At 65.0% G+C, this 57,671-nt stretch carries 49 protein-coding genes (2 of these 49 only partly in view); 27 read left to right on the top strand and 22 right to left on the bottom strand.

The features are described 5' to 3' along the window. A protein-coding gene (locus tag FXN65_RS21055; protein ID WP_151136048.1) for an efflux RND transporter permease subunit crosses the window boundary here: on the bottom strand, positions 1-726 show its 5' end (the start). The gene continues 2,409 nt to the left of window position 1, outside the view; the window shows 726 of its 3,135 coding nt (coding positions 1-726); it begins with the start codon at positions 724-726; the stop codon falls past the left edge of the window. 11 nt (positions 727-737) lie between these two features. Then, positions 738-1,880 (bottom strand): efflux RND transporter periplasmic adaptor subunit, encoded by a 1,143-nt coding sequence (locus FXN65_RS21050; protein ID WP_151136046.1) that lies wholly within the window; start codon positions 1,878-1,880, stop codon positions 738-740. Positions 1,881-2,083: 203 nt separating this feature from the next. On the opposite strand from FXN65_RS21050, the gene FXN65_RS21045 reads away from it, so the two are divergent. The 4 genes from FXN65_RS21045 to FXN65_RS21030 all read left to right on the top strand — a co-directional run bounded on the left by FXN65_RS21045 (position 2,084) and on the right by FXN65_RS21030 (position 7,674). Then, positions 2,084-2,725, top strand: a complete 642-nt coding sequence (locus tag FXN65_RS21045; protein ID WP_151136044.1) for a TetR family transcriptional regulator — start codon at positions 2,084-2,086, stop codon at positions 2,723-2,725. Positions 2,726-3,242: 517 nt separating this feature from the next. Then, complete coding sequence (locus FXN65_RS21040; protein ID WP_151136042.1) at positions 3,243-4,979, top strand: type I secretion system permease/ATPase; 1,737 nt, start codon at positions 3,243-3,245, stop codon at positions 4,977-4,979. Positions 4,980-4,985: 6 nt separating this feature from the next. Then, complete coding sequence (locus FXN65_RS21035) at positions 4,986-6,329, top strand: HlyD family type I secretion periplasmic adaptor subunit (RefSeq protein WP_151136040.1); 1,344 nt, start codon at positions 4,986-4,988, stop codon at positions 6,327-6,329. 1 nt (position 6,330) lies between these two features. Continuing rightward, positions 6,331-7,674, top strand: coding sequence for a TolC family outer membrane protein (locus FXN65_RS21030; RefSeq protein WP_151136038.1), 1,344 nt, complete (start codon positions 6,331-6,333; stop codon positions 7,672-7,674). 424 nt (positions 7,675-8,098) lie between these two features. On the opposite strand, the gene metR is transcribed toward FXN65_RS21030, so the two are convergent. Then, positions 8,099-9,016 (bottom strand): transcriptional regulator MetR, encoded by a 918-nt coding sequence (gene metR / locus FXN65_RS21025; protein WP_151136036.1) that lies wholly within the window; start codon positions 9,014-9,016, stop codon positions 8,099-8,101. A gap of 108 nt (positions 9,017-9,124) precedes the next feature. On the opposite strand from metR, the gene metE reads away from it, so the two are divergent. Beyond that, a complete protein-coding gene (gene metE / locus FXN65_RS21020) occupies positions 9,125-11,413 on the top strand; it encodes a 5-methyltetrahydropteroyltriglutamate--homocysteine S-methyltransferase (protein ID WP_151136034.1) in 2,289 nt (762 codons plus the stop codon). Between the two features lie 199 nt (positions 11,414-11,612). On the opposite strand, the gene lipA is transcribed toward metE, so the two are convergent. From lipA to FXN65_RS20980, 8 genes are all read right to left on the bottom strand, one after another. After that, positions 11,613-12,587: a lipoyl synthase gene (gene lipA / locus FXN65_RS21015; protein WP_151136032.1), complete on the bottom strand. Its 975-nt coding sequence runs from the start codon at positions 12,585-12,587 to the stop codon at positions 11,613-11,615. Positions 12,588-12,681: 94 nt separating this feature from the next. After that, entirely contained in the window at positions 12,682-13,806 is a 1,125-nt protein-coding gene (gcvT, locus tag FXN65_RS21010; RefSeq protein ID WP_151133466.1) for a glycine cleavage system aminomethyltransferase GcvT, read from the bottom strand. A gap of 77 nt (positions 13,807-13,883) precedes the next feature. Next, positions 13,884-15,260, bottom strand: a complete 1,377-nt coding sequence (locus FXN65_RS21005; RefSeq protein WP_151136030.1) for an L-serine ammonia-lyase — start codon at positions 15,258-15,260, stop codon at positions 13,884-13,886. A 22-nt stretch (positions 15,261-15,282) separates the two neighbouring features. Next, positions 15,283-16,536 (bottom strand): serine hydroxymethyltransferase, encoded by a 1,254-nt coding sequence (gene glyA, locus FXN65_RS21000; RefSeq protein WP_151136028.1) that lies wholly within the window; start codon positions 16,534-16,536, stop codon positions 15,283-15,285. Between the two features lie 98 nt (positions 16,537-16,634). Beyond that, on the bottom strand, positions 16,635-19,499 hold the full coding sequence (gcvP, locus tag FXN65_RS20995) for an aminomethyl-transferring glycine dehydrogenase (RefSeq protein WP_151136026.1): 2,865 nt from the start codon (positions 19,497-19,499) through the stop codon (positions 16,635-16,637). Positions 19,500-19,513: 14 nt separating this feature from the next. Then, positions 19,514-19,891: a glycine cleavage system protein GcvH gene (gene gcvH / locus FXN65_RS20990; RefSeq protein WP_151136024.1), complete on the bottom strand. Its 378-nt coding sequence runs from the start codon at positions 19,889-19,891 to the stop codon at positions 19,514-19,516. A 337-nt stretch (positions 19,892-20,228) separates the two neighbouring features. Continuing rightward, positions 20,229-21,764 (bottom strand): sigma-54-dependent transcriptional regulator, encoded by a 1,536-nt coding sequence (locus FXN65_RS20985; RefSeq protein WP_151136022.1) that lies wholly within the window; start codon positions 21,762-21,764, stop codon positions 20,229-20,231. A 22-nt stretch (positions 21,765-21,786) separates the two neighbouring features. Then, positions 21,787-22,698 (bottom strand): LysR family transcriptional regulator, encoded by a 912-nt coding sequence (locus tag FXN65_RS20980; protein ID WP_151136020.1) that lies wholly within the window; start codon positions 22,696-22,698, stop codon positions 21,787-21,789. Between the two features lie 156 nt (positions 22,699-22,854). Here FXN65_RS20980 and speB point away from each other — a divergent pair, with 156 nt between their 5' ends. The 6 genes from speB (at position 22,855) to FXN65_RS20955 (ending at position 30,055) form a co-directional block, all read left to right on the top strand. Next, on the top strand, positions 22,855-23,826 hold the full coding sequence (gene speB, locus FXN65_RS20975; protein ID WP_151136018.1) for an agmatinase: 972 nt from the start codon (positions 22,855-22,857) through the stop codon (positions 23,824-23,826). 20 nt (positions 23,827-23,846) lie between these two features. Then, the gene (locus FXN65_RS20970) at positions 23,847-25,349 is read left to right on the top strand and encodes an aldehyde dehydrogenase family protein (RefSeq protein ID WP_151136016.1); all 1,503 of its coding nucleotides are present in this window, start codon (positions 23,847-23,849) and stop codon (positions 25,347-25,349) included. Between the two features lie 98 nt (positions 25,350-25,447). Further along, the gene (locus FXN65_RS28025; protein ID WP_178119376.1) at positions 25,448-25,621 is read left to right on the top strand and encodes a hypothetical protein; all 174 of its coding nucleotides are present in this window, start codon (positions 25,448-25,450) and stop codon (positions 25,619-25,621) included. Between the two features lie 3 nt (positions 25,622-25,624). Further along, positions 25,625-27,106 carry a purine-cytosine permease family protein gene (locus tag FXN65_RS20965; protein ID WP_151136014.1) on the top strand — a complete coding sequence of 494 codons (1,482 nt, stop codon included), beginning with the start codon at positions 25,625-25,627 and terminating at the stop codon, positions 27,104-27,106. Further along, entirely contained in the window at positions 27,099-28,784 is a 1,686-nt protein-coding gene (gene betA / locus FXN65_RS20960) for a choline dehydrogenase (RefSeq protein ID WP_151136012.1), read from the top strand. The genes FXN65_RS20965 and betA overlap by 8 nt, the downstream gene beginning before the upstream one ends. A 272-nt stretch (positions 28,785-29,056) precedes the next feature. Next, positions 29,057-30,055: an alpha/beta fold hydrolase gene (locus tag FXN65_RS20955; RefSeq protein WP_151136010.1), complete on the top strand. Its 999-nt coding sequence runs from the start codon at positions 29,057-29,059 to the stop codon at positions 30,053-30,055. 90 nt (positions 30,056-30,145) lie between these two features. Here the strand turns inward: FXN65_RS20955 and glpD are convergent, their stop codons facing one another. Both glpD and FXN65_RS20945 read right to left on the bottom strand, forming a co-directional pair. Next, on the bottom strand, positions 30,146-31,675 hold the full coding sequence (gene glpD / locus FXN65_RS20950; protein WP_151136008.1) for a glycerol-3-phosphate dehydrogenase: 1,530 nt from the start codon (positions 31,673-31,675) through the stop codon (positions 30,146-30,148). Between the two features lie 137 nt (positions 31,676-31,812). Continuing rightward, positions 31,813-32,571, bottom strand: coding sequence for a DeoR/GlpR family DNA-binding transcription regulator (locus FXN65_RS20945; RefSeq protein WP_151136006.1), 759 nt, complete (start codon positions 32,569-32,571; stop codon positions 31,813-31,815). Positions 32,572-32,672: 101 nt separating this feature from the next. On the opposite strand from FXN65_RS20945, the gene ybaK reads away from it, so the two are divergent. The 4 genes from ybaK (at position 32,673) to FXN65_RS20925 (ending at position 36,421) form a co-directional block, all read left to right on the top strand. After that, positions 32,673-33,143, top strand: coding sequence for a Cys-tRNA(Pro) deacylase (gene ybaK, locus FXN65_RS20940; RefSeq protein WP_151136004.1), 471 nt, complete (start codon positions 32,673-32,675; stop codon positions 33,141-33,143). Positions 33,144-33,232: 89 nt separating this feature from the next. Further along, positions 33,233-34,720 (top strand): glycerol kinase GlpK, encoded by a 1,488-nt coding sequence (gene glpK / locus FXN65_RS20935; protein ID WP_151136002.1) that lies wholly within the window; start codon positions 33,233-33,235, stop codon positions 34,718-34,720. 25 nt (positions 34,721-34,745) lie between these two features. Beyond that, a complete protein-coding gene (locus FXN65_RS20930; protein ID WP_151136000.1) occupies positions 34,746-35,537 on the top strand; it encodes a substrate-binding periplasmic protein in 792 nt (263 codons plus the stop codon). A 101-nt stretch (positions 35,538-35,638) separates the two neighbouring features. Continuing rightward, complete coding sequence (locus FXN65_RS20925; protein WP_151135998.1) at positions 35,639-36,421, top strand: PhzF family phenazine biosynthesis protein; 783 nt, start codon at positions 35,639-35,641, stop codon at positions 36,419-36,421. Between the two features lie 92 nt (positions 36,422-36,513). Here FXN65_RS20925 and FXN65_RS20920 read toward each other — a convergent pair whose 3' ends face one another. Both FXN65_RS20920 and argF read right to left on the bottom strand, forming a co-directional pair. Then, positions 36,514-37,623: an ABC transporter ATP-binding protein gene (locus FXN65_RS20920; protein ID WP_151135996.1), complete on the bottom strand. Its 1,110-nt coding sequence runs from the start codon at positions 37,621-37,623 to the stop codon at positions 36,514-36,516. Then, complete coding sequence (gene argF, locus FXN65_RS20915) at positions 37,620-38,537, bottom strand: ornithine carbamoyltransferase (protein WP_151135994.1); 918 nt, start codon at positions 38,535-38,537, stop codon at positions 37,620-37,622. The genes FXN65_RS20920 and argF overlap by 4 nt, the downstream gene beginning before the upstream one ends. A 371-nt stretch (positions 38,538-38,908) precedes the next feature. Here argF and FXN65_RS20910 point away from each other — a divergent pair, with 371 nt between their 5' ends. From FXN65_RS20910 to grxD, 4 genes are all read left to right on the top strand, one after another. Next, positions 38,909-40,432 carry a sensor domain-containing diguanylate cyclase gene (locus tag FXN65_RS20910; protein ID WP_178119375.1) on the top strand — a complete coding sequence of 508 codons (1,524 nt, stop codon included), beginning with the start codon at positions 38,909-38,911 and terminating at the stop codon, positions 40,430-40,432. Between the two features lie 183 nt (positions 40,433-40,615). Then, on the top strand, positions 40,616-41,053 hold the full coding sequence (locus tag FXN65_RS20905) for a hypothetical protein (RefSeq protein WP_151135990.1): 438 nt from the start codon (positions 40,616-40,618) through the stop codon (positions 41,051-41,053). 136 nt (positions 41,054-41,189) lie between these two features. Beyond that, a complete protein-coding gene (locus tag FXN65_RS20900; protein ID WP_151135988.1) occupies positions 41,190-43,298 on the top strand; it encodes a molybdopterin oxidoreductase family protein in 2,109 nt (702 codons plus the stop codon). Positions 43,299-43,391: 93 nt separating this feature from the next. Beyond that, positions 43,392-43,718: a Grx4 family monothiol glutaredoxin gene (grxD, locus tag FXN65_RS20895; protein ID WP_151135986.1), complete on the top strand. Its 327-nt coding sequence runs from the start codon at positions 43,392-43,394 to the stop codon at positions 43,716-43,718. A gap of 256 nt (positions 43,719-43,974) precedes the next feature. On the opposite strand, the gene bfr is transcribed toward grxD, so the two are convergent. Then, positions 43,975-44,445, bottom strand: coding sequence for a bacterioferritin (gene bfr / locus FXN65_RS20890; protein ID WP_151135984.1), 471 nt, complete (start codon positions 44,443-44,445; stop codon positions 43,975-43,977). Between the two features lie 199 nt (positions 44,446-44,644). Continuing rightward, on the bottom strand, positions 44,645-44,863 hold the full coding sequence (locus FXN65_RS20885) for a bacterioferritin-associated ferredoxin (protein WP_044870649.1): 219 nt from the start codon (positions 44,861-44,863) through the stop codon (positions 44,645-44,647). A gap of 283 nt (positions 44,864-45,146) precedes the next feature. Here FXN65_RS20885 and FXN65_RS20880 point away from each other — a divergent pair, with 283 nt between their 5' ends. Continuing rightward, positions 45,147-45,749, top strand: a complete 603-nt coding sequence (locus FXN65_RS20880; protein WP_151135982.1) for a peroxiredoxin — start codon at positions 45,147-45,149, stop codon at positions 45,747-45,749. Positions 45,750-45,858: 109 nt separating this feature from the next. On the opposite strand, the gene rnt is transcribed toward FXN65_RS20880, so the two are convergent. Together rnt and pyrC are read right to left on the bottom strand one after the other, a co-directional pair. Continuing rightward, entirely contained in the window at positions 45,859-46,533 is a 675-nt protein-coding gene (rnt, locus tag FXN65_RS20875; protein WP_151135980.1) for a ribonuclease T, read from the bottom strand. Continuing rightward, on the bottom strand, positions 46,530-47,576 hold the full coding sequence (pyrC, locus tag FXN65_RS20870; protein ID WP_151135978.1) for a dihydroorotase: 1,047 nt from the start codon (positions 47,574-47,576) through the stop codon (positions 46,530-46,532). The genes rnt and pyrC overlap by 4 nt, the downstream gene beginning before the upstream one ends. A gap of 167 nt (positions 47,577-47,743) precedes the next feature. Between pyrC and FXN65_RS20865 the strand changes: the two genes are divergently transcribed. The 6 genes from FXN65_RS20865 to modC all read left to right on the top strand — a co-directional run bounded on the left by FXN65_RS20865 (position 47,744) and on the right by modC (position 53,543). After that, on the top strand, positions 47,744-48,760 hold the full coding sequence (locus FXN65_RS20865; RefSeq protein ID WP_151135976.1) for a flagellar protein MotY: 1,017 nt from the start codon (positions 47,744-47,746) through the stop codon (positions 48,758-48,760). Between the two features lie 129 nt (positions 48,761-48,889). Then, a complete protein-coding gene (locus FXN65_RS20860) occupies positions 48,890-50,107 on the top strand; it encodes an argininosuccinate synthase (RefSeq protein WP_151135974.1) in 1,218 nt (405 codons plus the stop codon). A 95-nt stretch (positions 50,108-50,202) separates the two neighbouring features. Beyond that, positions 50,203-50,595, top strand: a complete 393-nt coding sequence (gene gloA / locus FXN65_RS20855; protein ID WP_151135972.1) for a lactoylglutathione lyase — start codon at positions 50,203-50,205, stop codon at positions 50,593-50,595. Between the two features lie 57 nt (positions 50,596-50,652). Then, the gene (locus tag FXN65_RS20850; protein WP_151135970.1) at positions 50,653-51,699 is read left to right on the top strand and encodes a GGDEF domain-containing protein; all 1,047 of its coding nucleotides are present in this window, start codon (positions 50,653-50,655) and stop codon (positions 51,697-51,699) included. A 68-nt stretch (positions 51,700-51,767) separates the two neighbouring features. Further along, positions 51,768-52,454: a molybdate ABC transporter permease subunit gene (modB, locus tag FXN65_RS20845; protein WP_151135968.1), complete on the top strand. Its 687-nt coding sequence runs from the start codon at positions 51,768-51,770 to the stop codon at positions 52,452-52,454. 3 nt (positions 52,455-52,457) lie between these two features. Next, on the top strand, positions 52,458-53,543 hold the full coding sequence (gene modC / locus FXN65_RS20840) for a molybdenum ABC transporter ATP-binding protein (protein ID WP_151135966.1): 1,086 nt from the start codon (positions 52,458-52,460) through the stop codon (positions 53,541-53,543). An 82-nt stretch (positions 53,544-53,625) separates the two neighbouring features. On the opposite strand, the gene FXN65_RS20835 is transcribed toward modC, so the two are convergent. Genes FXN65_RS20835 through FXN65_RS20825 form a run of 3 tightly spaced genes read right to left on the bottom strand, consistent with a single transcriptional unit; the run spans position 53,626 to position 57,096 of the window. Continuing rightward, the gene (locus FXN65_RS20835; protein ID WP_151135964.1) at positions 53,626-55,119 is read right to left on the bottom strand and encodes a sensor domain-containing diguanylate cyclase; all 1,494 of its coding nucleotides are present in this window, start codon (positions 55,117-55,119) and stop codon (positions 53,626-53,628) included. Positions 55,120-55,174: 55 nt separating this feature from the next. Continuing rightward, positions 55,175-56,029: a DUF4824 family protein gene (locus FXN65_RS20830; protein ID WP_151135962.1), complete on the bottom strand. Its 855-nt coding sequence runs from the start codon at positions 56,027-56,029 to the stop codon at positions 55,175-55,177. Then, positions 56,026-57,096, bottom strand: coding sequence for a DUF2157 domain-containing protein (locus FXN65_RS20825; RefSeq protein WP_151135960.1), 1,071 nt, complete (start codon positions 57,094-57,096; stop codon positions 56,026-56,028). The genes FXN65_RS20830 and FXN65_RS20825 overlap by 4 nt, the downstream gene beginning before the upstream one ends. Positions 57,097-57,503: 407 nt before the next feature. Between FXN65_RS20825 and FXN65_RS20820 the strand changes: the two genes are divergently transcribed. After that, positions 57,504-57,671, top strand: partial view of a hypothetical protein gene (locus FXN65_RS20820; protein ID WP_151135958.1) — the 5' end (the start) only. It continues 441 nt past the right edge of the window; the window shows 168 of its 609 coding nt (coding positions 1-168); its start codon is at positions 57,504-57,506; its stop codon lies off the right edge, out of view.

The following is a 57,671-nucleotide window of genomic DNA, read 5'->3' as shown; positions in this document are numbered from 1 at the left end:
GGTCTGCAGGCGGGTCTTGCCGATGATGGTGGCGTTGAGCTGGGTGCCGGGAGATGCGGGCAGGCCGCCGAGCTGGCCGGAGGAGATCTGCACGTTCTGCGCCTGGATGGCGGTCTTCACGTCCACCGGGGTCAGCTGGTAGTTGTTCAGCCGCGCCGGGTCCAGCCAGATGCGCATGGCGTACTGGGCGCCGAATACCTGGAAGTCGCCCACACCCTTGGTCCGCGAGATCGGGTCCTGGATGTTGGAGACGATGTAGTTGGCCAGGTCGTTCTTGTCCATGCTGCCGTCTTCGGAGACGACGCCGATGACCAACAGGAAGTTCTTCACCGCCTTGGTCACGCGGATGCCCTGCTGCTGCACTTCCTGCGGCAGCAGCGGCGTTGCCAGCTGCAGCTTGTTCTGCACCTGCACCTGGGCGATGTCAGGGTTGGTGCCCTGCTCGAAGGTGGCGGTGATGGTCATGCTGCCGTCGGAGTTGCTCTCCGAGGAGATGTAGCGCAGGCCGTCGATGCCATTGAGCTGCTGCTCGATGATCTGCACCACGGTGTCCTGCACCGTCTGCGCCGAAGCGCCGGGGTAGCTCACCTGGATGCCCACCGCAGGCGCGGCGATGCTTGGGTACTGGTTGATCGGCAACTTGAGGATGGACAGGCCGCCGGCGAGCATGATCACCAGCGCGATCACCCAGGCGAAGATCGGGCGATCGATGAAGAATCTCGACATCTATGGGCTCCTCAGTGGCTCTTGGCCAGGTTGTCACCCGCGGGTTGCTGGGCTGCCACGTTGGTCGCCGGTGCGGCATTCACTTCCACGCCCGGACGCACGAACTGCAGGCCTTCGGTGATCAGGCGGTCGCCGGGGTTGAGGCCCTCGCTGACCAGCCAGCGGTCGCCGACGGTGCGTTCGGCTTTCAGGTGGCGCAGTTCCACCTTGTTCTCGGCATTCACCACCAGGGCGGTGGCCTGGCCCTTGAGGTCGCGGGTCACGCCTTGCTGCGGCGCGAGGATGGCTTCCTGCTTCACCGCCGAGCCCAGGCGGGCGTGGACGAACATGCCCGGCAGCAGGGTGTGCTCCGGGTTCGGGAAGACCGCGCGCACGGTCACCGAACCGGTGCCTTCGTCCACCGAGACTTCGGAGAACTCCAGGCTGCCCTTGTGCGGGTACTCGCTGCCGTCTTCCAGCAACAGGGACACCCTGGCGCCGCTGGCACCGGCCTTCTCCAACTGGCCCTCGGCCATTTCCCGACGCAGGCGCAGCAGGTCCTTGGTGGACTGGGTGACGTCGACGTAGATCGGGTCGAGCTGCTGGATGGTGGCCATGGCCAGGGTCTGGCCGTTGCTCACCAGGGCGCCTTCGGTGACCGCCGAGCGGCCGACTCGGCCGGAAATCGGCGCCAGCACCTTGGTGTAGCGCAGGTCGATGCTGGCCTTCTCCAGTGCGGCCTCGGCCTGCAGGCGGGCGGCCTGGGACTCGTCATAGGCCTGCTTGCTCACTGCCTGGTCGCTGACCAGGTCCTCGTAGCGCTCCGCCAGGGACCTGGCCGACGCCAGGCTGGCCTGGGCGCTCTTGTAGGTGGCGGTGTAAACGGACGGGTCGATCTGGTAGAGCTGCTGACCGGCCTTGACCTCGCTGCCTTCGGTGAACAGGCGCTTCTGGATGATGCCGTCCACTTGCGGCCGCACCTCGGCAATGCGGAACGCCGCGGTGCGGCCCGGCAGTTCGGTGGTCAGGGTGAAGCTCTGGGGCTGGAGGGTCACGACGCCGACCTTGGGCGTCTGGGCGGGCGGCGGAGCCGAGGCTTCCTGGCAGCCGGTCAGGGCGAGCGTGGCCAGAGCGATGGCGGAAACCAAGGCGGCAAAGGCTGGCTTCATGGGCATCTGAAGGGACCTCATTTTTTGGGGGTACAGCTTTCTGACGGAAAGCTGGGCGCAGGGCAGGTTCTGGATTCTTGCGAAGGTGTACGAATATACTTACATGCGTGAATGTTTGTAAATTGAATCTTCTGTTGCCGATGTCAGAATTTATTACGGCGCAAAGACGATTTTTCCTTTGAGAGCAATCAGATAGGTCCCAGCCGCGAATGGCCAGACGTACCAAAGAGGAAGCTGAAGAAACCCGCGTGCAGATACTCGACGCCACTGAACGGGTATTTCACGAGAAGGGGGTTTCCCGTGCTTCGCTGGCGGAAATCGCGGCCGCCGCCGGAGTCAGCCGAGGCGCCATCTACTGGCATTTCGAGAACAAGAACGACCTGTTCCAGGCCATGCTCGAGCGCATCCATACGCCGCTGGAAGAGCTGGCCCGCGCCAGCGAGAGCGAGGATGAGCCCGATCCCCTCGGGCGCATGCACCAGTTGATGGTGCGCCTGCTCCGGCGCGTGGAGCTGGACCCGCAGAGCCGGCGCATCCACGAAATCCTCCGGCACAAGGTGGAATACACCGAGGAACTGGGCGACCTCCGCCAGCAGATGGAAGACCAGAGCGTCGACTGCGACCAGCGCATCGCCAAGGCCCTGCGCAATGCGGTGAGCCGCGGCCAGTTGCCCGACGACCTGGATTGCCGCCGTGCCGCGATCAGCGTGCATGCCTACCTGGAAGGCATCCAGACCAACTGGCTGCTGGTGCCGGCGAGCTACTCCCTGGCCGACGAGGCCGAGAACCTGGTGAACAGCCTGATGGACATGCTCAAGTCCAGCCCGGCGCTGCGAGCCAGGGCGAACTGACCCCACGGTGGGTTGCGCGCGAGGGTGGGCTGCCCTGGCGGGGTGCGCCGCGCGCACCCGCGGTGTTTCCGGTATTCGCTCTTCATCCACCGGGCACTGAGCCCGGGGCGCATGGCGCCCCCTGCGCTTGGCCGTGGCCCAGGATGCATAGAGCGACGCTATACATCCTGCGTCGATCATATCGTTGGCGCTATACGTCATTTATCCGGCGCCAGTTTCGCCTTTTGGGCGCCTTCCTCGCTCGACCAGATTTTCCCCAAAAGTGGGTAAAACTGCTCTAGAACGGGTGTTTCGGCTCTTATGAGAAGCACTCTCGCCTGAGTGCCCCATGTCGCTGGTCGGGGTTAATCCCGCAGCCGTCTGGCAGGAGGGGTCCGGCTCTGGCGGTGCGTCGGAGTCTTGACTAAGCATGTCTGTAGGCTTCTGTGGGGGCAGCGGCGAATTGCTCCAGGGGCTCGAACTATAAGAGGCGGCCGGGCCACGGCCGAACCGATCACTCAGCCAGTGGAGCGCCGAGATGAAGAATTTCTCGCAGCCCCGTACCGAGTTGTCCGAAGCCCTGAGTCGCCTCCGTCATACCTTCTATGTGGTGGGTGGCTTCAGCGGCATCATCAACCTGATGATGCTCGCGCCCGCCCTCTACATGCTGCAGGTCTACGACCGGGTGCTGGCGAGCAGCAACGTCACCACCCTGGCGATGCTGACGGTATTGATGCTCGGCCTGTACGTGCTGATGTCGTTGCTCGAAGTGGTGCGTTCGAGCGTGCTGATCCGCCTTGGCAACCGGCTGGACATGAGCCTGAACAAGCGGGTGTTCAATGCGTCCTTCGAGCGCAACCTGCGCCGCGCCGGCGGCAACCCGGCCCAGGCGCTGCAGGACCTGTCCCAGGTGCGCCAGTTCCTCACCGGCAATGGCCTGTTTGCCTTCTTCGATGCCCCCTGGACGCCCATCTACCTGCTGGTGATCTTCCTCGTGCACCCGCTGCTGGGCGTCATCACCCTGATCGGTTCTGCAATCCTCTTCGCCCTGGCCCTGCTCACCGAAGTGGTGACCCGCGGCCCGCTGATGGAGGCCAACCAGGCGGCCCTGGCCTCCGGCGCGTTCGCCAACAACAACCTGCGCAATACCGAAGTGATCGAAGCCATGGGCATGCTGCCAGCGATTCGCGAGCGCTGGTTCGGCAGCCACCAGCGCATTCTCGAGAAGCAGACCCAGGCTTCCGACCGCGCCGCCTACATCAATGGCGCCAGCCGCTTCGTGCGGGTCACCCTGCAGTCGGTGATCCTCGGCGCCGGCGCACTGCTGGCGATCAAGGGCGAGATCACTGCGGGGATGATGATCGCCAGTTCCATCCTCAGTGGCCGCGCCATGGCGCCGGTGGAGCAGGCCATCGGTGTCTGGAAGCAGTTGCTCTCGGCCCGCGGCTCCTGGGAACGGCTGTCCAAGCTGCTGCAGGACTTCCCGGCGCGCAACACCGCCATGGCCCTGCCCAAGCCCCAGGGCGCGCTGTCGGTGGAACAGGCCATGACCGCGGCGCCTGGCGGCGTCGTCACCATCCTGCGCGGGATCAACTTCAGCCTCTCGCCCGGTGAAGCCCTCGGCATCATCGGCCCGTCGGCCTCCGGCAAGTCCACCCTGGCGCGCCTGCTGGTGGGCGTATGGCCGGCGCAAGCGGGCAAGGTGCGCCTGGACGGTGCCGATATCTTCCAGTGGAACAAGGAGGAACTCGGTCCCTGGATCGGCTACCTGCCGCAGGACGTGGAGTTGTTCGAAGGCACCATTGCCGACAACATCGCCCGCTTCGGCGAGATGAACAGCGAGGAGGTGATTCTCGCCGCCAGGCGTGCCGGGGTGCACGAGATGATCCTGCGCTTCGAGAAAGGCTACGACACACCGCTCGGCGTGGATGGCAGCCCGTTGTCGGGCGGCCAGAAACAGCGTATCGCCCTGGCCCGGGCCATCTATGGCGACCCCTCGATGATCGTGCTCGATGAGCCCAACGCCAACCTCGATGACCTGGGCGAAGCGGCGCTGGTGGAAGCGATCCTCGACCTGAAGAAGCGTGGCAAGACGCTGGTCCTGATTTCCCATCGTCCCAGTGTGCTCAGCACAGTGGACAAGGTCCTGCTGATGCGTGACGGCGGCGTGCAATTGTTCGGTCCTCGTGAAGAGGTCTTCGCAGCATTGCGCCAGGCCAGCGTCATGCCCTCCGTGGGCACGCCGAACCTGGCATCGATGCGGGCCAAGGAGTAATCGATCATGCAAGCGGCAAGCGAAAGCAAGGCCCTGGTAAGGGTCGAACAACCGACGGTGGTGGACCTCGATGACAGCCGCCCGGCCCGTTGGGGCGTGTGGATGGTGCTGGCCGGATTCGGCGGCTTCCTGGCCTGGGCCATGTGGGCTCCGCTGGACGCCGGCGTGGTGGCAAACGCCACGGTCAACGTCACCAATGCCCGCAAGACGGTGCAGCACCTCACCGGCGGCGAGGTGGATGCCATCCTGGTGCGCGAAGGCGACAAGGTGCGCGCCGGCCAGGAGCTGGTGCGCCTGGACCCGACCCAGGCGATCGCCGAGCAGGGCGCCCTGAGTTCCCAGTACATCGTCGCCAAGACCGTGGAAGACCGCCTGATGGCCGAACGCGATGGTGCCGACACCGTCACCTTCACTCCGGAACTGCTGGAGCGCTTCGGCGGCGACCCACGGCTGCAGGATGCCATCGCCCTGCAGCAGCGGCTGTTCCACACCCGGCGCAAGGCCCTGCTGGGGGAAATCAGCATCCTGCATGAGAACCTCAATGGCGCCGAGGAGCAGCTCAAGGGCCTGCGCCAGGTGCAGGCCACCCGTTCCAGCCAATCGAAGTTCCTGGGCGAGGAACTCGACGGCGTGCGCAGCCTGGCGGCGGAAGGCTATATCCCGCGCAACCGCATGCTGGAGCTGGAACGCAACGCATCGGAACTGAACGGTTCCATGGCGCAGAACATCGCGGATATCGGGCGTACCCGGAACCAGATCGCCGAACTCAAGCTGCGTATCCTCCAGCGCGAGCAGGATTTCCAGAAGGAAGTGGAATCCCAGCTCACCGATATCCAGAAGGAGTCCACCTCCCTGGCCGAGCGCCTGCGTTCGGTGGACTACCAGGTGGAAAATACGGTGATCCGTTCGCCCATCGACGGCATCGTCCTCGGCCTGACCATCACCACGGTCGGTGGAGTGATCCAGCCCGGTGCGCGGCTCATGGACGTGGTGCCGGACAGTGAGCCCCTGCAGGTGGACGCCCAGGTGCCGGTACAGGCCATCGACAAGATGGTCCCGGGCCTGTCGGTGGATATCACCTTCCCGGCCTTCAACCATGCGCAGACGCCGAACATTCCCGGACGGGTGCTGACGGTCGCCGCCGACCGGCTGGTGGACGAAGCCAGCAAACAGCCCTATTACTTGACCCAGGTGGAAGTGACCGAGGAAGGCATGAAGATGCTCGGGCCGAACAACATCCGGGCAGGCATGCCGGCCACCGTAACCATCAAGACCGGTGAGCGCAGCCTGATGAGCTACTTGATGAAACCGCTGCTGGGCCGTGTCGGTAACGCATTCAAGGAGCAGTGAAATGAGAGCCCGGATGGCCATGGCCGGTTTTCTCGGAGCTGTCGCCCTGCCCGCGACAGCCATGGACTTGAGCGAAGCCTGGAACGTCTACCAGAACCAGGGGCCGACCTATCTGGCCTCGGTGCATGAGCGGCAGGCCGGCCAGGAATACAAGGAACTGGGCAAGGCCGGCCTGCTGCCGAACATCAACGCCACCGCCTACTGGAAACGGGTGGATGGCACCAGCGAACAGGACAACATCTTCGGACGCTCCGTGGAGAGCGACCTGGAGTACGACTCAAAGGGGGCGGTGGTGGAGTTGCGCCAACCCCTGTTCAACAAGCAGAGGATGGCCGAGTACCGCCAGGGCAATCAGCGCACCCTGTTCAGTGACGCGGTGTTCGACGCCAAGACCCAGGAGTCGGCGGTCAGCCTGGCCAGCCGTTATTTCTCGGTGCTGCTGGCGCTGGAAACCATCGATCTGGCCAAGGTGAAGCTGAAGAACCTGGAACAGCAGGTGCTGGCCGCCAAGCGGCGCTTCCAGCTCGGCGACGGTACGGTGATCGACGTCGACCAGGCCTCCGCCCGGCGCGACCTGGCCCAGGCCGAGCTGATCGAGGCCGAAGACAGCCTGCTGGTGGCGCGGCGTCTTTTGCAGGAGCTGCTTGGCGTGCTGCCCGAGGAAATGTCCACCCTGCGCACCGAGTTCCCCACGCCGCCGCTGGAGCCGCCGACCCTGCAGGACTGGATCAGCGACGCGCGGGCCAACAACCCGACCATCATCGCTCGCAGCCGCAGCCTGGACATCGCCGACGAAGAGGTGAACCGGGCCAAGGCCGGGCACTGGCCAACCCTGGATTTCGTCGCCGCCTACAACGACGCGGAAAGCGACTCGGTCTCCACCCAGAACCAGACGAACAAGTACGGCTCGGTGGGTGTGGAGTTTCGCATGCCGATCTTCGCCGGCGGCGCCACCAACGCCCAGGTTCGCCAGGCGAGCGCCAACCGGGAGCTGGCCAACGACCAGCTGAACTCCAGTCGCGAAGAAGTGCTGTCGGGCACTACCCGCGAATTCCGCGGCGTACAGAGTGGCGAACAACGGGTACGGGCACTGGAGAAGGCGGTGGTATCCAGCGAGCGCGCCCAGGACTCGGCCCGCAAGGGGTTCCAGGCTGGCACCAGCACCAACCTGGATATCCTCAATGCCGAGGAACAGGCCTTCATCGCCCGCCGCGACCTGCTGGAGGCCAAGCTGCGCTACCTGCTTTCACGCCTGCGCCTGGCGGCTGCGGTGGGGTCGTTGGGGGAGGATGATATCCAGCAGGCGAATGCCTACCTGGGGCCGTCGCTTTCGATGCATCCGTGAAGTTATTGAGGGGGCTTGAGTCTTGATTTCCCAGCTAATAACGCTGGCTTCGGGTCTCTGTTTCGCCCCCCGGCGAGTCACTTCTTTCAAACGCCAAAGGAGTAACCAAGAACGCTTGCCCCTCCATCCGGGTCCGGCTTCGCCGGACTCCCCTCCCTCCATCGTCGCTCCAGGGGCCCGGCGAGAGGGGCCATCCATGGCCCCGCACGCCTCTCGCGGTATCCATGCCGCTCGTCCCCCTCTGCAACGATTCCGTTCGGCCTTCTGACGGGGCGGAGTCGCTGCCCCACCTCTTCAGCAAACTTGCGGATCATGAGTCGGCTTCAGGATCGATTCGTTACATCAGCCGCGAGTCACCCCTCTCCTCTTCAGGGAGAGGGGCCGGGGGTGAGGGCGTGACAGGCCGGCACTGAAATCGGAGTTACTACCGCGCCGCACTCACCCCTTCGAGCGTCGCAAACGAGGTGTCCTTCGCTGTCAGCAGGAAGTCGCGCATGAAGGGCGCGTCCAGCATGTCGGCGCGGATCGCCGCGTAAAGCGTGCAATACAACCCTTTCTCCCCCAGGCGCTTGGCAGTGACGTAGCCCCGCGAGCTGTATTCGTGCAGTGCCCAGTTGGGCAGGCAGCAGACCCCGCGGCCGCTGGCCACCAGCTGCATCATCATCACCGTGAGTTCGGAAGTGCGTACCTGCGCCGGTTCCACGTCGGCGGGTTCGAGGAAGCGGGTGAAGACGTCCAGGCGGTCGCGTTCCACCGGGTAGGTAATCAGCGTCAGGCTGGCCAGGTCTTCGGGCACGATGAAGGGCTTGTTCGCCAGGGCGTGCTGGTTATCCACCGCCAGCAGCGCCTCGTAGGTGAACAGCGGTACGTAGGTGATCCCGGCCAGGTCCACCGGGTCGGCGGTCACCACCAGGTCCAGGTCGCCACGGGCCAGGGCGGGCAAGGGAGCGAAGGAGAAGCCCGACGCCAGGTCCAGCTCCACTTCCGGCCAGGCATCGCGGAACTGGTCGATGGTGGGCATCAGCCACTGGAAGCAGCTATGGCACTCGATGGCCATGTGCAGCCGGCCGGCGGTGCCGCCGGCCAGGCGCGCCAGGTCGCGCTCGGCGCTGCGCAGTTGCGGCAGGAGGCTGTCGGCCAGCTGCAGCAGGCGCAGGCCGGCGCTGGTGAAACGCACGGGCTTGGTCTTGCGCACGAAGAGTTGCATGCCGAGGCGTTCCTCCAGTTCCTTGAACTGGTGGGACAGAGCGGACTGGGTCAGGTGCAGGCGATCGGCCGCTTCCACCAGGCTGTCGGCTTCGCGCAGGGCGTGCAGGGTCTTGAGATGGCGCAGCTCGAGCATGGCGGCCCTCCATGAATGGAATTTGAGATCAACACGAATTTGTTGAGTTTGTCTCAAGTGCCCGGGACTGTCGACAATCGCTCCATCATTTGTATGGAGATTTTCAACATGGCCCTGTCCCATTCCCTCGGGTTCCCGCGCATCGGCCGCGACCGTGAACTGAAGAAGGCGCTGGAAGCCTTCTGGAAGGGCGAACTGGATGAAGCCGGCCTGCGTGTGGTCGGCCGCCAATTGCGTGCCGAGCACTGGCAGTTGCAGAAGGACGCCGGTATCGACCTGCTGCCGGTGGGCGATTTCGCCTGGTACGACCAGGTGCTGACCCATTCCCTCACCTTCGGCGTCATTCCCGAGCGCTTCCGCCCCCACGACGGCAAGCCGGGCCTGCAGACCCTGTTCGCCATGGCCCGTGGTGTCAGCAAGGGCTGCTGCGGCGGCGCCCATGCCCAGGAAATGACGAAGTGGTTCGATACCAACTACCACTATCTCGTCCCCGAATTCACCGCTGACCAGCAGTTCGCCCTGAGCTGGGAGCAACTGTTCGAGGACGTGGATGAAGCCCGCGCCCTTGGCCACAGCGTCAAGCCGGTGCTGATCGGTCCGCTGACCTACCTCTGGCTGGGCAAGGCCAAGGGAGGCGACTTCGACAGGCTCGACCTGCTGGAGCGGCTGCTGCCGGTATATGGCGAGATTTTCCAGCGCCTGGCTGCCCAGGGGGTGGAGTGGGTACAGATCGACGAGCCGATCCTGGTGCTGGACCTGCCCCAGGACTGGAAGAACGCCTTCGAACGCGCCTACAACCTGCTGCAGAAGGAACCGCTGAAGAAGCTGATCGCCACCTATTTCGGCGGCCTGGAAGACAACCTCGGCCTGGCTGCCAGCCTGCCGCTGGACGGCCTGCACATCGACCTGGTGCGCGCGCCCGAGCAGTTCCCGACCATCCTCGATCGCCTGCCGGCCTACAAGGTGCTGTCCCTTGGCGTGGTGAACGGCCGCAACGTCTGGCGCTGCGACCTGGAAAAGGCCCTCGACGTGCTGCGCCATGCCCATGAGCGCCTGGGCGAGCGCCTTTGGGTCGCGCCGTCCTGCTCGCTGCTGCACAGCCCGGTGGACCTGGCCCGGGAAGACAAGCTGGATGCCGAGCTGAAGAGCTGGCTGGCCTTCGCCGTGCAGAAATGCGAGGAAGTGGCATTGCTGTCCCGCGCCCTGAGCGAACCCGAAGCGCCGGCCGTGCTCGACGCCCTGGCCGCCAGCCGTGAGGTGCAGGCCAGTCGCGCCGCCTCGCCGCGCATCCACAAGGCAGAGGTGCAGGCCCGCGTTGCCGCGCTGAAACCGGAAGACAGCGAGCGTTCGTCACCCTTCGCCGTGCGTATCGCCAGGCAGCGTGAGCGCCTGTATCTGCCGGCCTTCCCCACCACCACCATCGGCTCCTTCCCGCAGACTTCGGCCATTCGTCTGGCGCGACAGGCCTTCAGGCAAGGCAAGCTGTCGGCGGCCGAGTACACCGAGGCCATGCACAGCGAAATCCGTCATGCGGTGGAGGTGCAGGAGCAACTGGGCCTCGATGTACTGGTGCATGGCGAGGCCGAACGCAATGACATGGTGGAGTACTTCGCCGAGCAACTGAACGGCTATGCCTTCACCCGTTTCGGCTGGGTGCAGAGCTACGGTTCCCGCTGCGTGAAACCGGCGGTGATCGTTGGCGACCTGAGCCGTCCGCAGGCGATGACCGTGGAGTGGATCCGCTACGCCCAGGGCCTGACCGCCAAGTGGATGAAGGGCATGCTGACCGGGCCGGTGACCATGCTGATGTGGTCCTTCCCGCGTGAGGACCTGTCTCGCGAGGTGCAGGCCCGCCAACTGGCGCTGGCCATCCGTGATGAAGTGGTGGACCTGGAGGAAGCCGGCATCCGCATCGTGCAGATCGACGAGGCGGCCTTCCGCGAGGGCCTGCCGCTACGCCGGGCCGAGTGGCAGCACTATCTGGACTGGGCCAGCGAAGCCTTCCGCCTGACCGCCAGCGGCGTGCGCGACGAGACTCAGATCCATACCCATATGTGCTACAGCGAGTTCAACGATGTGATCGAGTCCATCGCAGCCATGGACGCCGACGTCATCACCATCGAGACCTCGCGCTCGGACATGGAGCTGCTGGATGCCTTCGAGGCCTTCGCCTATCCGAATGAGATCGGTCCGGGCGTCTACGACATCCACTCGCCGCGCGTACCGGACAGCGCCGAGATGGCCGCGCTGCTGCGCAAGGCCGCCGAACGCATTCCCGCCGAGCGCCTGTGGGTCAATCCCGATTGCGGCCTGAAGACCCGCGCCTGGCCGGAAACCGAAGCGGCCCTGGTGAACATGGTGGCGGCGGCCCGGCAGTTGCGTGCGGAGTTCGCCTGAGGGAAACGCCAGGCAAGCCTTCGGCCTGCCCGGCGAATGAATTCGCCCTACAGCGTTACGCGCAGGCGGTGAACCGAGAGTCACCCCCTCTCCCTCCGGGAGAGGGGCCGGGGGGCAGGGGCGTTGAGTCATGGCTCGGTGCCGTGTCATTTCGCGAATGAATTGGCTCCCACAAACAACTGGGCGCCTTCCTTATCGCTCAGCCGATCTTCTTCCCGTGTACCTGCTGGTCAGCGTGGTACGAGGAGCGCACCAGGGGACCTGCCGCCACGTTCGAAAAGCCCATCCCGGCGCCTAGTTCGGTGAAACGCGCGAAGGTGTCCGGGTGCACGAAGCGCTGCACCGGCAGATGGTTGCGCGATGGTTGCAGGTACTGGCCGAGGGTCAGCATGTCGATGTCGTGTTCGCGCATGCGCTGCATGACTTCGATCACTTCGTCGTCCGTCTCGCCCAGGCCCAGCATCAGGCCGGACTTGGTTGGCACATGGGGCATGCGCTGCTTGAAGTTCTCCAGGAGGTCCAGCGACCACTCGAAATCCGAGCCCGGACGCGCGGCTTTGTACAGGCGCGGCACCGTTTCCAGGTTGTGATTGAACACATCCGGCGGCTCCTGCTCGGTGATGGCGAGCGCTACGTCCATGCGGCCGCGATAGTCCGGCACCAGGGTTTCCAGCTGAATGCCCGGGGATAGCTTGCGGATCTCGCGCAGGCAATCGACGAAGTGCCGGGCGCCGCCGTCGCGCAGGTCGTCGCGGTCCACCGAGGTGATCACCACGTATTTCAGGCGCAGGTCGGCGATGGCGATGGCCAGGTTCTTCGGCTCATCCGGGTCCAGCGGCTTCGGCCGGCCGTGGCCGACGTCGCAGAACGGGCAGCGACGGGTGCAGATGTCGCCCATGATCATGAAGGTGGCGGTACCGCCGGAGAAACACTCGCCCAGGTTCGGGCAGGAAGCTTCCTCGCAGACGCTGTGCAGCTTGTGCTTGCGCAGGAGTTGCTTGATCCGGGCCACCTCCGGCGAAATGGCGATGGGGACGCGGATCCAGTCCGGTTTGCGCGGCAGGTCCTCGGTGGGAATGATCTTCACGGGAATGCGCGCGACCTTCTCGGCGCCGCGCAGTTTTACGCCGGCCTGCAACGGCTGCGGACGCGGGGTGATCTGGGTTTCGGTCATGTTCTTGCTCCGAAGGCTCGGCGTTTTTCGTAGGAGCGGGCTCTGCTCGCGAACAGCTTCGTGAGCAAGCTCGTTCCTACGAGAGCAACAGCTCTCAGCCGCGGTAGTAACGCTGCGGCACGAAGGGGGTCTTGGCCACTTTCATGGCCACGCGCTTGCCGCGCACCAGGGCCCAGACCTCGCTGTCCAGGGCGGCGTGGCTGGCGGTGACGTAACCCATGGCCACCGGGGCACCGAGGCTGGGGCCGAAGCCGCCGCTGGAGACGCGGCCGATCACTGTGCCGTCGGCATCGACGATCTCCGCGCCTTCACGCACCGGCACGCGCTCCTGTGGCAGCAGGCCGACGCGCTTGCTCGGCACGCCGTCGCGCTGCTGGGCGAAGACCTGGCCGGCGCCGGGGAAGTTGCCGGCACGCAGGCCATCGGCACGGCGGGCCTTGGAGATGGCCCAGCCGAGGCTGGCCTCCACCGGCGTGGTGGCGGTGCTCATGTCGTGGCCGTAGAGGCACAGGCCGGCTTCCAGGCGCAGCGAGTCACGCGCGCCGAGGCCGATCGGCTGGACTTCCGGCTGGGCCAGCAGGGCGCGGGCCAGGGCTTCGGCCTCGGCCACCGGCACGGAGATCTCGTAGCCATCCTCGCCGGTGTAGCCGGAGCGGCTGACGTAGCAGGCCACACCCTGCAGGTTCACGCTGGCGAACTGCATGAAGGTCATCGCCCGCACTTCCGGGGCGAGGCGGCCGAGCACCGCGGCGGCGGCCGGCCCCTGCAGGGCGAGCAGGGAGCGGGACTCGAACAGCGACTCGATGGCGCACTGTTCGCCAAGGTGCTTCTGCAGGTGCGCCAGGTCCTGCTCCTTGCAGGCGGCGTTGACCACCAGGAACAGTTCGTCGTCGGCGAGACGGGCGACCATCAGGTCGTCGAGGATGCCGCCGTTCTCGTCGGTGAACAGCGCGTAGCGCTGGGTGCCGATCGGCAGGTCGAGGATGTCCACCGGCACCAGGCTTTCCAGGGCGCGGGCGGCGTTGGCGCCACGCAGGAGGATCTGGCCCATGTGCGAGACGTCGAACAGGCCGGCCTGCTCGCGGGTGTGCAGGTGCTCCTTGAGCACGCCGAGCGGGTATTGCACCGGCATGTCGTAACCGGCGAAGGGCACCATGCGCGCACCGAGTTCGAGGTGCAGGGCGTGCAGCGGGGTTTGGGCGAGGGTTTCAGTAGTCACGCGGAATCTCCAGTAAGGTGCGCCAGGCGCACCGATGAACGTCTGTGGTGCGCGCGGCGCACCCTACGGACGATTGATCAGCATTCGATGATGTTCACGGCGAGGCCGCCGCGGGCGGTTTCCTTGTACTTGCTCTTCATGTCGGCACCGGTCTGGCGCATGGTGCGGATCACCTTGTCGAGCGAGATGAAGTGCTGGCCGTCGCCGCGCAGGGCCATGCGCGCGGCGTTGATGGCCTTCACCGAGCCCATGGCGTTGCGCTCGATGCAGGGCACCTGGACCAGGCCGCCGACCGGGTCGCAGGTCAGCCCGAGGTTGTGCTCCATGCCGATCTCGGCGGCGTTCTCCACCTGCTGCGGGGTGCCGCCGAGGACTTCGCAGAGCGCGCCGGCGGCCATCGAGCAGGCCACGCCGACCTCGCCCTGGCAGCCGACCTCGGCGCCGGAGATGGAGGCGTTCTCCTTGTAGAGGATGCCGATGGCGGCGGCGGTGAGCAGGAAGCGCTCGATGCCGTCGTCGTTGGCGCCGGGCACGAAGCGGCTGTAGTAGTGCAGCACCGCCGGGACGATGCCGGCCGCGCCGTTGGTGGGCGCGGTGACCACGCGGCCGCCGGTGGCGTTTTCCTCGTTCACCGCCAGGGCGTAGAGGTTGACCCAGTCGAGCACCGACAGGCTGTCGCGCAGGTTGGCCTCCGGTTGCTCGCTGAGCTGGCGGTACAGCGCGGCGGCGCGGCGCTTGACCTTGAGCCCGCCGGGCATGATGCCTTCCTTGCGGCAACCGGCCTTCACGCAGTCCTGCATCACCTGCCAGATCTTCAGCAGGCCGGCGCTGGTGTCCTCCGGGGTGCGCCAGGCCTTCTCGTTCTCGCGCATCAGGCCGCTGATGGACAACCCGCTGGCGGCGCACTGGGCGAGCATCTCCTTGCCGGTCTTGAACGGGTAGGGCAGCGGCGTGCGGTCTTCGACGATGCGGTCCAGCCCGGCGGCTTCCTCGTCCACCACGAAGCCGCCGCCCACCGAGTAGTACTCGCGGGAGCGGATCTGGATGCCGGCGTCGTCGAAGGCGCGGAAGATCATGCCGTTGGGGTGGTAGGGGAGCGGCTTCCTGATCAGCGCCAGGTGCTCCTTCTCCACGAAGGGGATCGGCCGCTCCCCCAGCAGGTTGATGGACCCGATTTCCCGAATGGTCGCCAGGCGAAGTTCTACCGTGCTGGTGTCCACCAGGTCCGGGTGTTCGCCTTCCAATCCGAGCAGCACGGCCTTGTCACTGCCGTGACCCTTGCCGGTGGCGCCGAGGGAGCCGTAAAGCTCCGCCCGGATGCTGGCCACCCGCTCCAGCAGGTGGTCCCGTTTCAGTCCCTCGGCGAAACGCGCGGCAGCGCGCATCGGTCCCACGGTGTGGGAGCTGGAGGGGCCGATGCCCACCTTGAACAGATCGAAAACGCTGAGCGACATATTTCGAATCCCGGAAAAGGGATCAGGCCGGGTACACCGGGAAGCGCGCGCAGAGCGCCGCGACCTGGCGCGCCACCTGGGCCTCGACATCGGCATCGCCGAGGTGGTCGAGGATGTCGCAGATCCAGCTCGCGAGCGCGCGGCACTCCGGCTCCTCGAAGCCACGGGTGGTCACCGCCGGGGTACCGATGCGCAGGCCCGAGGTCACGAAGGGCGACTGCGGGTCGTTCGGCACGGCGTTCTTGTTCACGGTGATGTGGGCGCGGCCGAGGGCGGCATCGGCATCCTTGCCGGTGATGCCCTGGCGGATCAGGCTGACCAGGAACAGGTGGTTGTCGGTGCCGCCGGAGACCACGTCGTAGCCGCGCTCGACGAATACCCTGGCCATGGCCTGGGCATTCTTGATCACCTGGGCCTGGTACTCCTTGAAGCCGGGTTCCAGCGCTTCCTTGAAGCATACGGCCTTGGCGGCGATCACGTGCATCAGCGGGCCACCCTGGGCACCGGGGAAGACGGCGGAATTCAGCCGTTTCTCGATCTCGTCATTCTTGCGCGCCAGGATCAGGCCGCCACGGGGACCGCGCAGGGTCTTGTGGGTGGTGGTGGTCACCACATCGGCGTAGGGCAGCGGGTTCGGGTACAGGCCAGCGGCGACCAGGCCGGCGACGTGGGCCATGTCGACGAACAGCAGCGCCCCCACCTTGTCGGCGATGGCACGGAAGCGCGGGAAGTCGAGGGTCTTGGAGTAGGCGGAGAAGCCGGCGACGATCATCTTCGGCTTGTGTTCGACGGCTAGGCGCTCGACTTCGTCGTAGTCGATCAGGCCATTGCCATCGATGCCGTATTGCACCGCGTTGTACAGCTTGCCGGAGGACGACACTTTGGCGCCGTGGGTCAGGTGGCCGCCGTGGGCCAGGCTCATGCCGAGGATGGTGTCACCGGCGTTCAGCAGGGCCAGGTAGACGGCGCTGTTGGCCTGGGAACCGGAGTGCGGCTGGACGTTGGCGTAGTCGGCGCCGAACAGCTGCTTGGCGCGGTCGATGGCCAGCTGCTCGACCTTGTCGACGAACTCGCAGCCACCGTAGTAGCGCTTGCCCGGATAGCCTTCGGCGTACTTGTTGGTCAGCTCGCTGCCCTGGGCCTGCATCACCTGCGGGCTGGTGTAGTTCTCCGAGGCGATCAGCTCGATATGGTCTTCCTGGCGCTGGGCCTCGCGGCGGATGGCGTCGAACAGGGTGGGGTCGAAGTCGGAGAGGGTCAGGCTCTTGTGGAACATGGTCGGTTTCCTTCTTGTTCGGGCTGACTGTGGGAGCGAATTCATTCGCGAATGAATTCGCTCCCACAGGTGATGATTCCCACTGGTGGCGGGCTGGATCAGGCGTCCTGATAGGCCTCGATGGACGGGCAGGCGCAGACCAGGTTGCGGTCGCCGTAGACGTTGTCCACGCGGCCCACCGGCGGCCAGTACTTGCCGTCCACCAGGCTGGCGGTGGGGTACACGGCGAGTTCGCGGCTGTAGCGGTGGGTCCACTCGCCGACCAGCTCGTGGGCGGTGTGCGGGGCGTTCTTCAGCGGGTTGTCGTCCTTGTCCAGCTCACCGGCCTCCACCGCGCGGATTTCCTCGCGGATGCGGATCATGGCGTCGCAGAAGCGGTCCAGCTCTTCCTTCGACTCGCTCTCGGTGGGCTCGATCATCAGCGTGCCGGGCACCGGGAAGCTCATGGTCGGGGCGTGGAAGCCGTAGTCGATCAGGCGCTTGGCGACGTCGTCGACGCTGATGCCGCTGGTCTCCTTGAGCGGGCGCAGGTCGAGGATGCACTCGTGGGCCACCAGGCCGTTGCTGCCGGTGTAGAGCACCGGGTAGTGCTCCTCCAGGCGGCGGGCGATGTAGTTGGCGTTGAGGATCGCCAGCTGGGTGGCGCGGCGCAGGCCGTCGCCGCCCATCATGCGGATGTACATCCAGGTGATCGGCAGGATGCTGGCGCTGCCGAAGGGCGCCGCGCTGACCGCGCCGTCCTGGCGGGCCAGGTGCGCGTGGCCGGGCAGGAAGGGCGCCAGGTGGGCCTTCACGCCGATCGGGCCGACGCCCGGACCGCCGCCGCCGTGGGGGATGCAGAAGGTCTTGTGCAGGTTCAGGTGGGACACGTCGCCACCGAACTGGCCCGGGGCGCAGAGGCCGACCATGGCGTTCATGTTGGCGCCGTCGATGTACACCTGGCCGCCGTTGGTGTGGATGATCTCGCAGATCTCGCGGATGCCTTCCTCGAACACGCCGTGGGTGGACGGGTAGGTGATCATCAGCGCGGCGAGGCGCTCCTTGTGCTCCTCGGCCTTTGCCTTGAGGTCGGCGATGTCGACGTTGCCGCGGGCGTCGCAGGCGGTCACCACCACGCGCATGCCGACCATGGCGGCGGTGGCCGGGTTGGTGCCGTGGGCCGATTGCGGGATCAGGCAGATGTCGCGCTGGTCGTCGCCGCGGCTCAGGTGGTAGGCGCGGATCGCCAGCAGGCCGGCGTATTCGCCCTGGGAGCCGGCGTTGGGCTGCAGGGACACGGCGTCATAGCCGGTGGCCTTACACAGCATGGCTTCCAGCTCGGTGGTCAGTTCCTGGTAGCCCTGGGACTGTTCGGTGGGGGCGAAGGGGTGCAGGGCGCCGAACTCGGCCCAGGTCACCGGGATCATCTCGCTGGCGGCGTTCAGCTTCATGGTGCAGGAGCCCAGCGGGATCATGCTGCGGTCCAGCGCCAGGTCCTTGTCGGCGAGCTTGCGCAGGTAGCGCATCAGCTCGGTTTCCGAGTGGTAGCGGTTGAACACCGGGTGGGCGAGGATCGCGCTCTGGCGCAGCAGGGCGGCCGGCAGGCGGCTGGCGACGGTGGCGGCCAGGTCGGCGAAGGCCGGCAGGGCCTGGCCGTCGGCGAACAGCGCCCAGAGCTGCTCGACGTCGGCCTGGGTGGTGGTTTCGTCCAGCGACAGGCCGAGGCGGACAGCATCCACTTCGCGCAGGTTGAGGCGCTGGGCGCGGGCCGCGGCGTGCAGATCAAGGGTGCGGGCGCCGGTGGCCAGGGTCAGGGTGTCGAAGAAGTGCGCCTGCTCGACGGTCACGCCGAGCTGGCTCAGGCCTTCGGCGAGGATCGCGGTCAGCTGGTGCACGCGGTTGGCGATGCGGGTCAGGCCCTGCGGGCCGTGGTAGACGGCGTACATGCTGGCGATGTTGGCCAGCAGCACCTGCGCGGTGCAGATGTTGCTGGTGGCCTTCTCGCGGCGGATGTGCTGCTCGCGGGTCTGCATGGCCAGGCGCAGGGCCGGCTGGCCATGGCGGTCGACGGAGACGCCGACCAGGCGGCCGGGCATGTCGCGCTTGAAGCTGTCGCGGGTGGCGAAGTAGGCCGCGTGCGGGCCGCCGAAGCCGAGCGGCACGCCGAAGCGCTGGGCGCTGCCGAGGGCGACGTCGGCGCCGAACTCGCCGGGCGGGGTCAGCAGGGTCAGGGCCAGCAGGTCGGCGGCGACCGCGACCAGGGCGCCGGCGGCGTGGAAGCGCTCCACCAGCGCGCGGTAGTCGAAGACATCGCCGTTGGCGGCGGGGTACTGCAGCAGGGCGCCGAAGTAGGCGCTGGCGTCGCTCAGCTCACGCTCGTCGCCGATCACCACCTCGATGCCCAGCGGCTCGGCGCGGGTGCGCAGCACGTCGAGGGTCTGCGGGTGGCAGTGCTGCGAGGCGAAGAAGGCCTGGCTGGCCTTGTTCTTCGCCAGGCGCTTGCAGAAGGTCATGGCTTCGGCGGCGGCGGTGCCTTCGTCGAGCAGGGAGGCGTTGGCCACCGGCAGGCCGGAGAGGTCGCTGACCAGGGTCTGGAAGTTCAGCAGCGCTTCCAGGCGGCCCTGGGAGATTTCCGGCTGGTAGGGGGTGTAGGCGGTGTACCAGGCCGGGTTTTCCAGCAGGTTGCGCAGGATCGGGCTGGGGGTGTGGCAGGGGTAGTAGCCCTGGCCGATGTAGCTCTTGAACAGCTGGTTCTTCGCGGCGATGGCCTTGATCGCGGCGAGGGCTTCGGCCTCGCCCTGGCCGGCGGGCAGGTCGAGCACGCTGGTGCCCTTGATGCTGTCGGGCACCACGCTGGCGGTCATCGCGTCCAGGCTGTCGAAGCCGAGCAGATCCAGCATGGCGTCGGTGTCGGCCTCACGTGGACCGATGTGGCGCGGGACGAACTCGTTGCGCGTGTCCAGGGGGAATTGGGCGAGGCTCATGGCGGCTTCTCCGGTCAGGCGTGGTCGGCGAGGAAGCGGTCATAGGCGGCCTGGTCCATCAGGCTGCCGAGGGCTTCGGGGTTGTCCGGGCGGATGCGGAAAAACCAGCCGTCACCCATGGGGGCCTCGTTGACCAGTTCGGGGCTGTCGGCCAGGGCCTGGTTCACTTCCAGAACCTCACCGGTGAGCGGCATGGTGATGTTGCTGGCGGCCTTCACCGATTCCAGCACGGCGACTTCTTCGCCCTGCTCGAAGCGGCCCGCGTCGGGCAACTGGACGAACACCACGTCGCCGAGGGCTTCCTGGGCAAAGCTGGTGATGCCGACGGTGACTTCACCGGTTGCTTCGATACGCAGCCATTCGTGCTCGGGAGTGAAACGCAGGATGGTCATGGATGTTCCTCTTGTTATCAGGTTGGGTTCCGAGCGTTTGGCTCGGCTGGTGGAACAAGAGCAAGTAGGATGCCAATTCTTTAAAAGTCTTAATTTCAATGACTTGAATGATTTTAAGCGCCGGCCAGGCTCTTTCTGTGGAGCGATATCGCTCCACCACGGGAAGAGTCTTTCAGCTGCTCTGAATGAGGAAAGGCCCGGAAGCCGGGGTTCTGAAGGAGATTGGAGCGAAATCGCTCCAGTGGAATGGAATCGAACCGTCGGAAAAGAATCACGGGGAGGCAGTGTGGGAGCGAATTCATTCGCGAATGAATTCGCTCCCACAAAAGCGCTGTCCCTATCGGGAAATACCGTACTTGCGCAGCCGCTGCCCGATGGCGGTGTGGGAAGTATTCAGCCTGGCCGCCAACTGCCGGGTGGAGGGGTAGGCGGCGAAGAGTTGCTGCAGCAGGTTCCTCTCGAAGCCCTGCACGGCGTCTTCCAGGCTGGTGACTTCCATGGGGTCGGCCTGGGGAGCGCCGAGGGCCGTGCCGGCAAGTTCCAGGCTGTCGCAGTCGATCAGGTCGCCTTCGCTGATGGCGGCGGCGCGGAAGATCACGTTCTGCAACTGGCGCACGTTGCCCGACCAGCGATTGCCCAGCAGCAGCGGGTAGGTGGCCGGGGCCAGGTGGCACGGTGCGCGCTGGATCTGCGCGCAGGCCTGGTCGAGGAAGTGCTCGGCGAGCAGGAGGATGTCCTGGCCGCGCTCGCGCAGGGGCGGCACGTCGAGGTTGAGTACGTTGAGACGATAGAACAGGTCCTCGCGGAAACTGCCCTCGCTGACCATGCGTTCCAGGTGCCTGTGGGTGGCGCCGAGCACGCGGACATTCACATGGACTTCCCGGTCCCCGCCCACCCGGCGGAAGCAGCCGTCGCTGAGAAAGCGCAGCAGCTTGGCCTGCAGGTAGGGCGACATCTCGCCGACTTCGTCGAGGAATACCGTGCCGCCGTCGGCCAGCTCCAGCAGGCCCGGTTTGCCGCCACGCTGGGCGCCGGTGAAGGCGCCGGCCGAGTAACCGAAGAGTTCGCTTTCGGCCAGGCTCTCAGGCAATGCCGCGCAGTTCAGTGCGAGGAAGGGCGCATCCTTGCGATCGCTCAGGGCGTGGCAGGCGCGGGCCACCAGCTCTTTGCCGGTGCCGGTTTCGCCGCGAATCAGCAGGTGCGCATCCAGCCGAGCGACCTTGTGCAGGCGTGCCTTGAGCTGCTTGAGGGGCGCCGACTTGCCCAGCAGGGTCTCCAGGCCTTCGCCGCTTTCCGGGCGCAGGGAGGCCAGGCGCGAGCCGATGCGGCTCGGCGGGTAGAGGGTCAGCAGGCTGCCGGCCAGGTCCTGTGCCCCGGCGTCCGCGCCGCCCGTGATGGGGGTGGCGTCCAGCAGCAGGGCCAGGCCCTTGAAGGTCACTTCGCACATGGGCAGGCGGAAGCTCCGCTCGATCAGGGTCTGCGCCAGGCCGGGATCATCGAACAGGCTCGACAGGGGCTCGCCCGTCGGGTCGCGGCCGTAGAGGCCGACCAGCGAAGGATTGGCCAGTAGCACGTGGCCGCTGGCGTCCACCGCCAGCACCGGGTCGCTGACGGCGGCGAGGAGGGCGTCGAGCTGCAGGCGGCGACGCTGGCCGGGGAGGATGTCGACCACTGTCACCGCCTGCACGCCCCGCACTCCATGCAAGGCTTCGCGCAGTTCTTCCAGCACCTCCGGACCGAGGCTGGGGGCGTCGATGTAGACGTTCGGCGGAATCATCTCCACCGCTTCCAGGTTGAGGTTGCGACCGCCGAGCAAGGCCAGGACTTCCTGGGTGATGCCGACGCGGTCGATGAAGGTGACGTGTATGCGCATGGGGAATTCGCCTGCTGGCTGGTCAGCCCTTGGTCAGACCGCCGGAGCAGGCGGTCAGGTCTTCGAGGAAGGCGCTGAGGATCGGTGGTGCCGCGCCGCGACGGGTGATCACGTCGAACTGCGATTCCAGTTGGTCCCGGAAGATGGGCAGGTGGCGCATCTCGCGGGTGCTGACCCACTGTTCGGCGACATGCGCCGGAAGCAGGCCGATGTAAGCACCCGAAATGACCAGTATCGCCAGGGCCTCGATGTTATCCACAGTGGCCGCCGCCTTGCTCACGCCGAGCACATCGAGGTCGTACTGCTGCATGTAGCCGCGTACCGCGATACGGCTTGCGGCAATGGCCTCGTGCAGTGCCTGCCCGGTCAGGTTGCTGGCGAACAGCGGGTGGTGACGCCCGCAGTACAGGCCCAGCGCCTCCTGGTACAGCGGTGAGTAGTCGAGGCCGGGAATTCTCGCGGGAAAGTGACCGATGGCCAGGTGCAGCCGGTTGTCCAGCACCCGCTCTTCCAGTTCCGCCGGGGTGCCGACGTAGACGCTGAGGTGAACGTCGTGCCCACGGGAGACGAAGCGCTGGGTGGCGCGGGGCAGGGGAGAGGCGCGATCGGTGAGCGTGCTGTCGATGATGCCGAGGTTGAGCTTGCCGCTGATGCGCTGCTTGAGCACGTCGGCGTCCATGCAGAAGGTCTCCACCGCCGAAAGCAGGCGCTGGGTCGCCTCGTGGATCGCCACGCCCTGCTCGGTCAGTCGAAAGCCGCTGCGGCCGCGCTGGCAGAGCTTGACCCCGAGGCGGGTCTCCAGGTGGCTCATCTGTTCGCTGATGGTGGACTGACCGGCATTGAGGGCCGCCTGGGCAGCGGAAAACCCCCCGCATTTGACGATCGTGGCGAAGACCCGAAGCAGCTTCAGGTCGACATCATGCAACTGGATCACGTGGGCCTCCCGCTCGACGAATTACATCGTTACTTGCGATATGAGCATCTGATGTTTTGCATTTTTACAAAATAAATCTGCGCACATATTCGCTGCAACGGCGAATTCGAAGCCGGTTCGCCGACCACTGAAAACAAAAAAGCGAGGCGTGCGACTATGTCGAAGAATGCTTATGAATCCGGGCGGTTGAACCTGCCTTTCGTAGGTCACTGTACGTTTGCCAAGTCCCCGATCTGCACCGATTGGGATGCCATCAACGCGGACGTGGCCGTGCTCGGCGCTCCCAATGACATGGGCACCCAATGGCGCTCCGGGGCACGCTTCGGACCGCGCAGCATTCGCGAAGCCTCCACGCTCTTCTCCTTCGGCCATTCCGGCGCCTACGACCACGAAGACGATGCCCTCTACCTGACCGAAGACCAGGTGCGCATGGTGGATGTCGGCGATGCGGACATCGTCCACACCGACATGGCCTCCAGTAATGACAACATCGAATTCGCCGTACGCAAGATCCTCCAATCCGGTGCCATGCCGGTGGTGCTGGGTGGCGACCACTCGATCCATGCCCCGGTGATCAAGGCCTTCGAGGGCCACGCGCCCATCCATATCGTGCATTTCGATGCTCACCTGGACTTCGTCGATGAGCGCCACGGTGTGCGCTACGGCCACGGCAACCCGCTGCGCCGCGCCTCCGAGCTGGACCACATCGTCGGCATGACCCAGATGGGTATCCGCAACGTGTCCTCCTCCAACCGCGATGACTACGACGCGGCCCGCGCCGCCGGTTCGCAGATCCTGTCGGTGCGCGACGTGCGCCGCCTGGGCACCGAAGGCGTCATGGCGAAGATTCCGGAAGGCCTGGACTACTACATCACCATCGACATCGACGGTTTCGACCCGTCCATCGCCCCCGGTACCGGCACGCCCAGCCACGGCGGCTTCCTCTACTACGAAGTGCTGGAAATCATCCAGGCGCTGGCCAAGCGCAGCCAGGGCCGGGTCGTCGGCATGGACCTGGTGGAAGTTGCACCGGCCTACGACCCCACTGGCGCCACCTCGATCCTCGCGGCGCAACTGCTGATGAACAGCATCGGCTTCATCTTCCACGAACGTGCCCGCAACCGCTGACAGGCCAGGAGGAACAGAGAGTGGACATCAAGGTTAAAGACTATCTGCAGAAATTCGGTGTATCCGAGGCGACCCAGCGTTTCCTCGGCAAGGCGCAGAACATGTTCGTTGGCGGTGCCTGGCTGGAATCGGCTGACAACGCCGAGGTGATCGAGCCGTCCACCGGCGGCGTGCTCACCCGCATTCCCATGGGTACTGCGGACGACCTCGACCGCGCGGTCCAGGCTGCCCGCGCGCAGTTCGACGGCGGTGCCTGGAGCCAGCTCAAGCCCCTGGAGCGCGAGCGCCTGCTGCATCGCCTGGCCGACCTGATCGAAGCCAATGCCGATGAGCTGGCGGAGATCGAATCCATCGACATGGGCAAGTCGGTCGCCCAGGCGCGGGTTGTGGATATCCAGGGCACCATCGACACCTTCCGCTATTTCGCCGGCTGGGCCAGCAAGATCCACGGGCGCACCGTGGAGCCGTCGCTGCCCGGCAACTACCTGGCCTATACCCGCAAGGAGCCGGTCGGCGTGGTGGGCGTGATCGTGCCCTGGAACTTCCCGCTGCAGACCATGGCCTGGAAGCTCGGCGCCGCGCTTGCGGTGGGCTGCACAGTAGTCGTGAAACCAGCGGAGCTGACCTCCCTGTCGGCCCTGCGTTTTGCCGAACTGGTGCAGGAGGCGGGCATTCCCGATGGCGTGGTGAACATCGTCACCGGGCGCGGCAGCGTGGTCGGCTCGGCCATGTCCAGCCATCCGGGCATCGACAAGCTGAGCTTTACCGGATCGACTCCGGTGGGCTGCTCCGTTGGCAAGGCGGCCATGGACCAGATGAAGCGCCTGACGCTGGAGCTGGGCGGCAAATCCCCGGTGATCGTCTTCGCCGATGCCGACATCAAGGCCGCAGCCCAGGCGGTGGCCAACGGTGTGTTCTTCAACTCCGGCCAGGTCTGCGATGCCGGTACCCGTGCCTATGTCCATCGCAGTGTCTACGCCGAGTTCCTGCGGGAGCTGGCGGCCTACACCGCGACACTGAAGATCGCCCCCGGCCTGGACCCTGACTGCTTCATCAGCCCGATGGTGTCGCGCCAGCAACAACAGCGCGTGCTGGAGTACATCGAGACCGGCAAGGCCGAAGGCGCGGAGCTTTACTGCGGCGGCCAGCCCGTCGAAGGCCCCGGCTTCTTCGTCCAGCCGACCGTCTTCGCCAACTGCCGCAATGACATGCGCGTCGTCCAGGAGGAAATCTTCGGCCCGGTGCTGGTGACCGCGCCCTTCGACGATGAAGAAGAAGCGCTGGCCCTGGCCAACGATTCGCCCTTCGGCCTGGCAGCGGCGCTCTATTCCAACGACCTCGGGCGGGTCCACAGCCTGATCCCGCGCCTGCGTGCGGGCACCGTCTACGTCAATGCCCATAGCACCCTCGATCCTTCCATGCCCTTCGGCGGCTACAAGCAGTCGGGCTACGGCAAGGACCTTGGGTCGGAACAGCTGGATTACCTGCTGGAAACCAAGGCGGTGTGGATCACACTGCCCTGAGGAGCTGGGCGGAAGCGCGCCGTCGCCTTCGGGCGGCGGCCTGATTGGCCGGGATGCATCGAATTTCAAGAACAAGAACCCTTAGAGGTGATGCCCAGATGAACAGCCAACCCGATATCGAGCGTGCGCAAGAGCTGGAAAGGCGCATACGCGTCTATGAACAGCTCGAAGAAAGCAAGGAGTGGCCGGGGGCGTTGAACGCCGTCGACTACATCGCAACCATCCTGATGACGCTGGTCCTGGTCGTCGGCTTCTACCTCTGGGGGTACTGAGCCATGACCAAACACGAACCCGTCAATCACAGCCTTGAAGCAGAGCGGGGCGATACGCCGCTCCTCCCCTCGGAACGCATGTGGGGCTTCTGGGAATTCACCTACGCCAACTCCGCCCTGGCCATCGCCACCTGGGCCTTCCTCATCGGTGGTGCCACGGCCCTGTTCGTCGGGCCGATGCAGGGCATCGCCGCCATCGTCATCGGTAACATCCTCGGGGTGTTGCTGACGACCTTCGCCACCTGCGTACCTTGCGGCAAGTACGGCACCGAGCAGTTCACCTTCCTGCGCAGCATGTTCGGCGGTAACGGCAGCCGGATGGTCTACGTGCTGGCGGTGGTGTTCCTCACCATGGGTTGGCTGGCCGTGTTGGGCCTGATGTTCGGCCGCTCCATCGACGGCCTCAGCGCCCTGGTTTCGGAGCACAAGACCGATGCCAATGGCTGGCTGGTACTGGCATCAGGCTTCTTCGCCGTGGTGCTGACCGGCTTCGTGGTCGCCAAGGGGCCCACCTCGATCAAGGTGTTCAACACCATCGTGGCGCCGGCCCTGGTGGTGATCATGGGTGTGATGTTCTACATGATCCTCAGCGAGCATTCCTTCTCCGAACTGATGGCGATGCCAGCGCTGGATGCGCCCTTCGATGACAAACGCGTCAACTTCATGATCGCCGTCGAGGTGAACATGGCCGCGGGCTTCTCCTGGTGGCCCTATGTAGGCAACCTGGCTCGCCTCTCGAAGAACCAACGGACCTCCTACTGGCCGAACCTCATCGGCATCTTCGGCGCCGCCGCCCTCGGTGAAGTGGTGGGCCTGCTGGCCGCTGCCGCGCTGGGTGACAGCGATCCCACGGTGTGGATGACCCGGATCGGCGGCCTGACCTTCGGCGTCATCGCCCTGGGCTTCGTGGCCTTCGCCAACGTCACCAGCATGGTGAACATCCTCTACACCTCCATCGTCGGCCTGCGCCAACTGGCGGGGCAGAAGCTGCGGGGGTTCAGCTGGGAATGGCTGGTGGTGCTGTTCTGCGTCGCGCCGGGATTGATCGTGCTGTTCGCGCCGGGTATCTACGACGGCTTCTTCATCTTCCTGGTGTGGACCTCGGCCCTGAACAGCGCCCTGGCAGGCATCGGCATCGCCGACTACTTCTTCCTGCGCCGCCAGCGCCTGAACCTGCGCCACCTGTACGCCCACGGAGCGAACGCGCCATTCCATTTCTGGCACGGCTTCAACCCGGCCGCCGTGGTCGCGTTGGTCGCCGGCTTCGCCATCTACGTGGTGGTGTTCAACCCGCAGACCCTGGCCAACACCACGTTCTTCACCTTCGCCACCGCCTCCCTGCCGTCCTGCCTGCTGGCCGGGCTGGTCCACTACGGGCTGACCCGCGTGCTGGCCACCCGCATGGGCTGGGGCGCCTACCCAAAGCGCAACGAATGCAACGCCGAGGCCCTGGGCCTCACCGCAAAGGGCTACAGCAATGAATAAGCGATACGACTACATCATCATCGGCGCCGGTTCCGCCGGCTGCGTCCTGGCCAACCGCCTGACCGAAGATGCCGGCACATCCGTGCTGGTCCTGGAATTCGGCGGCAGCGACCGCAGTGTGCTGATCCAGATGCCCAGCGCCTTCTCCATCCCGATGAACACCAGGAAGTACAACTGGCGCTACGAGACCGTGGCCGAGCCGCACCTGGATGGCCGCCGCCTGCACTGCCCGCGCGGCAAGGTGCTGGGCGGTTCGTCCTCGATCAACGGCCTGGTCTACATCCGTGGCCATGCCTACGACTTCGACGAGTGGGAAAGCCTGGGCGCGAAGAACTGGGGCTACCGGAACTGCCTGCCGTACTTCAAGCGCGCGGAGAACTACAAGTTCGGTGGTGACGACTATCGCGGTGGCGCTGGCCCGCTTTCCACCAACAACGGCAACAACATGCAGAACCCGCTCTACGGCGCCTGGGTGGAGGCCGGCGCCGAGGCCGGCTACATCAAGACTGACGACTGCAACGGCTACATGCAGGAAGGTTTCGGCGCCATGCACATGACGGTAAAGGACGGCGTGCGCTGGTCCACGGCCAACGCCTACCTGCGCCCGGCCATGGAGCGCCCCAACCTGACGGTGGTCACCCATGCGATGACGCGCCGCATCATCCTCGATGGCAAGCGCGCCGTGGGCGTGGAATACGACCAGGGCGGCCAGACCCATGTCGTGCATTGCAATCGCGAAGTACTGGTGTCCTCTGGCCCCATCGGCTCGCCGCACCTGCTGCAGCGTTCCGGCATCGGCCCGGCGGCGGTCCTGAAGAAGGCCGGCATCGAGGTCCGTCACGACCTGCCGGGCGTGGGAGAAAACCTCCAGGACCACTCCGAGATCTACATCCAGTACGCCTGCAAGGAGCCCGTCACCCTGAATGGCAAGATGAGCCTGTGGGGCAAGGCGCTGATCGGCTTGCGCTGGCTGCTGTTCAAGGATGGCCTGGGCGCCAGCAACCACTTCGAGGCGGGTGGTTTCATTCGTTCCGAGAAGGGGCTGCGCTGGCCGGACATCCAGTTCCACTTCCTGCCGGCGGCGATGCGCTATGACGGCGACAAGCCGTTCAAGGGCCATGGCTTCATGGTGCTGACCGGCCCCAACAAGCCGAAGAGCCGGGGGCATGTCCGTGCACTGTCGGCTGACCCGTACCAGCACCCGGAGATCCGCTTCAACTACCTGGAGAGCGAGGAGGACCGCGAGGGCTTCCGTCGCTGCGTGCGCCTGACCCGCGAGATCATCGGCCAGCCAGCCATGGACCGTTTCCGTGGCGAGGAACTGGCACCCGGTCCCCAGGTGCAGACCGATGAGGAAATCGACGCCTTCGTGCGCGCCAACATGGAAAGCACCATGCATCCCTGCGGCTCCTGCCGCATGGGTGAAGACGATATGGCGGTGGTGGATTCCGAGCTGCGTGTGCGGGGCATCCAGGGGTTGCGGGTGATCGACTCGTCGGTCTTTCCCACCGAACCCAACGGCAACCTCAACGCGCCTACCATCATGCTCGCCGAACGCGCCTCGGACCTGGTGCGTGGCCGCAGGACCCTGGCACCCGAGGAGATGCCCGTGGGGCTGGCGGCCAATTGGGAAACGGCCCAGCGCACTCATACCCCGGTGCGCCAGGTGGGAGTCTGAGGCTGCTCTGCTTATCCAAAAACCTTCGTGCCTGCTGACGCAGCCTTCATCCGAACGCGGCCCGCCCCGCCCCTCTCCAGATGGGCGGGGGGACTCGCGCCGGCGAGGCAGAGGTCATCCTGGTGCTCCCACTGGCCTGAAGCCGGATAGATGAGGTGGGGCAACGACCGTTCGGCGCCGGTCATCAAACTGTCACGGTTCTGTGGCAGAGCGGCGTACGGAAATTCATCAGAATTGCGTTCGACTGGGGTTTTGCGTTCTGGATTTCCGACATGCGTGTGCTGATCCTGCTCGCCGCGCTCATTTGCGGCCTGCCTTCATTTGCTTTCGCCAACGCTCGCTGCGATGTGACCGTGCCGACGGAAACCGTCGACCTGGGCGAGGTGCGTCTGGCGTACCAGAGCGTGGGGCGCGAGCGCGATCCGGCACTGCTGATGATCATGGGGCTGGGTGGGCAGTTCATCCACTGGCCCGATGAGGTGGTACAGCGCCTGTGCGAGAGCGGCTTCCGGGTGATTCGCTTCGACAATCGCGATGTCGGGCTGTCCGCCTGGATCGGTCCCGCGCCTTCGGCAAACCTGCCCTATGAAGTAGTGCGCTATCGCCTGGGGCTACCGGTGTCTGCGCCTTACCGCCTGCGCGACATGGCGCGCGATTCGCTGAACCTGCTGGACGCGCTGCATATCCGCCAGGCCCACGTCCTGGGCGCCAGCATGGGCGGGATGATCGCCCAGCACCTGGCGGACATGGCTCCGGAACGGGTGCTCAGCCTGACCCTGGTGATGACCAGCTCCGGCGCCCAGGGCTTGCCGGCGCCGAGTGCAGCCTTGCTCGCCCTGCTGGCGCGACGCGAGGCGCCGAGCCGTGACGTGGCCATTGAGCAACAGGCTGACCTGCTGGCCGCGCTCGGCAGCCCGGAGGTCAGCGATGATCGTGAGCAACTGGTCGAACAGGCCGCCCGTGCCTATGACCGCTCCTTCAATCCCGAAGGCGTGCAGCGGCAGATCCTGGCGATTCTCGCCGAGCCCAGCCGGGTCGACATGCTCAACCGCCTGCGAGTGCCGACCCTGGTGGTGCACGGCACCGCCGATCCGCTGTTGCCGGTGATGCACGGCGTGCATGTGGCGGCGCATATCAAGGGGGCGGAACTGAAGCTGATTCCCGGCCTGGCCCATCGTTTCCAGGAAGCCTTCAAGGAGCCGCTGCTGTCGGCGGTACTGCCGCACCTGATGGCCCATCGTCGCGCCGAGGGGCATGTGGCGCAGCTCTGATCGGGTCGCTTCGATAGGCTTTCTCTGAATCGGTGGGAGCGAATTCATTCGCGAATGAATTCGCTCCCACGAAAACGTTCCCGCTATCACCTACGCCGCATTCACCCGCGGCCGGCGCGGATGTTCGTGCTTCAGATACTGGGCCAGGCGCGCCTGCTGGGCCGCACTCATGAACAGGCCGAGCTTGGTACGACGCCAGAGGATGTCCTCGGCACTGGTCGCCCATTCTTCCTGGCAGAGATAGTCCACTTCCCGCGTATAGAGGCCGGCGCCCAAATGCTCGCCAAGGTCGGCCAGTTCGCGGACGTTGCGCAGCAGGTGCCAGCTGCGGCTGCCATAGAGGTTGGCCCAGCGCCGGGCGATGTGCGTGGGCAGCCAGCCGAAGCTGGAGCAGAGCGCCTCCACCAGGGCGCTGCGGCTTTCCATCTGTTCACCACCCGGCAGCGGCGAGCTGGCGGTCCAGGGCCCCTTGGCGAAGGGGAACCAGGGTACGAGCTGCTGCAGGGCGGCTTCGGCGAGTTTGCGGTAGGTGGTGAGCTTGCCGCCGAACACCGAAAGCAGGGGCGCATCGCCGGGATGAGAGGAGAGGGCCAGGGTGTAGTCGCGGGTCACCGCAGACGGATCGTCCGACTCGTCGTCGCACAGCGGACGCACGCCGGCATAGCTGTGGAGGATGTCCTGCTCGCTCAATTGGCGCTTGAAGTGGCGATTGACCACATCCAGCAGGTAGCGCGTCTCTTCGGCGGTGATCGCCACCTCGGCCGGATCGCCATGGTATTCACGATCGGTGGTGCCGATCAGCGTGAAACGCTCCAGGTAGGGAATCGCGAAGACGATGCGGCGATCCTCGTTCTGCAGGATGTAGGCCTGCTCGCCGTCATGCAGGCGCGGCACGATGATGTGGCTGCCCTGGATCAGCCGCACGCCGTAGGGGGCCGTCTGCTTGAGATCCTGTTCGATGAAGCGTGCCACCCAGGGCCCGGCGGCGTTTACCAGGGCGCGGGCGCGAATCGACAGCAGGCTGCCATCGGCACGCTCCAGGTGGATATGCCAGAGGCCCTTGCTGCGGCGGGCGCTGACACAGCGGGTGCGGGTATGCACATGGGCGCCGCGTTCGCGGGCGGCCATGGCGTTGAGCACCACCAGGCGGGCGTCGTCGACCCAGCAATCGGAGTATTCGAAGCCTCGGGTGATCTCCGCCTGCAGCGGGCTGCCGGCGCCGAAGCGCAGGCCACGGGAGGCGGGCAGGCGCTTGCGCTTGCCGAGGTGGTCGTAGAGGAACAGGCCGGCGCGGATCATCCAGGCCGGACGCAGGTGCGGCCGGTGGGGCAGGATGAAGCGCAGCGGCCGGACTATGTGCGGCGCCTTGGCGAGCAGCACTTCGCGCTCGGCCAGGGCTTCGCGTACCAGACGGAATTCGTGGTGTTCCAGGTAGCGCAGGCCGCCATGGATCAGTTTGCTGCTGGCCGATGAGGTGTGCTGGGCGAGGTCGTCCTTCTCGCAGAGGAACACCGAAAGGCCCCGGCCAGCCGCGTCGGCTGCAATGCCGACGCCATTGATGCCGCCGCCGACGATGGCGAGGTCATAGACCTCGGCGATTGGGGAATGGTTGTGGTTCATGGGCAGGCACCAAGGTCGAAACTGAACTTTTAATGTTCATTTCCGAAAATAGCCTAGATGAGAGCGAACAAAATGACCAGCCCGATGCGCGGTTTCGCGCCGGGTGGTCATGGAAAATTCATGCAGGAGAGGGCGGGTCAGACCCGTTCGAGGTGGACCTTGTGTTCGGCCAGCAGGCGGCCCAGAGCGGGGGAGGGCTGGTGGTCGGTGAACAGACGATCCACCAGGGCGATGGAACCCAGGCGAACCACGGCGTTGCGGCCGAACTTGCTGGAGTCGGCGGCGAGGAACACCTGCCGGGCGTTTTCGATGATGGCCTGGGAAACCCGCACTTCCTGGTAGTCGAAGTCCAGCAGGCTGCCGTCTTCATCGATGCCGCTGATGCCCACCAGGGCGTAATCCACCTTGAACTGCTGGATGAAATCCACCGCCGCCTGGCCGACGATTCCGCCGTCGCTGCGTACTGTGCCGCCGGCCACCAGTACTTCGAAGTCCGGCTTGTCCGCCAGTTGCGCGGCCACGTGCAGGTTGTTGGTGATCACCTTCAGGCCCTTGTGGCCCATCAGGGCACGAGCGATGGCTTCGGTGGTGGTGCCGATGTTGATGAACAGCGAGGCGTGGTCGGGGATGTACTCGGCCACCGCATCGGCGATGCGCTGCTTCTCGTCGCGGTTCTGCCCGGCGCGCATGGCGTAGGCGGTGTTCTGGATGCTCGACGCCTCGCTGGCCGCACCGCCGTGGGTGCGCCGCAGCAGGCCGTGCTCGGCGAGCTGGTTGATGTCGCGGCGGATGGTCTGCGGGGTGACGGCGAAGGCCTGGGCCAGCTCGTCGATGCTGACGTAACCGCGTTCGCGGGCGAGGTCGAGGATGTCTTGTTGCCGTGGGCCCAGGTTCATGCTGGCTCCTTGTTTTGCGCGGCATTATAGCGGTGGGCTGTCGAATCTCCGCTTTTCCGCTAAGGTACGCCGAATCTGTCGCAGGATTTTCACAATCGAACATGACTCCCGCCATCGATCTGCTGAAGAAAGCCAAGGCTGAGCACAAGGTGCACAGCTACCACCACGATCCCAAGGCGCCTTCCTACGGGCTGGAGGCTGCCGAAAAGCTCAACCTGGACCCGGCGCGGGTGTTCAAGACGCTGCTTGCCGCCACCGAGAAGGGCGAACTGCTGGTGGCCGTGGTGCCTGTGGCAGGCACCCTGGACCTCAAGGCCCTGGCCCATGCCGCCGGCGCGAAGAAGGCCGAGATGGCCGACCCCAATCAGGCCCAGCGCAGCACCGGCTACCTGGTGGGTGGCATCAGCCCGCTGGGGCAGAAGAAGCGCCTGCGCACCTTCATCGACGGCAGCGCCCGCAACTTCGACACCATCCATGTCAGCGCCGGCCGGCGCGGGCTGGAGGTCGAACTCTCGGCCGACACCCTGGCGACCCACACCCAGGGAAGCTTTGCCGACATCGGTCGCCCCTGAGGAATCGCCCACGATCCGCCGCTCAGGGTTGGCGGGAGGGTGGGCAGGCTCGAAACTGACAACAAGAACGCCAACAAGGAAGCATTCCCATGGCCCAATACCTGCTCGCCATCGACCAGGGCACCACCAGCAGCCGCGCCATCGTCTTCAGCGCCCAGGGCCTGCCGGTGGCGCGCGCCCAGCAGGAGTTCAAGCAGTACTTCCCCAAGGACGGCTGGGTGGAGCACGACGGCGAGGAAATCTGGCTGACCACCCTCAAGGTCTGTCGCGAGGCCATCGAGCAGAGCGGCCTCAACCCTGCTGACATCGCCGCTATCGGCATCACCAACCAGCGTGAAACCACCCTGGTCTGGGACTCGGTGACCGGCACGCCCATCCACCCGGCCATCGTCTGGCAGGACCGCCGCACCGCGGACTATTGCGCCTCGCTCAAGGCCGCCGGCCACGAGGCGGATGTAGCCAATCGCACCGGCCTGCTGATCGACCCCTATTTCTCCGCCACCAAGCTGCGCTGGGTCTTGGAAAACGTGCCGGGCGCCCGCGAGCGTGCCGAGCGTGGCGAACTGCGCTTCGGCACTGTGGATTGCTTCCTGCTGTGGCGCCTGAGCGGCGGCAAGGTACATCGCACCGACGCCACCAACGCATCGCGGACTCTGCTGTTCAACATCCACAGCCAGCAGTGGGACGCGGAGCTGCTGCGCCTGTTCGACATCCCCGAAAGCCTGCTGCCGGAGGTGCTGGATTGCGCCGCGGAGTTCGGCGATACCGACGCGGCACTGCTGGGCGCCAGCATTCCGGTACGCGGCATGGCCGGCGACCAGCAGGCGGCGCTGATCGGCCAGGCCTGCTTCCAGCCGGGCATGGTGAAGAGCACCTACGGCACCGGCTGCTTCATGATCCAGAACACGGGCGACCAGCCGGTGGTTTCGCGCAACCGCCTGCTGACCACAGTGGGTTACCGCCTGAACGGCAAGGTGAGCTATGCGGTGGAAGGCAGCATCTTCGTCGCCGGTGCCGCCGTGCAGTGGCTGCGTGACGGCATCAAGCTGATCAGCCACGCCCGCGATACCGAGGCCCTGGCCGAACAGACCGGCGATGCCTGCGGCGTGTACCTGGTACCGGCCTTCACCGGCCTCGGTGCTCCCTACTGGGACCCGCGCGCGCGTGGCGCCATCTTCGGCCTGACCCGCGATACCGGCATCAAGGAAATCGTCACCGCCGGGCTGCAATCGGTCTGCTACCAGACCCGTGACCTGCTGGAAGCCATGGCTCAGGATGGGGCCGCCGCGCCCAGCGCCCTGCGCGTGGACGGCGGTATGGTGGAGAACAACTGGGTGATGCAATTCCTTTCCGACATCCTCGGGGTGCCGGTGGAGCGCCCGGAAGTGACCGAAACCACGGCTCTGGGTGTGGCCTACCTCGCAGGTTTGCAAGCCGGTCTCTATCGCGATCTGGACGAAGTGGCCAGCCACTGGCATCGTCAGCAACGCTTTGCCCCGCGCATGGCCGGAGAACATCGCAAGAAGCTCTATGAAGGCTGGCTGGATGCCGTCAAGCGGGTGCGCAGCGGGGCTTGAGGTTGCCACAGCGACAGGAGGCGCAATGGGGAAAGGGCGAGGATGGCTGAAACGCCGCTGGCAGCTACTGGCGCTGCTGGCCGCTCCTGTGCTCTTTCCTTCTGCTCGTGCTGAAACCCTGGTGATCGCCGGGGATATCTGGTGCCCGATCAATTGCCAACCCGGCTCGTCACGGCCGGGCATCTTCGTTGAACTGGCGCGGGAAATCTTCGGTGAGGCCGGCATCGACGTGGAATACCGCGTGGTGAACTGGGCCCGCGCCGTCCACGACACCCGTGGAGGCCGCCTGGATGCGCTGATCGGCGCCGGTCTGCAGGACGCCCCCGACTTCATCTTCACGCCCACCGCGCCCGGCGTATCGCGCATGTGCTTCTACGTCGCCCCAGGCAGCCAGTGGCGCTATCGGGGCCTGGAGTCCCTTGCCGGGGTACGGCTGGGCAGCATCAACAGTTACAGCTACGGCCAGGAGCTCGACACCTACATCCGCATCCAGCGCGACGATCCTGCGCGGGTGCAGGTGGTATCCGGCGACCAGGCCCTGGACATGAACGTGGAAAAGGTTGTGTTGGGGCGTATCGACGCCACCATCGAAAACGCCTGGGTGATGGATGCCTACCTGGCCAACAGCGGGCAGCGCGGCAAGCTGGTGAAGGCGGGTTGCCGCACGCCGGACGTGCCTATCTACCTCGCATTCTCGCCGGCGCTGGAAGCCAGCGTGCATCACGCTGCGGTATTCGAGGCAGGGCTCAAGCGCCTGCGCGAATCCGGTCGGATGAACGCGTTGCTGCAGCGCTATGGCCTGCCTCCACTAGACTGACATCGGCTGTACTCCCGATAAGAGCCGGCCGCTGTACGGCGCGCGGGACGCTGACGGCTGGCAAGCTGGTTCTTCCTACCCCGCTTCAAAAGGAGCTTGTGATGCAGCTGGAATTCCATCAGGTCGACGCCTTCACCCAACGCCCCTTCGGTGGCAATCCGGCGGTGGTCTATCGCCTCGACGCCTGGCTCGATGACCAGCTCATGCAACGCATCGCCGCGGAGCACAACCTGTCGGAGACCGCTTTCCTGGTGAAGGAGGGCAGTGCCTGGCACATCCGCTGGTTCACCCCCAAGGCCGAGGTCCCGCTGTGCGGCCATGCCACCCTGGCGAGCGCCCATGTGCTGTTCGAGCTCTATCAGGAACCGGGCGACCGCCTGGAGTTCATGAGCAAGTCCGGTGAATTGCGGGTGAGCCGCGAGGAAGAGGGGCGCCTGGCCCTGGACTTCCCCGCCCAGGTTCCCCGCGAGGTGGGCGTCACCCTGGAGCTGGAACATGCCCTAGGCGTTGCTCCGGTGGATGCCCTGGGGGCCAACTTCCTGCTGGCGGTGCTGGATTCGGAACAGGCCGTGCGCGAATGCACGCCGGACTTCAAGGCGCTGGCGAAACTGCCCTGGTCGGGGGTGATCGTCACCGCGCCGGGGATGAAACATGACTTCGTCTCGCGCTTCTTCGCCCCGTTGATCGGTATCGACGAAGACCCCGTGACCGGCGCGGCCCACTGCGCGTTGATTCCCTACTGGGCGAATCGCCTCGGCAAGCGCGTGCTGCGCGCCGAACAGTGCTCCGCGCGCAGCGGCGATCTCTGGTGCCGTCTCGACGGCGATCGGGTGAGCATCGCCGGACATTCGGTGCTGGTGGCCAGCGGGCGGCTGTGGATCTGATCTGTAGGACCGAGCTTGCTCGCGAAGGATCGTGCTCGGGCTGTTCGCGAGCAAGCTCGCTCCTACACGTTCTTCGAACTTGGAATTTGAGTTCAGAGTGCGCCGCTGATGCGGCGTACGCCGGAGTCCTGGGGCGTGAAGTGGGCGGCGACGCTGCCCTGGGCCGGAAACACCACCAGGTGATCGGCGGCGATGCGGATGCCGACTTCCTGTCCGGGCTGGTGGTCGGCATGGCTGGGGAAGATCGATTCCAGCTGGCTGCCGGTGGCCAGCTGCAGGCGGTAAAGCGTCGCGGCGCCGAGGAAGGTCTTGCCGATCACCTTGGCGCGCAGCTCGCTTTCCGGCGCATGCACGATGTCATCCGGACGCAGCAGCACGTCCACCGCCGAGCCCTGCGGCCAGGTGTAGGCGCGGTTGCCGCGGATGGTGCCCAGTTCGGTGTTCACCGAATCGGCCGAAACCAGCTGGCCACGGATGAAGTAACCCTGGCCGACGAAGCTGGCGACGAAGGGGGTCAGGGGCTCGTGATAGAGGTTGTAGGGTGTATCCCACTGCTCCAGCAGGCCGTCCCTGAACACGCCGACATGGTCGCTGACCGCGAAGGCTTCTTCCTGGTCGTGGGTCACCAGGATGGCGCTGGTGCCGCGAGCCTTGAGGATCTCGCGGACCTCCTGGCTCAGGCGGCGGCGCAGTTCGCCATCGAGGTTGGAGAAGGGTTCGTCGAGCAGCAGCAGGCGCGGCTCGGGCGCCAGCGCGCGGGCCAGCGATACGCGTTGCTGCTGGCCGCCGGACAGCTCGTGGGGATAACGCTTGGCCAGGTGTCCCAGCTTCACCAACTCCAGCAGTTCGCCAACCTTGCCCTCGAAGCCGGGCTCCTTGCGGATGCCGAAGGCGACGTTCTCGGCCACGGTCAGGTGCGGGAACAGGGCGTAGTCCTGGAACACCATGCCGATGTGGCGCTTCTCCGGCGCCAGGGTGAAACCGGCGCGGGAGATGACGTCACCGGCCAGCTCGATTTCGCCCTCCAGCACCGGCTCGAAACCGGCGATGGCGCGCAGCGTGGTGGTTTTGCCGCAGCCCGAGGGGCCGAGCAGGCAGCCGATGTCACCGGCATTGAGATGAAGGTTCAGGCCCCGCACAACCTGCTGGTCGTGATAACCGCAAGTGAGGTTGCGCAGGTTGAGGAGCATTTCGCGATTCATGCGTGATGGGCGTGTTCTACCAGCAGTTCGAGCAGGGCTTTCTGGGCGTGGAGACGGTTTTCCGCCTGGTCCCAGGCCACCGAACGCGGGTCGTCGAGCAGGTCGACGCTGATCTCTTCGCCACGGTGGGCTGGCAGGCAGTGCATGAATATCACGTCCGCCGCCGCCAGGTCGAGGAGCGCCTTGTTCACCTGGTAAGGGGCGAACAGCGCCAGGCGCTTGGCGGTTTCTTCTTCCTGGCCCATGGAGGTCCAGACGTCGGTGCTGACCAGGTGCGCGCCGGCCACGGCTTCGCGCGGGTCACGCACGACCTTGACGCGGTCGCCGGCCTGGGCGAGGAAGGCGGGATTCGGTTCGTAGCCTTCAGGGCAGGCGACGCGCAGCTGGAAGTCGAACTGGATGGCTGCCTCTATGTAGGTGTTGCACATGTTGTTGCCATCGCCGATCCAGGCGACGGTCTTGCCCTGGATGCTGCCGCGGTGTTCGAGGAAGGTCTGCATGTCGGCCAGCAGCTGGCAGGGGTGCAGGTCATCGGACAGGCCGTTGATCACCGGCACACGGGAGTGGGCGGCGAACTCGGTCAGCGTGCTGTGGGCGAAGGTGCGGATCATCACCGCATCGAGCATCCGCGACATGACGATGGCGCTATCGCTGATGGGCTCGCCACGGCCGAGCTGGGTGTCGCGCGGGGACAGGAAGATGGCCTGGCCGCCGAGCTGGATCATGCCGGCCTCGAAGGAAAGTCGGGTACGGGTGGAGGCCTTCTCGAAGATCATGCCCAGCACACGGCTTTTCAGAGGTTCGTAACGCACGCCTCGGTTGCGCAGATCCTTCAGCTCGGTGCCTCGACGGATCAGGCTGTTCAGCTCCTGGGGAGTGCAGTCCATCAGGGAGAGAAAATGCCTAGCGCTCATGGTTACTACCTTTCTTCTTTTGTCACTGGCCGCATGTCCTGGCCGGGTGTTGCGGGAACAAAGCAGGCGGGACGGGCGGTCGAAGCCGCACGTGGCGACGATTTAGGGGGAAGGCGCGATCTTATAAGGAAATGTCGCGCTTTTCCAATATGCGCTGGAGGCCGCGTCGTTCGTGGCTATGCGCCTGACGGGGCGGCACTGGCCGGGGCACTCCGGTGCTATCGGAAAGGCCGCTCTAGCTCGCCATTCGCGCCGGGGCGGAGGTTGTACAACGACCTCGGGGGTGACGGCAATCACCCATAGTTCCAGATTGTCTCGACCCAGGCGCTTGTCTAAGGTGTGTCCAGACGCAGGCAGCGAGGAGTATGCGGATGGCCGGAACCGGTCCGGAGCCCGTTCAGGACAATCCGGGAACTCGACGTTCCCTGTGGCTGGCCTACGCCTTGCTGCTGGTGGCCGGGCTGGGCGCCATTCTGGTGAACCTGGCGCAGGTCCTGGACTCCAAGCAGCTCTATCTGCGGGAGGCGGACAAGGCCAATGCCAACCTGGCCTACTCCATCGCCCAGCATGCCCAGGAGTCCATAAAGGAAGCCGATATCGTCCTCAGCGCCCTGGTTCCCCTGCTGGAGCGCGGTGAGACCAGTGCCGATACCATCGATCAGTTGCTGCTGACCTTCAAGCAGCGCTCCCCGCAGCTCGCCGGAGTGTTCGTCTACGACGCCGAAGGGCGCTGGCTCCACTACACCAACCCGCCGCCTGCGGCGGACGCGAACAACTCCGATCGCGCCTATTTCCAGCATCATCGCTATTCGGTGAGCCGTGACACGGAGGTGAACAGTCCGTTGCGCAGCCGTTCCACCGGCGAGTGGATCCTGCCGGTTTCGCGCCGCTTCAATGACAAGGAAGGCCGCTTCGCCGGTGTGGTGCTGGCGAGCATCCGCGTCGATCACTTCCGTGAGTTCTACAAGCACTTCGACATCGGTGCGCAAGGCAGCATCCTCATCACCATGAACGACGGCACGATCATCTATCGGCGGCCGGAGGACGTCGGGGGTACTGGAGAGAGCATGGCCGGCAGCTACATGTTCCAGTACGACCTCAAGCGCTCGCCCGTGGGTGTCGGGGGGAGCATTTCAACGCTCGACGGGGTGGACCGGGTCTACGCCTACCGTGCCCTGGATCAATTCCCGCTGGTGACGGCCGTGTCCATGTCCCGCCAGGAAGTGCTGGCCGAATGGGGGCGCAAGGCGGCGATGGTCGGCAGCCTGGTTGCCGTTCTGGTGCTGGCGCTCATCGGTGTCGGTGGCGGGCTGGTGGCGCGGATGCGCAAACGCATGGCTGTCGCCCAGAGCATCGCGCAGGAGAACCGCGAACTCTTCCACCTGGCCAACCGCGACAGCCTGACCGGCATCGCCAATCGCCGGCAGTTCGATCAGGCCCTGCAGGTCGAGTTCCACCGAGCCGCCACAGTAGGTTCGCCCCTGGCGTTGGTGATGATCGACGTCGATTACTTCAAGGCCTACAACGATCGCTATGGCCACCAGGCCGGCGATGCCTGCCTGAAGGCGGTAAGCGATGTGCTACGCCGCTTCAAGGTGCGCGCCGGCGATACGGTGGCGCGTTACGGCGGCGAAGAGTTCACCGTGTTGTTGCCGCACACCGATCTGGCCGGCGCGCGGCTGGTGGCGGAGCGGATTCGCCAGGCGGTCTACGAGCGAGGGCTTACCCATTCCGACAATCCCGTCGGCGTGGTGACGGTGAGCGTGGGCGCACACAGCCTGGTGCCCAATCCCGACGACCGTCCCGAGCAACTTCTGGAATGGGCCGACACCGCCCTCTATCGCGCCAAGAGCGGTGGCCGCAATCGGGTCTGCCTGCTTGAGCCTACGTCCTGAGGTAATTCGGGGCGGAGAGAGCGGGAAAGTATCTGAGTACCCTTTAGGAATGCATGAACTGATGCTCCAAGCCGTCGGTTGATAGGTTTGCGCGTCCCCGGAATCGAGTGGTCCCGGGGACGGCTCCCGCATATGGAAAACCTGCGGAGTCGCTCAGACTTTCAACGATCCATGGAGACTCCAATGAAGAAGTTCCTCGTTCCCGCTGCCCTGGCCGCCGCCCTCGCTACCCTGACGGGTTGCAGCAGCTACAACGTCAGCCAGCCGAGTTCGCCGCTGAATGGCAGCGTGACGACTGACCTCAAGGCTGACATCGCCGTTGGCGAGCCGATCAGCGGGCAGTCCGAGGTGAACGTCCTGTTCAGCCTCCTGCAGTTCGGTGGAGACTCCGAGTTCGCGGACGGTGTGGCCTATGGCGTCGATGGCGGCACCGGCCTGCCTTTCGGTCCGGATCCCGTTTCCGCCGTGAAGGCTGCAGCCGTCTACAAGGCCGTCAAGGAATCCGGTGCCGACCTGATCGTCGCTCCGCGCTACGAGCTGAGTGTGCAGAACTACGTGGTGTTCAAGAAGGTCACCGCCAAGGTCACCGGCAACAAGGGCACCATCAAGTCCATCCGCTGACCACGTTGGCGAATCGGCAGGCCTGATGCCTGCCGATTCATGGCGCTGACGCTGCTGGCTGTTCGGCCGATATGGCTCCATAGTCTTCTCCTTGCGACCCGACCGGTCGTCTCGAACAAGAACATGAGGCCAGGCCATGACCAAGACCCTCCATCACCGCGCGTGCCATCTCTGCGAGGCCATCTGCGGCCTGACTATCGAGACTGAAGACCAGGAAGACGGCAGCCGCCGTATCCTTTCCATCAAGGGCGATGCGCAGGACAGTTTCAGTCGCGGCCATATCTGCCCCAAGGCCGTGGCCCTGCAGGACATCCAGAACGACCCCGACCGCATTCGCCAGCCCATGCGGCGCGCCGGCAGCGAATGGCTGCCCATCGAATGGGATGAAGCCTTTGCCCTGGTTGCCGAGCGGCTGGCCGATATCCAGGCGCGCCATGGCAAAAACGCGGTGGCTGTGTATCAGGGCAACCCGAGCGTGCACAACTATGGGTTGATGACCCACAGCAACTACTTCCTCGGCCTGCTCAAGACCCGTGGACGCTTCTCCGCCACCTCGGTGGACCAGCTGCCCCATCACCTGATCAGCCAGCAGATGTATGGCCATGGCCTGCTGATCCCGATCCCGGACATCGACCATACCTGCTTCATGCTGATCCTCGGCGGCAACCCGCTGGCCTCCAACGGCAGCATCATGACCGTGCCGGATGTGGAGAAACGTCTGAAGGCCCTTCAGGCGCGGGGCGGCAAGCTGGTGGTCGTGGACCCGCGGCGCAGCGAAACTGCCGCCATGGCGGACCAGCACCTGTTCGTGCGTCCGGGGCAGGACGCGGCACTGCTGTTCGGCCTGCTCAACACCCTGTTCGAAGAGGGATTGGGACGCGCCACCCATCTTGAGGTAGAGGGGCTGGAGCAGGTTCGGGCGGCCATCGCCCATTTCACCCCGGAAGCCATGAGTCAGCGCTGCGGCATCCCGGCGGAGCAGATTCGCCAGCTGGCGCGGGACTTCGCGGCGGCCGAGAGTGCGGTCTGCTATGGCCGCATGGGCGTTTCCACCCAGGCCTTCGGCAGCCTCTGCCAATGGCTGATCCAGCTCATCAATCTGGTCACCGGCAACCTGGACCGGGTCGGCGGCGTGCTCTGCACCGAGCCGGCGGTGGACCTGGTGTCCGCGACCTCCGGCGGGCATTTCAATCGCTGGCAGAGCCGCGTATCAGGCCTTCCCGAGTACGGTGGCGAACTGCCGGTGGCCGCCCTGGCCGAAGAAATGCTCACACCCGGCGAAGGGCAGGTGAGGGCGCTGGTCACGATCGCCGGCAACCCGGTGTTGTCCACGCCCAATGGCCGCCAACTGGAACAGGCACTGGACGGCCTGGAGTTCATGCTCAGCATCGATCTCTATATCAACGAGACGACCCGTTACGCTGACCTGATCCTGCCGCCCACCGCGCCGCTGGAACACGAACACTACGACACCACCTTCAATCTCTTCGCCGTGCGCAATGTCACCCGCTTCAATGAGGCCGTGCTGGCCCGGCCGGCCGGGGCGATGCACGACTGGGAAATCTTCGTCGGCCTGGCCAAGGCCTTTGCCGCGCGTACGGGCATCGAGCTCAAGCCCACCCTGGCACCGGAGCAGATGATCGACCTTGGTCTGCGCGCCGGTCCCTATGGCGATCGTTCCGAGCACAAACTGTCCGTGGCGCGGTTGCGCGAACATCCCCACGGCATGGATCTGGGAGCGCTGAAACCCAACCTGGGCGGACGCCTGAAGACGCCCAGCGGCAAGGTGGAGGCCGCCCCCGCGATCCTGCTGGGCGATCTCGATCGCTTCGCGGCGCAGCCCGCGCCCCGTGAGGGGCAGCTGGTTCTGATCGGCCGCCGTCATGTACGCAGCAACAATTCCTGGATGCACAACTACCACCGTCTGGTGAAGGGCAAGCCGCGCCATCAGTTGCTCATGCACCCGAACGACCTGGAAGCTCGCGGGCTGGTGGATGGCCAGCGGGTCAAGGTGCGTTCGCGGGTGGGCGTGATCGAGGTAGAGGTCGGCGCCAGCGACGACATGATGCCCGGCGTGGTCAGCCTGCCTCACGGCTGGGGTCATGCGCGCCCCGGGGTTCGCATGGGCATCGCCAGCGAGCAGCCCGGCGCCAGTGCCAACGACCTCACCGACGAGCGCCATCTGGACGCGGTCTCCGGCAACGCGGCGCTCAATGGCGTTCCCGTGGAAGTGGTGGCCGCCTGAAGGCATGGAGAGTCCGAGCGCACCGCTCGGCTTTCCGTTACAATGCCGCCATCCTGCCGACTCGCCAGTCGGAAAGTTCAGCCGAGGTGCCCAATGGATATCATCGAAACCATCAAAGAGCAGATCGCCAACAACACTGTCCTGCTGTACATGAAAGGCTCGCCGAATGCTCCGCAGTGCGGCTTCTCGGCCCGCGCCGCGCAAGTCCTCATGGCTTGCGGCGAAAAGTTCGCCTACGTGGACATCCTGCAGAACCCGGAAATCCGCGCCAACCTGCCGAAGTACGCCAACTGGCCGACCTTCCCGCAGCTCTGGGTAGCCGGTGAACTGGTTGGCGGCAGCGACATCATGACCGAGATGTTCGAGAAGGGTGAGTTGCAGACCCTGGTCAAGGATGCCGTGAGCAAGGCCAGCGCCTGATCCGTCATTCAATGAAAAGCCCCGCCAAGTGCGGGGCTTTTTCATAGGGGCCCGGAAAAGCAGTAGAGGGGCACTGCGCGCATCAGTGCTGTGCCAGTCAAGGAAGTTGAGTAATGGATGGCGTATGGAAGTTCATGTGGGGAAGTTCGGTCCTATTTCCCGCTGTTATCTGCCAATTGGAAATATTCCCGTTTTTCCATTATTTCGAAGACCAATAAAAAGCCCCGCAATTGCGGGGCTTCTTAATCACGCCGGATTACTCGTCCATCTGCGACTGCAGGTAGTTTTCCAGGCCAACCTTCTCGATCAGGCCCAGTTGGGTTTCCAGCCAGTCGATGTGTTCTTCCTCTGATTCGAGGATCTCCTCCAGCAGTTCGCGGCTGCCGTAGTCGCCCACGCTTTCGCAGTAGGCAATGGCGGCCTTCAGGTCCGGCACCGCCTGCAGTTCCAGCTTCAGGTCGCTGGAGAGCATTTCCTTGGTGTTCTCGCCGATCATCAGCTTGCCAAGGTCCTGCAGGTTGGGGAGGCCTTCGAGGAAGAGGATGCGCTTGATCAGCTTGTCCGCATGCTTCATCTCGTCGATGGACTCGTGGTATTCGTGATCGCCCAGTTTCTTCAGGCCCCAATCTTCATACATGCGGGCGTGCAGGAAGTACTGGTTGATCGCAACAAGTTCATTGCCGAGGATCTTGTTGAGATGCTGAATGACTTTCTTGTCGCCTTTCATGTGGAGTCCTGCCGTAGGTGGGAGATTTTTGAATTCTGATCCGTGAAACTTGGTGTGTCAAATCTAAGTCATTGAATTTCAAATGAATTCGAATATTAATAAGAATGTTTAACTTCTACATTTGAACTCTAAATAGTTGAAAAACAGACACAAAAAAACCGGACGCTGAGGTCCGGTTTCCTGTGTTCCCGCCGAATGGTCAGGCGATAGCGTAGGCAGCGGGGTAGGCGAGGGCTGCCTGGCTGCTCTGTACCTCGGCGAGGGTCTCCTTGACCACCTGCTTGGCCAGGCATGCGCACTTGCCGCATTGGGTACCTACTTCCAGAGCGTTGCGTACTTCGCGATAACTGCAGCAGCCTTCGTAGATGGCTTCGCGAATTTGACCGTCAGTGACACCCAGACAGAGACAGACGTACATGGCGACTTGGGACTCGGGGGAGTGATTGAATGGAAGGGATACTAATAGTAATGAGAATGATTGTCAAAGATATGTTCGAAACGCCCGGACCAGAGGCCTTCGCGCCTTCCCGGACGGTGATCTGCCGACATTGACCCGCTAGTCGAAAGCGGTGGGCGGGGCTATCTGCCGAGTGTATTATTGCCCGTTCTTTTGGAAGCGGGTGTCATGGCGCCGCCACATTGGTTGGCCAGGCTGTGACCCCCGGCGCATTGATTACTCATGACAACTCAGGAGACATGGAATGAGCGTTCTCGTAGGCAAGCAGGCTCCGGACTTCACCGTTGCCGCCGTTCTGGGCAATGGCGAAATCGTTGACAGCTTCACCCTGTCCGAAGCCATCAAGGGCAAATACGGCCTGGTGTTCTTCTACCCGCTGGACTTCACCTTCGTCTGCCCGTCCGAGCTGATCGCCCTGGACCACCGCATCCCCGAATTCAAGGCTCGCGGCGTGGAAGTGATCGGCGTGTCCATCGACTCCCACTTCACCCACAACGCCTGGCGTAACACCCCGGTGGACAAGGGCGGCATCGGCCAGGTCAAGTACACCCTGGCTGCCGACATGAAGCACGAAATCGCCAAGGCCTACGACGTCGAGTCCGAAGGTGGCGTGGCTTACCGTGGTGCCTTCCTGATCGACAAGAACGGCGTCGTGCGTTCCCAGATCGTCAACGACCTGCCGCTGGGCCGTAACATGGACGAGCTGCTGCGTCTGGTCGACGCCCTGCAGTTCACCGAAGAGCACGGCGAAGTCTGCCCGGCCAACTGGAAGAAGGGCGACAAGGGCATGACCGCTTCTCCGGAAGGCGTTGCGCAGTACCTGGCCGAGAACGCTTCTTCCCTGTAAGCGTTTCCAGGTAAAGAAAAAGCCCGGCAGATGCCGGGCTTTTTCATGTCTGGGTGCTTGTAGGAGCGAGCTTGCTGGCGAAGCTCGCTCCTGCAACTGGATGCCGAGGTCAGTCCTCGTCGTCGATCCAGCCGCCCATTTCCCTCCAGCGGTTGACGATGCCGCAGAACAGCTCGGCGGTCTTCTCGGTGTCGTAGCGCGCCGAGTGCGCCTCGCGGCCGTCGAACTCGATGCCGGCGGCCTGGCAGGCCTTGGCCAGCACGGTCTGGCCGTAGGCGAGGCCGGCGAGTGTCGCGGTGTCGAAGCTGGAGAAGGGGTGGAAGGGATTGCGCTTTAGGCCGGTCCGGTTCACCGCGGCATTGAGGAAGCCGAGGTCGAAGCTGGAGTTGTGGCCGACCAGGATGGCGCGCTTGCAGCCGTTGGCCTTGATCGACTTGCGCAGGCCGCGGAAGATTTCCGTCAGCGCGTGCTCCTCGCTCACTGCCATGCGCAGCGGGTGGTCCAGCTTGATCCCGGTGAACTCCAGCGCGGCCTGTTCGATGTTGGCGCCCTCGAACGGCTCGATGCGGAAGAAATGGGTGTGGTCCGGATAGAGGAAGCCCTGTTCATCCATGGCGACGGTGGTCGCGGCGATTTCCAGGAGGGCGTCGGTGGCGGCGTTGAAACCGCCGGTCTCCACGTCCACCACGACCGGCAGGTAGCCACGGAAGCGTGCCGCCATCGGATGGCGCGGGCCGGACGGCAGGCTGCCGTCCAGTTCGTCGTCGTAGAGGTCCTCGCTCACGCTTGCTCCTCCAGCAGACGCCAGCGCAGCTTCTCGCCGGCGCGCAGCGGTACCACCACCTGCTCGCCCAGTGGCAGGGTGGCCGGGACGGTCCACTCCTCGCGCACCAGGGTGATGCGGTCGGTGTTGCGTGGCAGGCCGTAGAAGTCCGGCCCGTGGAAGCTGGCGAAGGCCTCGAGCTTGTCCAGCGCGTTGCGCTGTTCGAAGGCTTCGGCGTACAGCTCGATGGCCGCGTAGGCGGTGTAGCAGCCGGCGCAGCCGCAGGCGGCTTCCTTGGCGTGCTTGGCGTGGGGCGCCGAGTCGGTGCCGAGGAAGAACTTGGCGCTACCGCTGGTGGCGGCGTCCAGCAGGGCTTCCTGGTGCACGTTGCGCTTGAGGATCGGCAGGCAATAGAAGTGCGGGCGGATACCGCCAACCAGCATGTGGTTGCGGTTGTACAGCAGGTGATGGGCGGTGATGGTGGCGCCGACGTTGGCCGAGGCCGATTGCACGAACTGCACCGCGTCGCCGGTGGTGATGTGTTCGAACACCACCTTCAGGGTCGGGAAGCGCTGGACCACACGGGTCAGGTGCTCGTCGATGAACACCTTTTCGCGGTCGAACACGTCGATTTCGCCACGGGTCACTTCGCCGTGGACCAGCAGCAGCATGCCGACTTCGGCCATGGCTTCGAGGGCCGGGAAGATCTTGTCGATGCTGGTAACGCCGGAGTCCGAGTTGGTGGTCGCGCCGGCCGGGTAGAGCTTGGCGGCGTGGACGAAGCCCGAAGCCTTGGCCGCGCGGATGTCCTCCGGGCTGGTGCGATCGGTGAGGTAGAGCACCATCAGCGGCTCGAAGCGGCTGCCGGCCGGGCGGGCAGAGAGGATGCGCTGGCGATAGGCGTCGGCTTCCTCGGCATTGCGGACCGGGGGCACCAGGTTGGGCATGATGATGGCGCGGCCGAAGGTGCGGGCGGCATCGGCGACGGTATGGGCCAGGACGGCACCATCGCGCAGATGGATGTGCCAGTCGTCGGGACGCAGGAGGGTCAAACGGTCGGACATGAGGGGCTTCCAGGCGGGCAGAACTGGGCGGACATGCTACCGGAAAAGCCCTTCCGGGGCACGCAGGGCAGGAGCCGGCGACCGCCTTGCAGGCAAATCCCCGCTCAAGTTTTTCCGCTTGGCACCGATATCCAGCAGGAACGCCGTAATTCCCCGTGGAGCCCGCCGTGCGCCAGCGCTATCTCGTCTTCCTGAGCTTGTTCGCCAGCCTGCCGGCCATGGCCATTACCTTCCAGACTCGCCTGGAGAAGGTGGAGTGGAAGGTCGAGGGGGACAAGTTCGAATGCCGGCTGTCGCAGCCCATCACCGACTTCGGTTCCGGGGAGTTCGTGCGCCGGGCCGGCGAGCAGGCCACCTTCCGCCTGAAGGCGCGGGAGCGCTGGATGGGGACCGGCTCGGCGACGCTGCTGGCAGCGGCGGCGCCCTGGCAGCCGGGGAGGGGAGATATCAACCTCGGCGTGGTCAGCGTCGGCGGCGGTGAAGTGCCTTTCAGCAGTTCCCAGCAGCAGGCCGGGCGCCTGCTCACCGGCTTGCTGGAAGGTCGCAGCCCACTGGTTCGTCACCGTACCCTGCAAGGCGGCGATTCCATGGAAGTACGCCTGCTGCCGGTAAAATTCAACCGGGCCTATCAGGATTACCTCGCCTGCACTGCCAAGTTGCTGCCGGTGAATTTCGACCAGGTCAAGCATGTGCAGGTCGGCTTTCCGGGCGGCGGCATGGAGCTGGACGAGATGGCGCGGGCGAAGCTGGAAATCATGCTCGACTTCATCAAGGCCGATCCCAGCGTCAATCACATCGAAATCGACGGTCACTCCGACAACAGCGGCAACCGCCTGACCAACCGCGACCTGTCGCGCCGCCGTGCCCTGGCGGTGTTCGACTACTTCAAGGCCAACGGCTTCCCCGAAGCGCAGATGGTCATGCGCTTCCATGGCGAGCGTTACCCGTTGGCGCCGAACAACAGCCCGGCCAACCGGGAGAAGAACCGTCGTGCCACCGTGCAGTTGTCCCGCGTTGATCTGCCCGTCGAAGCGCCCGCCGCACCGGCAGCAGCGCCAGCCCCGGTTCCGACGGAGGCGCCGGCCCCCGCCGCGCCTGGCGTTCCAGCCACTCCGGCTGCGCCGGCCACCGCTCCCGGTGTCCAGGGCGCTGCTGCCGATTCCCAGCCGCGGACCGGGTCCTGATCCCGCCGTTCGTCGCGCGACTGACAGAAACTGTCGCCTCGTCGTCATAAGCTGTCGCGACACTGTAATTTGGCCGCCAGGGTCAGTAGAATCACGGGTTTTTCGTACAACCCCCGTGGAGTTGATGGCATGGCGGACGTGAAGAAGGTTGTCCTGGCTTATTCCGGTGGCCTGGACACCTCGGTGATCCTCAAGTGGCTGCAAGATACCTATAACTGCGAAGTGGTGACCTTCACCGCTGACCTCGGCCAGGGCGAGGAGGTCGAGCCGGCCCGCGCCAAGGCCCAGGCGATGGGCGTCAAGGAAATCTACATCGATGACCTGCGCGAAGAATTCGTCCGCGACTTCGTGTTCCCGATGTTCCGCGCCAACACCATCTATGAAGGCGAGTACCTGCTGGGTACCTCCATCGCCCGTCCGTTGATCGCCAAGCGCCTGATCGAAATCGCCAACGAGACCGGCGCTGACGCCATCTCCCACGGCGCCACCGGCAAGGGCAACGATCAGGTTCGCTTCGAGCTGGGCGCCTACGCCCTGAAGCCGGGCGTGAAAGTGATCGCCCCCTGGCGCGAGTGGGACCTGCTGTCCCGTGAGAAGCTGATGGACTACGCCGAGAAGCACGCCATCCCGATCGAGCGCCACGGCAAGAAGAAGTCCCCGTACTCCATGGACGCCAACCTGCTGCACATCTCTTATGAGGGCGGTGTGCTGGAAGACACCTGGACCGAGCACGAAGAAGACATGTGGCGCTGGACCAAGTCTCCGGAAGCCGCGCCGAACACCCCGACCTACATCGAGCTGACCTACCGCAATGGCGACATCGTTGCCATCGACGGCAAGGACATGACCCCGGCCCAGGTGCTGACCGAGCTGAACCGCATCGGCGGCGAGAACGGCATCGGCCGCCTCGACATCGTCGAGAACCGCTATGTCGGCATGAAGTCCCGCGGCTGCTACGAGACCCCCGGCGGCACCATCATGCTCAAGGCCCACCGCGCCATCGAGTCCATCACCCTGGACCGCGAAGTGGCCCACCTGAAAGACGAGCTGATGCCCAAGTACGCCAGCCTGATCTACACCGGCTACTGGTGGAGCCCGGAGCGTCTGATGCTGCAGCAGATGATCGACGCCTCCCAGGCCAACGTGAACGGCGTGGTGCGCCTGAAGCTGTACAAGGGCAACGTCATCGTGGTCGGCCGCAAGTCCGACGACTCCCTGTTCGACGCCAATATCGCCACCTTCGAGGACGATGCCGGCGCCTACAATCAGGCTGATGCTGCTGGCTTCATCAAGCTCAACGCCCTGCGCATGCGCATCGCCGCAGGCAAGGGCCGCAAGCTGTTCTGATAAGCTTGTAAGCGTGAGCCCACGGACCCCGGCCAAAAGCCGGGGTTCGTCATTCAAGAGCCCGCGAAATACGGGCAACCGATGAGGAAGTATCGATGAGACTGCTGCATACCATGCTGCGAGTCGGCGACCTGGACAAATCCATCGCCTTCTACACCGAAGTGCTGGGCATGACCCTGCTGCGCCGCAAGGACTACCCGGACGGTCAGTTCACCCTCGCGTTCGTCGGCTACGGCGACGAGGCCCACAACAGCGTGATCGAGCTGACCTTCAACTGGGGTGTGGACAAGTACGAGCTGGGTAACGCCTACGGCCACATCGCCCTGGAAGTGGACGATGTCTACAAGGCGTGCGAAGACATCCGCGCCCGCGGCGGCAAGATCACCCGCGAGCCGGGGCCGATGAAGCACGGCACCAGCATCCTGGCCTTCGTGGAAGATCCCGACGGCTACAAAATCGAATTGCTCTCCCCCTCTCGCAACGACTGACGCTCTATGCTGATATGAATCCGGGGCGCTCTCGCCCCGGTCCGGAGGCGTGGGTCTATGGATGGTTCCGCTGTCAGCTACGAACGCAATCTCGAATGCCTGGTTCGGGCCATCCAGGAGCTTTCCCTGGCCCGTGATCTCGACCGCATCGCCGAGATCGTGCGCAGTGCCGCGCGAGAGCTGGTGGGGGCCGATGGCGCCACATTCGTCCTGCGCGATGGCGACCGTTGCTTTTACAAGGACGAGGACGCCATCTCGCCGCTGTGGAAGGGCCTGCGCTTCCCCATGGAGACTTGCATCAGCGGCTGGGCCATGCTCAACCGCGAGCCCGCGGTGATCGAAGACATTTACCAGGACCCGCGCATTCCCCACGACGCCTACCGCCCGACCTTCGTCAAGAGCCTGGTCATGGTGCCCATCCGCAGCATGGCCCCGGTGGGGGCGATCGGCACCTACTGGGCCACTCCGCGCCTGGCCAACGTGCGTGAAGTCGGCTTGCTCCAGGCCCTGGCGGACTCGACCTCGGTGGCCATGGAGAACGTCCAGCTCTACAACGAGCTCGAACAGCGGGTCATCGCCCGTACCCAGGAACTGGTGGCCGCCAACCGCCTGCTCTACGACGAAGCCTGTGAGCGCGAGCGGGTCGAACAGGATATCCAGCGCTTCTCCATGACCGATGAACTCACTGGCCTGCACAACCGCCTCGGCTTCCTGCGCCACGCCGCCGAGAGCCTCGAAACTTCACGCCAGCGCGACACGCCCTGCCTGCTGCTCCACCTGCAGGTGGAAAGCAACGACAGCGGGCCGGCCGAGAACCTGCCGCTGGTAGCCGCGCGCATGTTGCGGGCACAGTTCCGCCGGGATGACCTGATTGCACGCCTCGGTGGTGGAGAGTTCCTCGTACTGACCACCGGTTATGGCGATCCGCACGCCGTGCTGCAGCGCCTGCGCGCCGGCCTGGGGGCCTTCAATCGTGCGGCGGAGCAGAGCCTGACCCTGCGCATCGGCCATGCCGAGTCGAGCCGAGGGCAGGACCTGGAACAGCTGCTGCAGGAAGCCGATAACGCCTTGCATCGGGCTGGGCCTGGGTGGAGCAGCGACTGATTCTGGCTGGCTGTAAAACTTCGCTATATAGTTCGCCATACAGCGAAAACTGATCATTCGGCCAACCCATGAGCTTCCCCCTCGACCGCACCGACCTGGCCGCTATCTGGCTGACTCTCGAACTGGCGACCCTGACCACTTTGCTCCTGCTCGTGGTGGGCACGCCCATCGCCTGGTGGCTGGCGCGTACCCGTTCGCGGCTGAAGGGGCCGGTGGCGGCTGTGGTCGCCCTGCCGCTGGTGCTGCCGCCTACCGTCATCGGCTTCTACCTGCTGGTGAGCATGGGGCCCCACGGCTTCATCGGCCAGTTCACCCAGAGCCTCGGCCTTGGCACCTTGCCCTTCACCTTTGCTGGCCTCGTGGTGGGTTCGGTGATCTACTCCATGCCCTTCGTGGTGCAGCCCCTGCAGAGCGCCTTCACCGCCATCGGCGAGCGCCCGCTGGAGGTGGCCGCGACCCTGCGCGCCAGCCCCTGGGACACTTTCTTCTCGGTGGTGCTGCCCCTGGCCAAGCCGGGCTTTGCCACCGCCTCGATCCTCGGCTTCGCCCACACGGTGGGTGAGTTCGGCGTGGTGCTGATGATCGGGGGCAACATTCCGGAGAAGACCCGCGTGGTCTCGGTGCAGATCTTCGATCACGTCGAAGCCATGGAATACGCCCAGGCCCATTGGCTGGCCGGCGGCATGCTGCTGTTCTCCTTCCTCATCCTGCTGGCACTGAACACCAGCCGACGCCTGAAACCCCGTTGGACCTGAGCCATGCAACAGATTCGCGCACGTTTCAACCTGCGCCACCCGGACTTCGTCCTGGAGGCCGATCTGGCTCTGCCGGGACGCGGCGTCAGCGCCCTGTTCGGCCATTCCGGATCGGGCAAGACCAGCCTGCTGCGCTGCATCGCCGGCCTGGAACGGGCCGCCGAGGGCTTCCTGGAAGTGAATGGCGAGGTCTGGCAGGACAGCGCCCGGGGCCACTTCCTGCCCACCCACAAGCGGCCGCTGGGCTATGTGTTCCAGGAGGCGAGCCTGTTCGAGCACCTCTCGGTGCGACGTAACCTCGAGTTCGGTCAGCGGCGTGTTCCCGCGCAGGATCTCCGGGTCGAGCTGGACCATGCGGTGGAACTGCTCGGCATCGGCCACCTGCTGGAACGTATGCCGGGCTACCTTTCCGGCGGCGAGCGCCAGCGTGTCGGCATCGCCCGCGCCTTGCTGACCAGCCCGCGCCTGCTGCTGATGGATGAACCCCTGGCGGCGCTGGATCTCAAGCGCAAGGGCGAAATCCTTCCCTACCTGGAGCGCCTGCATGACGAACTGGACGTTCCGCTGCTCTACGTCAGCCATTCGCCAGATGAAGTGGCGCGCCTGGCCGATCACCTGGTATTGCTGGACAACGGCCGGGTGCTGGCCAGCGGGCCGCTCGACCAGACCCTGTCACGCCTCGACCTGCCCATCGCCCAGGAAGACGAAGCGGGCGTGGTGATCGAAGGTTGCGTGCAAGGATTCGATCCGCGCTACCAGTTGCTGACCCTGGCCTTGCCCGGCAGCTCGCTGAGTGTACGGGTGGCCCATTCTCCGGTTGCCGAGGGCCGCGCGCTGCGCTTCCGGGTGCTGGCGCGGGACGTCAGCCTTAGCCTGGAGAAGCAGCGCGACAGCAGTATCCTCAACCTGTTGCCAGCACGGGTGGTGGAAGAGTTTCCGGCCGCCAACCCGGCCCATGTGCTGGTGCGCCTAGATGTGGACGGTGCGCCCATGCTCGCGCGCATCACCCGCTTTTCCCGTGATCAGTTGGGTCTCTACCCGGGGCAGTCGATCTGGGCGCAGATCAAGTCCGTAGCATTGCTGGCCTGAGGTTGGCCAGTTCTTACAACGGAACGGGGAATTGGGGATTGTGGGAGCGAATTCATTCGTGAATGAACTCGCTCCCTCCGGATCACAACGCGTCGTGATTTCCCGAAGGCTCCACGCATACGCAATTGCGGCCGGATTGCTTGGCCCGGTAGAGGCCGCGGTCGGCGCGGCCGATCAGGCTGTCCAGGGAATCGTCCGGGTGCATCTCGGCGAGGCCGATGCTGGTGGTCACCTGCAGGTTCACCCCCCTGAAGGGATAGCGCTGCGCGGCCACTTCGCCACGGACTTTCTCCGCAAGCTGGTGGGCCGTGGCGTTGCCTGTATCTTTCAGCAGGATGATGAACTCCTCGCCACCCCAACGACAGACGATGTCCGATTGGCGCAGGCCGTCGCGCAGGTTCTGGGCGAAGCCCTGCAGCACCTGGTCGCCGGCCTGGTGGCCGTAGGTGTCGTTGAGCAGTTTGAAGTGATCCAGATCCAGCAGCAGCGCCGTCAGCGGCTTGCGGTCGCGTCGGGCTTCCTGCAGCGCCTGGCCGGCGAGCAGCTCGAAGCCTCGCCGGTTGGGCAGGCCGGTCAGGCTGTCGGTGGTGGCCAGAGCGGCGATGCGGTGCTGGTAGCGGCGCATCAGGCGAGTCACCAGGACCAGTATGATGGCGGTCACCAGCAGGCAGATCAGCAGGTTGAGGTAAAGCGTATTGCGCAGGCCCGCGAGCAGGCCGCCCTCGTGCTTGTCGACGAACAGGTACCAGTCCAGCTCGGGGATGTAGCGCACATTCAGGTAGTGGTCGCGACCGCGTTCCTGATACGCGAACTTGCCTGTCTGCGGGCGTCCCAGTCTGGCCTGCAGGTCCTCCAGCCCGGGCACTTCTGACAGCTTCTGGCCGACCCGCGCTCCCAGCGGGCCGCCGTTGGCTCCGGTCAGGACGATACGCCCGCTGGTGTCGACGAAGTACACGCTGCGATCGTAGCGGCGCTGGTATTCGTCGATCAGCTTGATCACCGCGTCCACCGTCAGGCCGACGCCTGTGGCGCCGAGAAACTTGCCGTCGTAGTCGAACACCTTGTAGTTGATGAAGATGGTCAACCGGTCCTGGTTGGCCATGTCCACATCGACATTGATCTCGTACGGCTCCTTCATGTCCCGCACGCGGAAGTACCAGATGTCCCGTGGTTCCTTCGGGCTCACCTGTTTGAGCACGCCCTTGGTCTGGTAGTAGGTGAGGGTGCGGTCGGAAATGAAGAACGAGGTGAAGGCACCGTAGTGCTCCTGCACTTCGCGCAGGTAGCGGGTCATGGGCTCGGCGTTCTTTTCACCTTGCATCACCCAGTCACGCACGAAGGTGTCGCGGCTCATCATGGAGGAGATCAGGATGGGCCGAACGAGATCCTTCTGGATTTCCGAGTAGACGTTGTCCGAGGTCAGCGGCAGCTCGGTGTTGATGATGGTGTTGCGAATGGACTTGAGCGACGCCTGGTAGCTGACCAGGGAAGTGGCCAGAAAACCGCAGCCAAGCAGCAGTACCAGTGTGATGACCAGCAGGCGGTGGCTTTGCTTGGTGTGTTCTTGTAGCGGCATCGGACAACATGGCCTCGGTGTGGTGGCGCAATGCTAGCGTGCAGTAACACAGGCGTCACGGACGGGTACTTGACGCCAGGCTATCGACGTCGTCGGGCGTTCCTTGACGGCCGCGGCGCTGAAACTCGGGCGCCGAATCGATCCAGGGTTCCAGCCGTTGGCCGATGCTCATCCACAGTCGGAAGCGCGGGGGCGATTCGCTGTGGCGGTCGCGCGCCAGCTCCTCACCCAGTGCTTCGCGCCAGGCATGGGGTACGTTGATTTCGCTGATGCGCAGGCTGCCGATCTGGCCGGTGAGCTGTCCGTCGCGAACCCAGGCGTTGACGCTGCCGCGCACGATGGCGTAGCGGCTGCGATCGGCGTGACGCACGCGCAGGGCTTCTCGATCCAGTCCCACGTCTACCGCAAACAGGCGGCTGTCGCGTTTTTCCTCCTGCTCAAGATAGTCGCGGGCGGCGCGTTCGGCGTCCTGTCTGCGCTTGTCCGCAGGCTTTGCGCGCAACTCGCCTTCGGCCTCCGTCAGGCGCTGCCGGGCGCGCTCCAGTTCGGCCTTGCGCGCGGGGCCGTCCAGTTCGAGTACCACCAACACCTCGCGGTTACGATTATCGAAGCGCAGCCCTTCGCGGTCGCCAGCGGTGAAGCCCAGTTGCTGCAGCTTGGCGTCATCGAGCGGCAGACGCTGGTAGAGATCGTCGCTATTCGGGTCGCTGGGCAGTCGCCAGTCCAGGCGCAGGGCAAGGCCGCTGTTTTCGCGCAGGGTCCAGTCGTGGTCGCGGTGCAGTTCGCGTTCGGAAAGCAGCAGGCGGCTGTCCGGTTCGCCACTGCGGTTGAACCAGACGCCGCCCAGGGCGATGGCGTTGGTCAGGCCGATCAGCGCGAGGCCGCTGAGCAGGGCAGTGCGGGCTTTCATGCGTGGTGTCCCCCCTTGTGGGCTCGGCGCAAGCGGCCGAGTACCAGCAGGATGAGCACGGCGACCAGTCCGAGGATGAGGAAGAACAGGTACTTCGGCATGACCTCCCACCACCAGTCGAACAGCTTGATGAAGAGGAAAAGCACGAAAAACAGCAGGCCGGTATGCATCACGTCAGGCCAGTCGCGGCGATTGCCGAGCCAGATGGCCAGCGCCGCGCCGGTGAATCCCACGATCTGGTAGAAGCCTTCCACCAGGTCGCGTGGCCAGGGCAGATAGCTGCCTGCCGCCCAGTTGGCCAGCACCAGCAGTGGCACGAACAGCCCGAGCAGGCCCATTACCCGGTAGATCGCGGCGAAGCCGCTATAGCGCGCCTGGGAAATGAACTGCGGCACCAGGAAGATCAGCAAACCGGCGGGCAGCAGGTGTTCCGGCCGTTCGGTGCAGTCCAGCCAGAAGAGCCCGCTCCAGCTCGTCAGCCGGGTGGCGATGAAGGCCATGCTGCAGGCCAGGCCGGCCGCCAGCAGCAGACGTACTTCGCAGGCATAGGCCAGCAGCAGGGCATAGGCGGCCCAGGGCAGCAGTGCCTTGTCGCTGGGGGTGATGTTGAAGATTTGCCCGAGCATGACCACGTTGAGCACGAAACAGGCGAAGGCCAGGACTGCCGCCAGCCCGGCGAAATAACCGGACGAGTCGCGTCGGCGCAGCAGCAGGGTCAGCAGCAGGCTGCCCACCGAGAAGCCAGCGAGAACGCCCACCTGGGCGGTTTCCGGGAACCAGCCCCAGAACTGATAGAAGAAGAACAGCAGGCTGGCCGCCAGCGCGAGGGCACCCAGCAAGGATGCGATGCGCATGCCGAGGGAGAGGCGTCGGGCCTGGGCATCCGGGTCGATATCGAAGGCGTCTCGATAGTCTGCCAGCAACTGGCGATGGTGTTCGTCCAGTTGGTCGATCTGTTCGGGGGAGAGCAGCAGGGTCTGCTCTTCATGCAAGCGCTCCACCTCCCGGTAGAAGGCCTGGATATCGTCGGCGCGGCGTTGCGCCTGGTCGCGGCTGAGCGGCGGCATTGCGGGTCCTTTTGCGTGCGGTGCCGCTTGAACTGTAGGGCTGCGGAACGGCGTGGGCAAACGGACGGCAGCGACTGTGAAAGGAGGATGGATTGCTCGTGGGGGCGAATTCATTCGCCAAACGCAGCGCATCTGACCCCCTTGACTCTCCGTGGCAGACCTGCGGTCGGCATAGCGCTTGAAATCGTCCCACGGGATGTCCCCGGCCTTCACGCTGGTGACTTCCTTCACCTGCACCCGCCAGAGGGTGCCGGCGATGTGGCTTTCCACCGCACGCAACAATTGGAAACGGACTTTTCCGACAGATGTCGCGCGCTGTTTTGTAGGACGCGTTGTCCAACCAAACGGGAGAAATCCCAGTCGCCGACATCTGTCTGCGCCGTCCCTAGCGGTCGAAGGAGGCCGCCATGTCCTACCGATCATTCTTCCTTGCCGTACTGAGCCTCACCCTGGGCGGCTGTGCCGTCTATGACTACGACAACGATTATTACGGTCGCCGCTACTACGACGGCGACTACCCAGTACATCGCAGCTACTACTACGACGTCCCGAAGCGGAACTATTACATCGTCGAT

The organism is Pseudomonas lalkuanensis (assembly GCF_008807375.1).
Lineage (GTDB): Bacteria > Pseudomonadota > Gammaproteobacteria > Pseudomonadales > Pseudomonadaceae > Metapseudomonas > Metapseudomonas lalkuanensis.
This window is presented reverse-complemented; position numbering and strand designations above follow the sequence as displayed.

Bases quoted from the DNA above. Each gene is read 5' to 3' on its own strand.
- glpK (WP_151136002.1), top strand. From the start codon at position 33,233: ATGGCCCAATACCTGCTCGCCATCGACCAGGGCACCACCAGCAGCCGC.
- gcvH (WP_151136024.1), bottom strand. From the start codon at position 19,891: ATGACCATCCTGCGTTTCACTCCCGAGCACGAATGGCTGCGTATCGAA.
- FXN65_RS21035 (WP_151136040.1), top strand. From the start codon at position 4,986: ATGCAAGCGGCAAGCGAAAGCAAGGCCCTGGTAAGGGTCGAACAACCG.
- FXN65_RS20965 (WP_151136014.1), top strand. From the start codon at position 25,625: ATGACCAAACACGAACCCGTCAATCACAGCCTTGAAGCAGAGCGGGGC.
- gcvP (WP_151136026.1), bottom strand. From the start codon at position 19,499: ATGAGCCTCGCCCAATTCCCCCTGGACACGCGCAACGAGTTCGTCCCG.
- pyrC (WP_151135978.1), bottom strand. From the start codon at position 47,576: ATGTCCGACCGTTTGACCCTCCTGCGTCCCGACGACTGGCACATCCAT.
- FXN65_RS21040 (WP_151136042.1), top strand. From the start codon at position 3,243: ATGAAGAATTTCTCGCAGCCCCGTACCGAGTTGTCCGAAGCCCTGAGT.
- FXN65_RS20920 (WP_151135996.1), bottom strand. From the start codon at position 37,623: ATGAATCGCGAAATGCTCCTCAACCTGCGCAACCTCACTTGCGGTTAT.
- metE (WP_151136034.1), top strand. From the start codon at position 9,125: ATGGCCCTGTCCCATTCCCTCGGGTTCCCGCGCATCGGCCGCGACCGT.
- FXN65_RS20860 (WP_151135974.1), top strand. From the start codon at position 48,890: ATGGCGGACGTGAAGAAGGTTGTCCTGGCTTATTCCGGTGGCCTGGAC.
- FXN65_RS20930 (WP_151136000.1), top strand. From the start codon at position 34,746: ATGGGGAAAGGGCGAGGATGGCTGAAACGCCGCTGGCAGCTACTGGCG.
- FXN65_RS20835 (WP_151135964.1), bottom strand. From the start codon at position 55,119: ATGCCGCTACAAGAACACACCAAGCAAAGCCACCGCCTGCTGGTCATC.
- glyA (WP_151136028.1), bottom strand. From the start codon at position 16,536: ATGTTCCACAAGAGCCTGACCCTCTCCGACTTCGACCCCACCCTGTTC.
- FXN65_RS20955 (WP_151136010.1), top strand. From the start codon at position 29,057: ATGCGTGTGCTGATCCTGCTCGCCGCGCTCATTTGCGGCCTGCCTTCA.
- FXN65_RS20945 (WP_151136006.1), bottom strand. From the start codon at position 32,571: ATGAACCTGGGCCCACGGCAACAAGACATCCTCGACCTCGCCCGCGAA.
- argF (WP_151135994.1), bottom strand. From the start codon at position 38,537: ATGAGCGCTAGGCATTTTCTCTCCCTGATGGACTGCACTCCCCAGGAG.
- FXN65_RS21045 (WP_151136044.1), top strand. From the start codon at position 2,084: ATGGCCAGACGTACCAAAGAGGAAGCTGAAGAAACCCGCGTGCAGATA.
- FXN65_RS20850 (WP_151135970.1), top strand. From the start codon at position 50,653: ATGGATGGTTCCGCTGTCAGCTACGAACGCAATCTCGAATGCCTGGTT.
- FXN65_RS20880 (WP_151135982.1), top strand. From the start codon at position 45,147: ATGAGCGTTCTCGTAGGCAAGCAGGCTCCGGACTTCACCGTTGCCGCC.
- modB (WP_151135968.1), top strand. From the start codon at position 51,768: ATGAGCTTCCCCCTCGACCGCACCGACCTGGCCGCTATCTGGCTGACT.
- FXN65_RS21030 (WP_151136038.1), top strand. From the start codon at position 6,331: ATGAGAGCCCGGATGGCCATGGCCGGTTTTCTCGGAGCTGTCGCCCTG.
- modC (WP_151135966.1), top strand. From the start codon at position 52,458: ATGCAACAGATTCGCGCACGTTTCAACCTGCGCCACCCGGACTTCGTC.
- FXN65_RS28025 (WP_178119376.1), top strand. From the start codon at position 25,448: ATGAACAGCCAACCCGATATCGAGCGTGCGCAAGAGCTGGAAAGGCGC.
- FXN65_RS20905 (WP_151135990.1), top strand. From the start codon at position 40,616: ATGAAGAAGTTCCTCGTTCCCGCTGCCCTGGCCGCCGCCCTCGCTACC.
- gloA (WP_151135972.1), top strand. From the start codon at position 50,203: ATGAGACTGCTGCATACCATGCTGCGAGTCGGCGACCTGGACAAATCC.
- glpD (WP_151136008.1), bottom strand. From the start codon at position 31,675: ATGAACCACAACCATTCCCCAATCGCCGAGGTCTATGACCTCGCCATC.
- ybaK (WP_151136004.1), top strand. From the start codon at position 32,673: ATGACTCCCGCCATCGATCTGCTGAAGAAAGCCAAGGCTGAGCACAAG.
- FXN65_RS20985 (WP_151136022.1), bottom strand. From the start codon at position 21,764: ATGCGCATACACGTCACCTTCATCGACCGCGTCGGCATCACCCAGGAA.
- FXN65_RS20925 (WP_151135998.1), top strand. From the start codon at position 35,639: ATGCAGCTGGAATTCCATCAGGTCGACGCCTTCACCCAACGCCCCTTC.
- FXN65_RS20900 (WP_151135988.1), top strand. From the start codon at position 41,190: ATGACCAAGACCCTCCATCACCGCGCGTGCCATCTCTGCGAGGCCATC.
- FXN65_RS21050 (WP_151136046.1), bottom strand. From the start codon at position 1,880: ATGCCCATGAAGCCAGCCTTTGCCGCCTTGGTTTCCGCCATCGCTCTG.
- FXN65_RS20825 (WP_151135960.1), bottom strand. From the start codon at position 57,096: ATGCCGCCGCTCAGCCGCGACCAGGCGCAACGCCGCGCCGACGATATC.
- speB (WP_151136018.1), top strand. From the start codon at position 22,855: ATGTCGAAGAATGCTTATGAATCCGGGCGGTTGAACCTGCCTTTCGTA.
- FXN65_RS20910 (WP_178119375.1), top strand. From the start codon at position 38,909: ATGGCCGGAACCGGTCCGGAGCCCGTTCAGGACAATCCGGGAACTCGA.
- FXN65_RS20830 (WP_151135962.1), bottom strand. From the start codon at position 56,029: ATGAAAGCCCGCACTGCCCTGCTCAGCGGCCTCGCGCTGATCGGCCTG.
- grxD (WP_151135986.1), top strand. From the start codon at position 43,392: ATGGATATCATCGAAACCATCAAAGAGCAGATCGCCAACAACACTGTC.
- lipA (WP_151136032.1), bottom strand. From the start codon at position 12,587: ATGACCGAAACCCAGATCACCCCGCGTCCGCAGCCGTTGCAGGCCGGC.
- FXN65_RS21005 (WP_151136030.1), bottom strand. From the start codon at position 15,260: ATGTCGCTCAGCGTTTTCGATCTGTTCAAGGTGGGCATCGGCCCCTCC.
- metR (WP_151136036.1), bottom strand. From the start codon at position 9,016: ATGCTCGAGCTGCGCCATCTCAAGACCCTGCACGCCCTGCGCGAAGCC.
- FXN65_RS20885 (WP_044870649.1), bottom strand. From the start codon at position 44,863: ATGTACGTCTGTCTCTGTCTGGGTGTCACTGACGGTCAAATTCGCGAA.
- betA (WP_151136012.1), top strand. From the start codon at position 27,099: ATGAATAAGCGATACGACTACATCATCATCGGCGCCGGTTCCGCCGGC.
- bfr (WP_151135984.1), bottom strand. From the start codon at position 44,445: ATGAAAGGCGACAAGAAAGTCATTCAGCATCTCAACAAGATCCTCGGC.